The organism is Streptomyces sp. NPDC016851, from assembly GCF_055562795.1.
The window spans coordinates 53987-110197 of sequence record NZ_JBVHEP010000024.1; the positions used below are offsets into that span (position 1 = coordinate 53987).

The following is a 56211-nucleotide window of genomic DNA, read 5'->3' on the forward strand; positions in this document are numbered from 1 at the left end:
CCCATCAGGCCGAGTGGGTCGCGCGACTGAAGGCTCTCGGTGCGACGCCCGCCGGCGTGGGCCAGGGCGACGTACCGTGGACGGTCCTCGCCGACCCGGAGGGCAACGAGTTCTGTGTGCTGGAGCCCCGGGAGATCTACCGGGACACCGGGCCGATCGCCCGGGTGGTGGTCGACTGCGCCGATCCGCGGGCCATGGCCCGGTTCTGGGGCGAGGGGACGGACTGGACGCTGCACGAGGTGACGGACGAACAGGCGGTGCTGCGCTCCGCCCAGGGCGTCGGCCCGTACCTGGAGTTCCGCCGCTCGTCCGACGCGAAGACCGTGCCGGACCGCGTCCATGTCGACCTGCTGCCGTACCCCGGCGACGACAAGGCGGCGGAGGTGGCCCGGCTGAAAGCCCTCGGCGCCACCGACCTCGACCTCGGCCAGGGCGACGTCCCGTGGACGTGCCTGTCCGACCCGGAGGGCCATGAGTTCTGCGTCCTCGGCCCGCACTGACGCGGATCCCCGGCGACACCCGGGCACGGGCGTGGGCCGCCACCCCAGGGGGCAGCGGCCCACGCGAGGTGCTTGCTACCTCTGCTTGATCCGCAGGAACGTGACGGAGTTCGCCGGGAAGGTGTAGCTGAACTTCCAGTCCACCCCCCGGAACGTGGACGTCACCGGCGTCACCGGCGTGTCCGTCTCGGTGTTCACCGCGTCCTCGTCGGCGGCCAGTGTGGTCACGCGGGCCGTGGAGGCGACCTTCGCGCCACCCAGGTCGACGGCCGTACGGGCCTCGGCGGACTGGGCGTTGACGACCTTGACGATCAGGTCACCGGTCTTGGCGTCCTTGGTGACGACCTGGCGGAACGGCTCGGCCGGCTTGTCGTCCTTGAAGCTGCCCCACTCCTTGCCGTCCAGGAACAGGGTGACCTGACGGCCGCGCACCTTGATGTCGATGTCGTAGGCGCGGCCCGTCTCGATCGACCCGGCCTTCGTCATCAGCGTGCCCTTGCCGCCGTCGACGGCCTGCTCGATCGCGGACTGGGTGTTGTTCCAGCCGCCCAGGTTCCACCAGTAGTAGTTGCCGGTGTCCTTGACGCCGAAGGCGACGAGGAAGCCCTCCTTGCCGGACTTCTTGGTTGCCTTCACATGCAGGTCGTAGTCCTTCCAGGCCGGGTCGCCCGCCGTGACCAGGGTGTTCTCGGCGGCGGTGTCGGTCTGGACGTACTGCCCGTCCTGGATGCTCCAGCTGCCCCGGCCACTCGTGGTCCACTTCGAGGCGTCACCGGAGAAGTCGTCGCTGAGCAGCGTCGAGCCGTCCGCGGCGGTGACCTTCACGTCGTCGTACGCGGCGCTGGTCGCCCACGTCGACAGGCCGACGGCACCGGTGATCGGGCCGCTGACGTTCGGCGTGGTGGTGGCCTTCGACGGGACGACGCGGTCGCCGACGTTGGTCATGAACAGCTTCTGGACCTCGTAGTTGGCCGAGTTCCAGGAGGCGTGGTTGTTGAACCAGATCATGTCCGGCCGCCACTGCACGTAGTCCTCGTTGGCGAGCAGCGGGGCGTACGAGGCGAGCTTGACGATGTCCGCGTTGCGCTCCAGGCCGGTCATGAAGGCGGCTTCGGAGAGGCCGTTCTTCCAGGCGTTGCCCTGGGAGGCGTACTCGCCGAGGAAGACCTTGGGCCCCTGGCGGTCGTAGGAGTCGTAGCGGTCGTTGTTCTGGAGGAACCAGTTCGGGCTGTTGTAGTAGTGCTCGTCGACCATGTCGACCTTGCCCTCGCGGTTGAGCTGCCAGGCGGTGTCGAAGGTCGTGCCGGCGTCGTCCGGGCCGGAGTTGGAGATGACGGTGATCTCCGGGTACTTGGCCTTGATGGCGGCCCGGAACTGCTCGAAGCGGGCGAAGAACTCCTTCGGGAGGTTCTCCTCGTTGCCGACCCCGAGGTGGGTCAGGTGGAAGGGCTTGGGGTGGCCCATCTGCGCGCGGACCTTGCCCCACTTGGAGGTCGCCGGGCCGTTGGCGAACTCGATGAGGTCGAGGGTGTCCTGGATGTGCCGCTTGAGCAGGGCGTCGTCGTCGGTGGCCTTGTTCTGGCCGCAGCCGGTCACCAGGGCGGGGACGACGGGCAGCGGCATGGCGCCGATGTCCTCGGAGAAGCGGAAGTACTCGTAGTAGCCGAGGCCGTAGCTCTGGTTGTAGCCCCAGAAGTTGGCGTTGGTCGCGCGCTGCTCTACGGGTCCGATGGTGTCCTTCCACTGGTAGCTGCGCTTGCGCTGCCAGTTCGAGGCCTCGCTGTAGTCCTCCATGGAGCCGGTGTTGACCAGGCAGCCGCCGGGGAAGCGCACGAAGCCGGGCTTCAGGGCGGCGATCTTCTCGGCGAGGTCCTTGCGCAGGCCGTTCGGCTGGTTCTTGTAGGTGTCGCGCGGGAACAGCGATATCTCGTCGAGCGCGGCGGCGTTCGACGAGGCCACGGCGAGGCGGCCGCGGTTACTGGTGCGGCTCGCGGTGAAGGTGGCCTTGTACTTGGCCCAGCCGCCCTTGACGGCCACCTGCCGGGCGGTGGCCAGCGTGCCCGCCGTGTCCTTGAGGGAGACGGTGAGCGTGCTGCCGCTCTCGGCGCGGGCCCACACGGAGAAGTCGTACTTCTTGCCCTGCTCGACCCGGATGCCGGTGTTGTAGCCGGCGTTCGTCACGGAGGAACCGGCACCCAGGGAGAGGTAGTTGCGGTTGCGCTCGTTGAGGCGGCCCGAGTCGTTCACGACCTCGGCCGTGCCGCCGGCCGCCCACGAGGTCAGGGGCGTGTAGGAGCCGTTGTCGGCGGTGGAGTACTCGAAGGAGCGGTTCTGCACGAGCTCGGCGTACAGACCGCCGTCGGCGGCCCGGTTGATGTCCTCGAAGAAGACGCCGTACATCGTGTCGTCGATCGCCGCGCCCTTGGCGGACGGGTCGACGGTGATCGCGTAGTCGGTGACGTCCTCGGCGTGCGCGGGGGCCGGTACGAGGGCTGCTGCCGTCAGGAGGGCCGTGGCCGTGAGACCGACTCTCCATCGCGTGCGGGCGGTGCGTGGCATGGATACTCCGCGGCTCTCTTGTAGAGGAGTGTTCGAAATATCAGACATTGATCAGCACTTCGAACGGCAAGATAGGGAGGGGGCGGAGGCGCGTCAATGGGTCGCGCAGCAACGGCTGAGACGGAGAGCGGTACGGGATGGGCGAGTTCTGGCCAGTGCCGGACGTACTGGCGTATCTGACCGGGCGCTGGCGCGTGACCCGGTCGGTGCGGGATCTCGCGAGCGGCGAGCAGGGGGAGTTCTCCGGAATCACTGTGTTCGCCGCGAAGGAGGGCGGGGAGGACGGCGGGCTGCTGCACCACGAGTCCGGCACCTTCGTCTGGCAGGGCGTCGCCCGGCCCGCCGAACGGACGCTGCGATTCCTGCCGGGCCCGGGCGGCACGGCGGACGTGCGGTTCGCGGACGGGCGGCCGTTCCACGACCTGGACCTGACCTCCGGACGGCACGTCGCCGACCACCCCTGCGCGGCGGACCTCTACCGCGGCGAGTTCACCGTCCGCGACGCGGACCACTGGCGGACGGTGTGGCACGTACGCGGCCCGGCCAAGGACCTCGTGCTGCGCACCGACTACGCACGGGACGTCTGAGCCGGCACCCCGTCGAAGCGCAGGTTCCAGCGCCCCGCCCGGCCCGTCACGGCGGTCGTCGACAGCGGGCGGACGTCGATGTTCCAGTACGTCGAGGGCGGTGCCTTCAGGGCGTACACCAGGGCGGCCCGGATCACGGACGGCTCGGCGACGGCCACGACCCGGCAGCCGTCCTCGACGGGCCGGGTGTCGAGCCAGCCGCCGACGCGGGTGATGAAGTCCACCAGCGACTCACCGCCGTGCGGCGTCGCGCGCGGGTCGGCGAGCCAGGCGTCCACCGCCTCCGGCTCCCGGGCCATCGCCTCGCCCAGGGTCAGCCCGCGCCACCGGCCCATGTCGCAGTCCCGCAGACCGAGTTGCACCAGCGGCGCGTATCCGAGCCCCTCCCCCGTCGCACGGCTGCGCGGAGTCGGCGAACAGTAGCGCAGCTCGGCCGCGGCGAGCGGCAGCAGCTCGTGCGCGACGCGCTCCACCTCACCCCAGCCGGCCTGGTCCAGCGGCCGGTCGTCCTCGAAGCGCTCGGCGAGCAGCGGGGAGCTGCGCGCGGCGGCGACGAACGTGACCCGAAGTGGCATGCGGTGATGGTGAGCGTCGCAAGTGCGCAGGTCAAGAGGTGTTACTCAGGAGTTACCCAGGGTGCACCGGCCCTCACTGGCCGAAGACGAGAGCCATCCAGTGCTCGGGCCGCTCCAGCGCCGCGAACCCGAGCTTCTCGTAGACGCCGTGCGCGTCGTGCGTGGCGAGCAGGACCCGGCGCACCCCGTACTGCCGCAGCTCGTCCCGCACGGACGCCACGAGCGCGGTGCCGACCCCCTTGCCGCGCACCGACGGGTCGACGTACACGTCGCACAGCCACCCGAAGGTCGCCCGGTCGGTTATCACCCGGGCGTACGCCACCTGCTCCCCCGACACCGTGTCGTACACGCCGAAGTTGAGCGAACCCCCGATCGCCCGGTCCTGCTTCTCGCGGGGGCGGCCCAGCGCCCAGTACGCGTCGGTGGACAGCCAGTGGTGGACCCGCTCCGCGTCGACGCGGGCGGGGTCGGTGGAGATCTCGTAGCCCTCGGGCAGGCTCGGCGCGTCGTCGGTCATGACGGGATGCTGGCAGGTCGGCGGCCGGGCGTCGACCTCTTATCCCAGCACCTCGTCGCAGGCCGCGCGCAGCCGCCGTACGCCCTCCGCGATCTCCCCGGTCCCCGCGACCGCCGCGAAGCTCAGCCGGATGTGCGCGGCCGGCGGCTCGGCGCTGAAGTAGGGGCGGCCGGGGGTGATCGCGACGCCCGCGCGCAAGGCGGCCGCCACGAGGGCCGGCTCGTCCGTCCCGTCCGGCAGGCGCGGCCACAGGTGGTAGCCGCCGGACGGCACGTGCGGCAGGGCGAGTTCCGGCAGGTGCAGCGCGAGGGCGGCGGTCATCGCGTCCCGGCGCGCCTTCAACTCGGCGGACACCGCCCGCAGATGGCGCGGCCAGGCGGGTGAGCCGACGAGTTCCAGTGCCGCCTCCTGAAGGGGCCGGGGCACGAAGAAGGTGTCGACGACCTGGATGGCGCGCAGCCGCTCCAGGACCGGGCCGCGCGCGGCCAGGGCGCTCACCCGGAAGCTCGGCGAGGTCGCCTTGGTCAAGGAACAGACGTGGACGACGACACCGTCGGGGTCGTCGGCGGCCAGCGGGCGCGGCAGCGGTCCCGCGTCCTCGTGCACGAGCCGGCGCACGAAGTCGTCCTCGACGACGAACGCGCCCGCCGCGCGGGCGATGCGCAGCACCTCGCCGCGCCGCTCGGGGGCGAGCACGGCGCCGGTGGGGTTCTGGAAGAGCGGCTGGCAGACGAAGGCCGGCGCGCCGGTGGCCCGGAACGCGTCGGCGAGCAGCGCCGGTTTCACACCGTCCGCGTCCACCGGAACGGGCACCGGGCGCAGGCCCGCGGCACGGGCGATGGCGAGCATGCCGGGATAGGTCGGGGATTCGACGAGGACGGGGGCGCCGGGCGGGGCGAGGGCACGCAGGGCGGTGGTGAGCGCGGACTGTCCGCCCGCGGTGACCAGCACCTCGGCGGCCGTGAAAGATCCGCCGATGCCGCGCGCGAACCACTCGCGCAGCTCCGGCAGCCCCTCCACGGGTGGGCGTCCCCAGGCGCCGGGGCGGCGTCCGGCGCGTGACAGGGCGGCGGCCATCGCGCGCTCCGGCTGCAACGAGGGGTGCAGATATCCGCCGTTGAACTCGATCACGCCGGGCGGCGGGGCGGCCAGCGTGACGAGGACCCCGGAGGCGTCCACCGAGCGCGGCACGAGGTCGGCGGCACCGTCCGCGCTGAGCGCGACCTCCTGCCAGGAGGTGTCCCCGGCGGGGGCCGGCGCCGTCCGGGCCTGCGCGCGGAACGCGCCCGCGCCGGGCCGGGTGACGACCAGTCCCTCGGCGGCGAGCTGCGCCAGCGCCCGCGACACGGTCACGGGGCTCACCCGGAACCGCTCGACCAGGGCCCGGCTCGACGGCAGCTTTCCACCAGGCGAGTAGCGGTCGAGCTCACGCCTCAGCTGTTCCGCCAGTTCACCGACGCTGCTACGCTCTTGCATGAGAGTACAGAGTAGCGCTACTACCGCCTCCCGGATAGCAGTCGCCGAGGAACGGGAGCAGCGGCCCGGACTCGGCACCCTCCAGGCCGCCCTGGGCGTCATCGCCTTCTCCCTCACCTTCCCCGCCACTGCCTGGGGTCTGGAGGGCTTCGGTCCCTGGTCGCTGGTCGCCGTCCGCAGCGTCCTGGCCGCGGTGATCGCGGGCGGTGCTCTGCTCGTCCTTCGTGTCCCGCTGCCCGCTCGCCGCCACTGGTTCGGCCTCGCGGTCGTCGCGGCCGGTGTCGTGCTCGGTTTCCCGCTGCTGACCACGCTGGCACTGGAGACCTCGACCACCGCGCACGCCGCCGTCGTGGTCGGACTGCTCCCCCTGACCACCGCGCTCCTGTCCGCCCTGCGCGTCGGTACCCGGCCCTCGCGGACGTTCTGGGCGGCGGCCCTCGCCGGCGCGGCGGCGGTGCTGGCCTTCACCGTGCAGCAGAGCGGCGGCGCGCTGAGCACGGCCGACGTGTACCTCTTCGCGGCGCTGCTGGTGTGCGCGGCCGGCTACACCGAGGGCGGCCGGCTGGCCCGGGTCATGCCGGGCTGGCACGTCATCGGCTGGGCGCTGGTGCTGTGCCTGCCGCTGACCGTGCCCGTCGCCGCGTTCGCCCTGGCACAGGAGCCCGTGCACCTGACCGCGCACAGCGTCGCCGGGCTGCTGTGGGTCGCGGCGGGCTCGCAGTTCCTCGGACTGGTCGTCTGGTACCGGGGCATGGCGGCCGTCGGCATCCCGAAGGCCAGCCAGTTGCAGCTCGCCCAGCCCCTGCTCACACTGGTGTGGTCGGTGCTGCTGCTGGGTGAGCACTTGCCGGTGGCCGCCCCGCTGACAGCCGTGGCGGTGCTGGTCTGCATCGCCGTCACACAACGGGCGCGCGGCTGAGCGGGGCCCGCACGGCCCCTGCCGGGTCGCGCCCCCGGCCGTAGACTCAAAAGCCACGGACCGCTGCTCCACACCTCGTGAGGAGGCCCCAGATGCGCGCAACCGTGGGCGACCAGCTTGTCCAGCACGGCAGGGTGGTCGGTCAGCACGACAAGGTCGGCGAGATCGTCGAAGTGCTGGGCCAGGAGGGCAACCCCCCGTACCGCGTCCGGTTCGAGGACGGGCACGAGGGCGTGTGCTCGCCGGGACCCGACACCGAGATCCGGCACCGGGAGACCACGACCGGGCCGTGATTCAGCGCGGCGGCGGCGCCGGCTGCCCGTAGTGGTCGGCGACCACCCTCGCCATCGCCCCGATCCGATCGGCCGCCACGTCCTTGGCGGCGAAGAAGACGTGCCCGCGCACCTGCGCGTGCTCCCTGGCCAGCGTCAGGTGCCGGGACAGCTCGGCCGGGTCCTGCCAGGCCGCGGGCTGCGCCGGGTCACCGGCCTTGTACAGCGCCTCCCCCACGTACAGCTGCGTCGAGCTGCCGCGCGCGACCTCCGCCCACCAGGGCAGCAGTTTCGCGTAGTCGGCGGCGGCGAAGCCGATGTTCCAGTACAGCTGCGGGACGATGTAGTCGATCCAGCTCTCGCGCACCCACTTGCGCGTGTCCGCGTACAGGTCGTCGTAGGTCTGCACGCCCGCGCGGCTGTCCGAGCCGAGCGGGTCGGTGGCGGCGTTGCGCCACACGCCGAAGGGGCTGATGCCGAAGGGGGTGCCCGGCCGGACCTGCTTGATGCGGTCCGCCGTCTCCCGGACCAGCTTGTCGATGTTGTCCCGCCGCCACGCCGCCCGGTCCGGGAAGCCGCCGCCGTACTCCTCGTAGGCCGCGTCGTCGTCGAAGCTCTGGCCCGCCACCGGGTACGGGTAGAAGTAGTCGTCGAAGTGGACGCCGTCCACGGGGTACTTCTCCACCGCGTCGAGCATCGCGTCCTGCACGAAGCCCCGCACCTCGGGCAGCCCGGGGTTGTAGAAGAGCTTCCCGCCGTACGTCACCACCCAGTCCGGGTTTCTGCGGGCGGGGTGGCCGGCGGCGAGCCGGGTCGGGTCGGCGTGGGCGGCGACCCGGTACGGGTTGAACCAGGCGTGCAGCTTCAGGCCGCGGGCGTGGGCCTCCTCCACGGCCGTGCCCAGCGGGTCCCAGCCGGGGTCCTTGCCCTGGGTGCCGGTGAGGTACTGCGACCACGGCTCGAACGGCGAGGGCCACAGGGCGTCCGCCGTGGGCCGGACCTGGAAGATCACCGTGTTGAGCCGGTTGCGGACCGCCCTGTCGAGGTGGGTGATCAGCTCGGCCCGCTGCTGCGTGGCGGTCAGGCCCGGCTTCGACGGCCAGTCGCGGTTGGCCACGGTGGCCAGCCACACGCCCCGCATCTCGGAGGCCGCCCTGTCGTTGCCCCGGCCGTCACCCCCGCCGGCCGGCTTGGGCGCGGCCGACGCCGGAGGCATCATCGTGAAAGCCGACAGCGCCGCCACCGCGAACGCCCTGCGTGACACTCGTCCCATCCGCATGCCCCAAAAAGCCGCGGATCCGCCCGGTCGCGGATCGCTCCGCGCCCAGCATGCCCGAAGCGGACGCGACCCCCGCGATCGATCATCGATACTTGGGAGTAACGTGCACGAACGGAGCAGGCACCGGGCCCCGGAGCACCTGCCCGGAAGTGGATCAGCAGCGAAAGGGACGATGTGACGGACACCCCAGCGGGAGACATTGCACGCGTCGGAGTCGTGGGCTGCGGTCAGATGGGCGCGGGGATCGCCGAGGTGTGCGCCCGGTCCGGTCTGGACGTCATGGTCGCCGAGACCACCGGCGAAGCCCTGGAGATCGGCCGGACCAGGCTGTTCAACTCCCTGGCCAAGGCAGCCGAGCGCGGCAAGATCACCGAGGATGAGCTGGAGGCCACGCAGGCCCGTCTGAGCTTCACCACGGACCTCGGCGAGTTCGCCGACCGCGACCTGGTGATCGAGGCCGTCGTCGAGAACGAGCAGGTCAAGACCGAGATCTTCCAGGTGCTCGACCAGGTCGTGACCCGGCCCGACGCCATCCTGGCCTCCAACACCTCCTCCATCCCGCTGGTGAAGCTGGCGGTGGCGACCTCGCGGCCCGACCAGGTCATCGGTATCCACTTCTTCAACCCGGCCCCGGTGCAGAAGCTCGTCGAGCTGATCCCGGCCCTCACCACGTCCGAGGGCACGCTGAGCCGGGCCCAGCTGTTCACCGAGAAGGTGCTGGGCAAGCACGCGATCCGCGCCCAGGACCGCTCCGGCTTCGTGGTCAACGCGCTGCTGATCCCGTACCTGCTCTCCGCGATCCGGATGTTCGAGACGGGCATCGCCAGCCGCGAGGACATCGACAACGGCATGGAGATGGGCTGCGCCCACCCGATGGGCCCGCTGAAGCTCTCCGACCTCATCGGCCTGGACACGGTCGCCTCGGTGGCCCAGTCGATGTACGAGGAGTACAAGGAGCCCCTGTACGCCGCTCCCCCGCTCCTCCAGCGCATGGTCGACGCGGGCCGGCTGGGCCGCAAGACGGGCTCGGGCTTCTACACGTACGACTGACCGCCCGGCCGACGCCGCCACCTCAACGCCGCCGCTCCTCCGGCCACGGCCGGAACCGGCGGCGTCCCCATTCGGCCGCCTGCTCGTTGAGGCGGCTGCGCAGCCAGCCCATCCAGAGGGTGAGCGCAGTGGCCACGAGAGCGAGCAGCAACGCCGTGCCCCACCCCATCCCGCCGGAGGAGAACCGGAACACCACGACCGCCAGCGCGTAGATCGCCAGCGCGCACACCACGTTCTTCTGCCACTTCGTCATGCGCCCCGGGTCCCCCGAGGCCGATTACTGACGGTCAGAATCCGGCCAACCCACGGGCCCGGCACCGGAATTGGTGCCGGGCCCGCTGCATTCACACACCGTGTGCGCGCCGGGCTCGCATATGCCCGTCGCACACTCTCCCCAGGCGTCCACCAGGCGAGTTGACTCCCAGTGCGCATGCAAGGGATGCGCACTGACTACGGAAAGGAGCGGACTCGTGACCGTCGATCCCGAGCATCCGGTCGTCCATGGAGAACTCGCAGAGTTACGACGCCGCCTCGACGTGGCGTACGCCCGTGTCGAAGGCGGGCTGGCCCTGCTCAGCCACCGCACCGAGGAGACCGCCAAGGAACTCGACGAGCTCAACACCCGGATCAACTCACTGGAACACGCGCGCTGGCCGCTGCCCGCGGTCGCCGCCCTCACCGCCGTGGGTGCCCTCGTCGTGGCGATCTGGCAGGCACTGGGACGCTAGCTCAGGGCAACGTGTCCTGCCCGAGCCTGAGATGGTGCAGCAGCAGTAACGCGGCCGCCATGTTGGCGGCCGGTACCTCCCCGCGGGCGACCATGTCGGGGACGAGCTTGAGGGGAACCCATTCCCGGCGGTCCGACTCGAAGTCGTCCACGGGGTGCCCGACGTACTCGCCCTCGTCGGCCCAGTACACGTGGTGCCGGGCGTCGGTGAGCCCGTTGGACGGCTCCACGCTCATGAGGTGGTGCAGGGGTCCCGGCCGCCAGCCGGTCTCCTCCTCCAGTTCCCTGGCGGCCGCGCGGGCGATGTCCTCGCCGTCCTCGACGACGCCCGCCGCGAGTTCCCACCCCCAGCTGTCGGTGATGAAGCGGTGCCGCCAGAGCAGCAGGACCTCGTTGGCCTCGTTCACGACCGTGGCCACGGCAACGGGCCGCAGCCGTATGAGGAAGTGGTCGAGGTGCCGGCCGTCCGGCAGTTCGACATCCGCGAGATTGACGCTGAACCAGCGGTTTGCGTACACATTTTGTTCGTTGTGTTTCGTCCACTGCACGGTTCTGCCACCTTCCGTCGAGTAAGTGGCAATATCGCAGTAGGGACGTAAGGACAGCAGGCGCACAGGACGTCGCTCGGGATGACACGGGCGGCGGCGCCCGGGGTCTACAACGGTACGCGCAGGGCCCCGTCGATGAGTTCCGCGGCCTCGGCCGTGCCCGAGCAGCCGCTGCGCACCAGGTGCTCCCGCACCGCGCGCAAACGGTCGCGCAGCCGCTGGGACTCCATGCCGCGGGCCTGCTCGGCCATCTGCACGGCGATGGCCACGGCCTTGTCCGCGTTGCCCTGCCGCAGCTCGATGGTGCTGAGCATGGCCAGCCGGTGCACCCGGCCGCGGTCGTGCGCCGGGTTGTCGACCGCGGCCGCGGCGTGCTCCCCGGCCGCCGCGATCTCCCCGAGGCTCAACAGCGCCTCCGCCACCTGGACGTTGACCAGCCCCGGCTGGACATAGCCGGTCTCGTCGGGCTCGTAGCCACGCCGGATGCGGGCCGCGGCCTGCTCGGCCCGCCGGATGCAGGACAGGGCGCTCGTGCCGTCGCCGAGATGCGCGTACGCCTTGGCCTGCATCGCGTACAGGTCGGAGGCGAGCGCCGGGGTGATGTGCTTGCCGGCGGCCCGCAGCGCGGCCTCCGCGAAGGCCACGGCCTGCCGGTGCTCCCGCATGAACAGCGACTGGTTGACCAGCAGTGCGATGACGTAGGCGCCGAGCCCGCGGTCCCCGCTGGCCTTGGCGAGCCGCAGGGCCTGGTGGAAGTAGCGCTGCGCGAGGCCGTGCGCGTCGGAGTCGTAGGCGCAGATCCCGGCGACGGCCACCAGCCCGCCCGTGGCGCGGTGGAGTTGACGGCCCGTCTCGTCGGTGTAGCTGCCGCGCAGCAGCGGCGCGGCCTCGGAGTTGAGGAAGCCGACGATGCGGGCCCGCGTCGCGATGCCCCCCGCCTTGCGGTACAGCTGCTCGTAGTGCGTGCGGGCGGCCCTCAGCATGTCGAGATCGCCCGGGGTGACCCGGTGTCTGCCGCCGCGCGAGACGTCCACGTCCTCGGGCGGGTTCTCCCACTCCCACACCGGCATGACGGCGGGCGTGCCGGTGAGCGCGGGCGCGCCCAGGATGTGCGGGCGCTGCTGCTGGTCGGAGCGCCACAGGGCGGTGGCCCGCTCGACGAAGCCGGACAGCGAGCCGGTGTGCGGCGCGGACGGTTCCCCGGGCACGCCCAGGCCGATGTCGTCCAGGGTCACCTGCCGCTGCAACCGGGCGGCGAGCACCTCGCAGATCAGGTCGGGCACCTGGCCCCGGGGACGCTGCCCCTTCAACCACCGGGCGACGGCGGTGTGTTCGTACCGCAGGGACAGACCACGTGCCCGTCCCGCCTGGTTGACGTGTGCGGCCAGCCCCGCGTGCGAGATCCCGGCCTCGTCCAGGATCGCGTCGAGCAGAGTGTTGGGCTGCATGTGGGCCCCCCGGTGGCTCGGTGCGGCCAGATTAGTGGCTCCGCCTTCACACGGGGTGTGAACGGAGTGCTCGAATCCGCGCTGTGTGCGCACTGTCGCGCAGAGTCGTCAGCCGGTTGACTGAAATGCCTCGAAAGAGGCCGGCCGGGCCGCCGGCTCCCCCTCGTACAGTGCGGCGGCCCGCTTCCGCCGTCCGCCCAGCCGCCTGCCCGACACTCCGTGGCGGGGCGGACGGCTCCGCCGGGTGCGTCATCGCCGGTGGGGCAGGGATACGTCGTCGGCTGCGGGTGCGTTGTGGCCGGTCGCGCCGTTCCCCGGGCCCCTGAGGGACGTGCGCCGGCCGTTGGTGAGAACCATCAGGGCGATGTCGTCCGACGGTGCGCCCCGGGTGTGATGCCGGAGGGCGGTGAGAATCCCACGCAGCACGCTCTGCGACGACAGGGGCTCTCCCCGCACGACGCTCTTCACCACACTCGACAGGGGAAAGAACCGGCCACGTACATCCCTCGCGTCCTGGGCCCCGTCCGTGAAGAGGAACAGGGCGTCACCGTGGTCCAGGTACCCCAGCCCTACGGTGGGCAGGTCGGCCGGGAGCGGGAACAGGCCCAGCGGCGGGTACGGATCGGCCGGAGCGAGCTGGGCGGCGTCCGTGCCGCTGAGCCGGTACGGCCACGGGTGCCCGCAGTTCAGGGCGGTCATCTCCCCGTCGGCGCGGATCTCCACGAGCAGCAGGGTCACGAACTCCTCGACGGCGCCCGCCGGTTGTTCCTGGCGCAGATGCCGGGCCAGTGCGCGTTCCAGCCGGTGCAGCACACTGCCGAGGTCCTTCTCGTCGTGCGCGGCCTCACGGAAACAGCCGAGCACGGCGGCGACGGTCCCGAGCGTCCCGATGCCGTGCCCTCGGACGTCCCCCATCACGGCCCGTACGCCGTACTCGGTGACGACGACCTCGTACAGGTCACCGCCGATGGCCGCCCCTCGCTCCGAGGGCAACTGGGCGGCGGCGACGTCCAGTCCGTCGACACACGGGGGCAGCGGCCTCAGCAGCGCGCTCTGCGCGGCGCCCGCGACGCGGCGCAACTGCCGCAGCTCGCGCATCAGCGTCTGCCGCACATGGAGGATCAGCCCGGTACCGACCGCGAAGAACACGGCACTGGTGACGATCCGCGCTGCGAGGCCGGTCTCCTTGACGCGGATCATGCCGATGGCCCCCCAATAGGCCCCTGACACACAGAATCGGACCGGCCCCAATGGGGCCGGTCCGATTCTGTCGACAGCACACCTGGAAGGGCAGGCTTACCTACCTTTACCACTCAAACGAGTGAGGTGATCCGCCTCAAGGGGCGCGGGGAACTGCGCGACCAGCCACAACGAACCCGCAGCCGACACCACCGCACAGCCCCCACGGCGCTAACTCCGCAACTCGGCGCCCACACGCTCACCGGCAAGGGCCACCGCCGCGTCCCGAGCCGCGGAAGCCTCATCCACGGTCAGCGTCCGGTCGGCCGCCCGGAACCGCAACGCGTACGCCAGGGACTTGCGCCCCTCCCCCAACTGCTCGGCGTTCTCGTACACGTCGAACAGCCGGATCGACTCCAGCAGCTCCCCGGCGCCCTCACGCAGGGCCTCCTCGACCTCCGCCGCCGGAACGACCGCGTCGACGACCAGGGCGACATCCTGCGTGGCGACGGGGAACGTGGAGATCCGCGGCGCCCGCGCCGTGGCGTCACCCGCCGACTCGACCGCATCCAGGTCGATCTCCATCGCACAGGTGCGCTCCGGCAGCCCCAGCGCCTTCACCACGCGCGGGTGCAACTCCCCCGCGTGGCCCACGACGCGCTCGGCGCCGTCCACGGTGATCGCGAGCTCGGCACACCGCCCGGGGTGCCAGGGCCCGTACTGCCCCTTGCGGATGATCAGCTCGGCACCGGCCTCACGGGCGACGGAACGCGCCGCCTCCACCGCGTCGGCCCAGTCGGCCGGGCGGCCCTTGCCCCACCAGCCGGCCTGCTCCCGCGCTCCGGCGAGGACGACGGCGGCGTGCCGCGGCTGCTCGGGCAGCGCCGCGTCCAGCTCGGCGAGCTCCTCGTCGGTCGGGCGGCGGTCGACGGGCAGCACGGCGGCGATCCGCTGCTCCTCGCGCGGCCGGAAGACCAGGCCGGTCTCGAACAGCGCGAGGTCGTGCGAGCCCCGGCCGTCGTTGCGCCGCAGCGCGGTGAGCAGGCCCGGCAGCAGCGTGGTGCGCAGCGCGGGCTCCTCGTCGCTCAGCGGGTTGCTGAGCTTCACGACGCGGCGGGCCGGGTCGTCCGCTTCGAGGCCGAGCTGGTCGAAGACCTGCTCGCCGATGAACGGGTAGTTCAGCGCCTCGACGTACCCGGCACCGGCCAGAGCGCGGCCGACGCGGCGGTGCAGCCGCTGCCGCTCGGTCAGGCCCAGGCCGGCCGGCGGCTTGGGCAGCGTGGAGGGCAGGTTCTCGTAGCCCTCCAGGCGGATGACCTCTTCGGCCAGGTCGTTCGGGTCGGTCAGGTCGGGACGCCAGGACGGCACGGTGACGATCAGCTCGTCCTGCCCGTACACGTCGCAGCCGATCTCCTGGAGCCGCCGTACGACGGTCTCGCGGCCGTAGGAGACGCCCGCGACCTTGTCCGGGTGGTCGGCCGGGATCGTGATGGTGCGGGGCGCGGTCGGGGCGATGACCTCGGTGACACCGGCCTCGGCGGTACCGCCCGCGAGCAGGACCAGCAGGTCCACCGTGCGCTGCGCGGCGGCAGCGGCGGCCTGCGGGTCGACGCCGCGCTCGAAGCGGCGGGACGCCTCGGAGGACAGCTTGTGGCGGCGGGCCGTGCGCGCGATCGACACCGCGTCGAAGTGGGCGGCCTCGATGACGATGTCGGCCGTGGCGTTCTCGGTGTCGTCGTGGTCGGCGATCTCCGTGTTGGCGCCGCCCATGACGCCGGCGAGGCCGATGGGGCCGCGGTCGTCGGTGATCACCAGGTCCTCGGCGTCCAGCGTGCGCTCGACACCGTCGAGGGTGGTGAGCTTCTCGCCGGGCTCGGCCCTGCGCACGCCGATCGTGCCCTGGACCAGGCCGCGGTCGTAGGCGTGCAGCGGCTGGCCGAGCTCCATCATCACGTAGTTGGTGACGTCGACGGCGAGCGAGATCGGGCGCATGCCGACCTTCTGGAGCCGGCGCTGCAGCCAGATCGGCGAGCGGGCCTCGGCACTCAGACCGGTCACCGTGCGGGCCGTGAAACGGTCGCAGCCGGTGGGGTCGGAGATCCGCACCGGGTAGCCGTACGCGTTGGGGCCTGGCACGTCGAGCAGGGCCGGGTCGCGCAGCGGCAGGCCGTAGGCGATGGCGGTCTCGCGGGCGATGCCGCGCATCGACAGGCAGTAGCCGCGGTCGGGCGTGACGGCGATGTCGAGGACCTCGTCGACCAGCTCCAGCAGCTCGATCGCGTCCTTGCCGACCTCGGTCTCCGGGGGCAGCACGATGATGCCCTTGGTGCCGTCGTCGCCCATGTTCAGCTCGTCGCTGGAGCAGATCATGCCGCGGGACATCTTGCCGTAGGTCTTGCGCTCGGCGATCTGGAAGTCACCGGGCAGCACGGCGCCGGGCAGGGCCACGACGACCTTGTCGCCGACGGCGAAGTTGCGGGCGCCGCAGACGATCTCCTGGGGCTCGCCCGTACCGTTGGCCTGGCCGACGTCGACGGTGCAGAAGCGGATCGGCTTCTTGAACTCCGTCAGCTCCTCGATGGTCGCCACCTGGCCGACCACCAGCGGGCCCTTGAGGTCGGCGCCGAGCTGCTCGACGGTCTCGACCTCCAGACCGGCCGAAATGAGCTTGGCCTGGACGTCGCGGCCGGTCTCGGTGGCCGGCAGGTCGACGTACTCCCGCAGCCAAGAAAGCGGGACCCGCATCAGATCTCCATCCCGAACGGCCGGGTGAACCGGACGTCACCCTCGACCATGTCTCGCATGTCCTCGACGTTGTGGCGGAACATCAGCATCCGCTCGATGCCGAACCCGAAGGCGAAGCCGCTGTACTTCTCGGGGTCGACGCCGCAGGCGGTGAGCACCCGCGGGTTGACCATGCCGCAGCCGCCGAGCTCGATCCAGCCCTCGGAGGAGCAGGTGCGGCAGGGCCGGTCGGCGTTGCCGGCGGACTCGCCCTTGCACACGTAGCAGAGCATGTCCATCTCGGCGCTCGGCTCGGTGAACGGGAAGTAGGCGGGCCGCAGCCGGGTCTCCATGTCCGCGCCGAACAGGGCCTGGACCATGTGGTCCATCGTGCCCTTGAGGTCCGCCATCGTCAGGCCCTCGTCCACCGCGAGCAGCTCGATCTGGTGGAAGACGGGCGTGTGCGTGGCGTCCAGCTCGTCGGTGCGGAACACGCGGCCGGGGCAGACGATGTAGACCGGCAGCTCACGGTCGAGCAGGGCGCGGGCCTGCACCGGGGAGGTGTGGGTGCGCAGGACGACGCCGGAGCCCGACTCATCGGTGCCCTTCGGGCCCTGCACGAAGAACGTGTCCTGCATCTGCCGGGCCGGGTGGTCGGGCAGGAAGTTCAGGGCGTCGAAGTTGAACCACTCCGCCTCGGCCTCCGGCCCTTCGGCGACCTCGTAGCCCATGGCCACGAAGACGTCCGCGACCCGCTCCATCATCGTGGTGAGCGGGTGCCGGGCGCCGGCCGGTACGCGGTCGTAGGGCAGCGTGACGTCCACCGCCTCCTCGACCAGTACACGGGCGTCCCGCTCGGCCTCCAGCTCCGCCTGGCGGGCGGCGAGGCCCTTGTTCACGGCGCCGCGGGCCTGCCCGACGCGCTTGCCGGCGTCGGCTTTGGCGTGCGGGGGCAGGGCGCCGATCTCGCGGTTGGCGAGGGCCAGCGGGGAGGCGGGGCCGGTGTGGGCGACCTTGGCCTCGTGGAGCGCGTCGAGGGAGTCCGCGGCGGCGAAGGCGGCGAGCGCCTCGTCCCGCATGCGCTCGATCTCTTCCGGTTTCAACGCCTCGACCTCTACAGGGTCGTACGACTTATTCGGTGCCGACATCTCTTCCCGTGCTTCCGATTGGCTGGCTGGAGGTCCCCGTCACCGACTCCGACGGCCGTCTGCGGGACACAAAGGTGCCAAGGGCCGAGTCTAACGGGGTGGACGTGTACGAATGCGCCCGCGGGCTGCTCAGGCGAGATAGGCCGGAGCGCTCACGGGCAACGTAAATCGGAACTCGGCGCCGGCGCCGGGTGCGCGGCCGACCGTGATGGTGCCGCCGTGGGCTTCGACGATGCCCTTGACGATGTAGAGCCCGAGGCCTGTGCCACCGCGCTTGCTGCCCCGCCAGAAGCGGGTGAAGACGCGGTTCATGGACTCCTCCGGGATGCCGGGCCCCTCGTCGCTCACCGTGACCGACGTGGCTGCGTTCTCGGCGTACTCGCCCTCTCGGAGGGACGCCGTGGCCGTGACGTCGATCGTGACAGTTCCCTCGCCGTGCCGCACGGCATTTTCCAGGAGGTTGCTGAGCACCTGGTCGATCTTGTCGGGGTCGGCCCACAGGTCGGGCAGCGGCTGCTGGACGCGCAGCAGGAACCGGTCGGCGGACTGCCCGGCGGCGACGTAGGCCTGGATGTGCCGTCCGACGGCGGCGCCGATGTCGACGGGCTGGCGCCGCACCTCCAGACGCCCGGAGTCGATCCGCGAGATGTCGAGCAGCTCGGCGATGAGCCGGGTGACCCGGTCGGCGTCGGCGTCGACGGTCTCCAGCATCAGCCGCTTCTGGTCGTCGGTGAAGCGTTCCCACTTGGCGAGCAGCGTGGCGGTGAAGCCCTTGACGGAGGTGAGCGGGGAGCGCAGTTCGTGGGCGACGGTGGCGATCAGTTCGGCGTGGCTGCGTTCGGTGCGGCGGCGGGCCTCGGTGTCGCGCAGGGTGACGACGAGGCGCTTCAGGGGTCCGGTGGGCCGGGTGCGGACGTAGCGGGCGGAGACCAGCACCTCACGGCCGCCGGGGAGGAGGAGGTTGCGCTCGGGCTGTCCGACGCGGATCGCGAGACCGCCGTACGGGTCGGTCAGCTGCCACCAGCGGCGCCCCTCCAGATCCTCTAATGGCAGGGCCTTCTCCAGCCGCTGTCCGAGGGCGTCCCGGGCGCGGACGGCGGTGATGCGCTCGGCGGCGGCGTTGAAGCAGACGACCCGGCCCTCTTCGTCGGCGACGACGAGTCCGTCGGGCAGCATGTCCGGGTCGATGCCGACGTCGGCGAGATCACCGGGTGGCCGGGACGCGGCGGGCGGGCTCCCGGCGTCCTGGGCCCCTGGTGCGCTGCTCGTGCCGACGCTCATCCCCGTACCCCACCTCCAAGGCTCCACAGAGGGGTCCCTGAGCTGGTCACCCTACTAGTTCCCGGTGACGGAGCGGCACCCTCCGGCGGCGCGCTGTGCACGCGCCGACGCATAGAGACATACGGCGGCGGCGGTGGCGAGGTTCAGACTCTCGGCCTTCCCGTGGATCGGGACGCGCACGACGGCGTCGGTGAGGGCGCGGGTCTCCTCCGGCAGGCCCCAGGCCTCGTTGCCGAAGACCCAGGCGGTCGGCCCGCCCATGGTGCCCTTGTCGAGCTCGTCGTCGAGGTCGCGGTCGCCGGCCCCGTCGGCGGCGAGGACCCGGACACCGGCGGCCCGCAGCCCGTCGACGGCCTGCTCCACGGGGACGCCGACGGCGACGGGCAGGTGGAACAGGGAGCCGACGGAGGCGCGGACGGCCTTGGGGTTGTACACGTCGACGGAGGCGTCGGTCAGGACGACGGCCTCGGCACCGGCGGCGTCGGCGCAGCGCAGCACGGTCCCGGCGTTGCCGGGGTCGCGGACGTTGGCGAGGAGGGCGACGAGCCGGGGGCGCGCGGCGAGGACCTCCTCGAAGGGCGTGTCCAGGAAACGGCAGACGCCGACGAGGCCCTGCGGGGTGACGGTGGTGGAGATGTCGGCGATGACCTGCTCGGCAGCGAGGTGCACGCGGGCGCCGGCGTCCCGGGCCTCCCCCACGATGTCGGCGTACCGCTCGGCGGCCTCCAGCGTGGCGAACAGCTCCACGAGCGTGGCCGCGCCCCCGGTCCGGTGCCCGGCCGCCTCACGCACCGCCTGCGGCCCCTCCGCGAGGAACAGCCGCTCCTTCCCCCGGAAGTTCCGCTTCGCCAGCCGCCGCGCGGCCAGGACGCGGGGGGAACGGGGGGAGATGAGCTCGGGGGTGGCGGGGGGCATCGCGTTCGCTTTCTCAGTAGCTGGCTGCACAGCAGGACCCGCAGGCCAATGGCCTGCGGGTCCTTCCGTCACATCGGCTCGGAGCCGGCGTCAGGCCGCCTTGGGGGCGTTGACGTCGCTCGGCAGCGCCTTCTGGGCGACCTCGACGAGCGCGGCGAACGCACCGGCGTCGTTGACGGCCAGCTCGGCCAGGATCTTGCGGTCGACCTCGATGTTCGCGGCCTTCAGACCCTGGATGAAGCGGTTGTAGGTCATGCCGTTGGCGCGGGCAGCGGCGTTGATGCGCTGGATCCACAGCTGGCGGAAGTCACCCTTGCGCTTCTTGCGGTCGTTGTAGTTGTAGACCAGCGAGTGGGTGACCTGCTCCTTGGCCTTGCGGTACAGGCGCGAACGCTGACCGCGGTAGCCGGAGGCCTGCTCGAGGATCGCCCGGCGCTTCTTGTGGGCGTTCACTGCCCGCTTGACGCGTGCCACTTGTTAACTCCTTGTAGCGGGGCCGCGGTGGTCTTCACACGGCCCGAAATCGATTGGGTCCCGGTCCTGACGTGCGGCGCTGAAGCGCCGGGACGTCACTTGCCGAGAAGCTTCTTGATCTTCTTGGCGTCGCCCGGGGCCATCTCGGCGTTGCCGGTGAGGCGACGCGTCACACGGGACGACTTGTGCTCGAGCAGGTGGCGCTTGCCGGCACGCTCGCGGAGCACCTTGCCGGAGCCGGTGATCTTGAAGCGCTTGCTGGACCCGCTGTGCGACTTGTTCTTCGGCATAGCGCCGTACTCTCCTCGTCGGTGGCGCTCCGGTGCCCGGTCGTGAAACCGGGCACGGTGGAGCGTCGTCTTGTTTCGGTTGCTTCCTGGGGACTCGCGTCCCCCGGGATCACGCGTCGGCGGAAGCCTCGGCCGGAGCCTCGGCGGAGTCCTCGGCGAGCTCGGACTCGGCGGCGTTCTGCGACTTGCCGGGGTTGGCCTTCGCCTCGGCCTTGCGGGCCTCCTGCGCCTGGCGAGCCTCGGCCATCGCCTCGGTCTTCTTCTTGTGCGGACCGAGAACCATGATCATGTTTCGGCCGTCCTGCTTCGGGTTCGACTCGACGAAACCGAGGTCTGCGACGTCCTCCGCGAGCCGCTGCAGCAGTCGGTAGCCCAGCTCGGGCCGGGACTGCTCGCGACCACGGAACATGATCGTGATCTTGACCTTGTCGCCCTGCTTGAGGAACCGAACGACGTGACCCTTCTTGGTGTCATAGTCGTGCGGGTCGATCTTCGGCCGGAGCTTCATCTCCTTGATGACCGTGTGCGCCTGGTTCTTGCGCGCCTCACGGGCCTTCATGGCCGACTCGTACTTGAACTTCCCGTAGTCCATGAGCTTGCACACGGGCGGACGGGCGTTCGCCGCGACCTCGACCAGGTCCAGGTCGTACTCCTGCGCAAGCTCCAGTGCCTTGGCCAGGGGGACGATGCCCACCTGCTCGCCACTGGGACCGACAAGTCGCACCTCGGGAACGCGAATCCGGTCGTTGATGCGGGGCTCGGCGCTGATGGATCCTCCTCGGTAGCACCACGCGACGGTCTGGCGGACGGCCGCGTAACGTCTCTATTCGATAGACCTAACCGCGCCGAAGCACAAAAAATGCCCCGGACGATTCCCAGGCGGGGCTCCTCGAACTACCGGAGCACCGCCGCGGGGAGCCGCGGGGCGCAATTTCGGACGGATCGCCGCCGCTGGGACGGGACCGTCTGACCGGTGACCCGACGCCCTGGGGGCGGTCAGGTGGGAGTTCGAAAGCCTCCACTTGTGGGTCGGGCTCGCGGGCCGCTAGGCATACGGGTCCGACCGGTCGTTACACGAGATTACCAGGATTGGCCAGGAACGGCGAATCGTGGCGCCCCGGGGCCCGGTACGGCGCACGCCCGGCCTGCGCCTATCGTGTGGGGCATGAGTGAGACCCCTCCTGAGTCCCCCGACTTCGACGCCATGGCCCGCGACATCGCCGAGGTCCCGGCGGTCGAGGTGATCGTGACGGTCGCCGTCAACCTGATGAGCGCCGCCGCGGTGAAGCTCGGTCTGACCGAGGAGGGCGACACGCACAAGGACCTGGACGAGGCCCGCAAGCTGGTGCACGCGCTGGCCGGCCTGCTGGACGCGTCCGCCACCGAGATCAGCTCGTTCCACGCATCGCCCCTGCGCGACGGCCTGAAGTCGCTCCAGCTGGCGTTCCGCGAGGCGTCGCTCGTCCCGGACGAGCCGGGCAAGGGCCCGGGCGAGAAGTACACGGGCCCGGTCTACGGCTAGCCGGTACGCAGGTCCCTCAGCGTTCGTACAAGGGCTCGCCCGGTGGCGTCGCCCCGGCCGGCAGCAGTGCCAGGTCGAGGCCGCGCACCAGGCGGGCCCTCAGTGTCTCGTCGGCGGCGAGCCGCCGGGCGACCGCCTGGGCGGTGTCGGCGGGGGTCGCGGCCGGGTCGAGGACCAGGGCGAGGGTGCCGTCGGCCCGGCCCGGCCCGAGGTGGGCGCGCAGGACGGCGGGCTCGGCGGCCACGGCGTCGCGTACGGCCCCGACGACGGCCGGGTCGGCGAGCGGGTCGGTGGTCGTACGGCCCTCCGCGAGGGCCAGCAGGGCGGGACCGGTCAGCTCGAAGGGCACGGGCCCGGCCAGGTCGAGCACGACCGTGTCCGCCTTCTCGTGCGCGGCGGCCTGGAGGGCCTGGTGCAGGGGCACGGCGACGGGGCGGGCCGCCGGGTCCCAGCGGGCGAGGGAGTCGGTGGAGGTGAAGGCGGGCAGCGCGGTGCGGTTCCCGGCCTTCAGGGTCGGTACGGCCATGTCACTGGTCTTCTCGCGGCGCAGTCCCCGCTCGTCCTCCTCGACCTCGCCGAGCACGGCCACGACGGGGACGAGCAGCCGTGCGCCCTTGAGTGCGTCGAGGACCGGGCCCACGGCACCGCGGTCTTCCGACCAGGCGGCGAGTGCCGCGCTCAGCCGGGGGTCGGCGGAGCCGTCGTCGTCGGAGAAGCCGGAGTCCGGGATGTTCTTGTTCGCCACGGTCGTCGAGCCTATCGGCCGGGTGCCGCCGCTTCGGCGGGCGGTCCTGCCGGCCCGAGCCGGTGAGCGCGGCATGCTCCGTCAGAACTCGTCGTGGCTCGCGCGGCGGCCGCGCCACAGGACCACGGCCGCGACCAGCAGGACACCGCCGGCACTGCCCGCGAGGGGGGCGGCCCAGTCGGCGGTGTCGTCGCCCGAGCCGGTGGCGTCCGGGCCGTTGCCGAAGTACTTCGCGCCGTACGCCGCCGAGTGGAGGCCCTGCGGTTCCAGCCGGTCGGCGGCCTTGATGGCGGCGGCCGGGTCGACGAAGCCGAAGCCGCGGGAGTCGTCGCGGCCTCCCGCCGGGGCGTTGCGGGCGGTGTCCTCCAGGAGTGATTTGACCTGGGCCGGGGTCAGGTCGGGGTGGGCGGCCTTGACCAGGGCGGCGGCTCCGGAGACGAAGGCGGCGGCGGCGCTGGTGCCCCAGCCCTCGTAGTACTTGTCGTCGGGGTCGGCGATGACGACGTCGACGCCGGGGGCGCTGACCGTGGCGTACCAGCGGCGGGTGGAGAAGGGGGCGCGGGTTCCGGCGCGGTCGACGGCGGTGGCGGCGATGACGCCCGGGTAGGCGGCGGGGTAGGAGATGCGGTCGCCCTTCTCGCCGCCGTTGCCGGCGGAGGCGACGACGATCACGCCCTTCTTCAGGGCGTACTGGATGGCCTGGTCCTCGGCGGGTTCCGGGTGCGCGGAGGCGGAGTCGTCGCCGAGGGAGAGGTTGATGACGTCGGCGCCGTGGTCGGCGGCCCAGCGGATGCCGTCGGCGAGGGCATTGCCGCGGGTGCTGCGGGCCTTGGCGCGGGAGGGGTCGCCGTCCTCCAGGATCACGCGGACGGGGAGGATCTTCGCCTCGGGGGCGATGCCGAGGACGCCGTCGGCGTTGCCCGGGCCGTGTCCGTGCCCGGCGATGATGCTCGCCATGGCGGTGCCATGCCGGGCCCAGGCGCGGTCGCCGGGTTCGGCTCCGAAGCCGACCAGGTCCTCGCCGGTGAGGACGCTGCCGATCAGGTCGGGGTGGTCGGCCTCGACGCCGGTGTCCAGGACGGCGACGGTGACGCCCTCGCCCTTGGTGGTCTGCCAGGCCTCCTGTGTGTGCATGGCCTCCAGGGCCCACTGCTGGGCGCGGATGCCGTCGGCGTGGGCGGTGGCGGCGGGGACCAGGACGAGGCCGGCGGCGAGGAGAACACTCAGGACCCCGCCCGCGCGGGACATGACGGCTTTCACGACGGCTGCTCCGTGGCCGAGCGGACGTTCTTGCGCAGATCGCGTTCGACGCGGTCGGCGAGGCCCTGGGCCTCGTGGCCGAGGCCGGCCTGGGCGGGGGCGGTGGTGGCGCCGGACTCCATGGCGTCCCCGGCGGGCTGCGGGTCGTCGACGGTACGGCCGTCGGCCCAGCCGGACACGGCGTAGACGACGACCGGGGCCTCGGTCAGCACGGAGACGGTCCAGGCGGCGCGCTGCTGCGGGCCGAAGCGGGCGGCGGGCGTGTCCTTCGCGGCGTACGGCAGGGGCATCAGGTCGCCGCGGCGGTCCAGGCGCTCCTTGCGGAAACGGTTCGCGAGGGAGGTCATGCCCGGGGCGTCGGCCGTGGTGAAGAGCAGGCCGACGGTGGTCACGTAGCTCTCGGTGGCGTCGGTGTAGGTGGCGCGCAGGAGCCGCTCGCAGCCGACGGGGGCGAGGGCCTTGCGCAGCAGGGGGTCGAAGGCGTCCTTGCAGCCGCTGTCCGGGGCGACGGCGATCCGGGTCCAGGTGCGGTCGGCTCCGCCGGGGCCGGCGCCCCGCCCCTGCACGGTGGGCGGGAACAGCTGGTCGACGGGCACGCTGTGCCAGAGGCTGCCGGCCGCGGCGAAGGTGCTGCGCGTGCCGTCCTCCCCGGAGTCCCCGACGAGCCAGCTCCCCGTGACCGCGCCCGAGATGAGTCCCAGGCCGAGCACGAGACAGACGGCGGCAGCGGCGGCCTGGGACGCCCCGCGCCGTCCGAGCGGCCGGGGCCGCGCGTCGCCGTCGTATCCCTCGGGCTCCCCGAAGGTCACGACGGGGCGTGCGCCGGAGGTCGCAGGGGCGTTCCAGGAGAGGGACGGGTCGGGAGAGACGCCGGTGGGCCGGTGGGCAGGGGCGGGGGCGGAGGGCATGCGCATGCCACGCTCGGTGGTGTCGGCACCGGCACTGGCCTGCGGCTCCCACGAGGGCCGTGGCGGAACACCGGGGCGGCCGAAGGATTCAGCAGGCCCGGACGACGACGGGCCGGCGGGGACCGGTCGCAGGCGCGCGGTCGTCTCCGAGGAGTCCTCGCCCGGGACACCGGTGCGCCACGGGGCGGGGGCGTATCCCGCCCGGCCGGACGAGCCCGGCGCGGGAAGACGACGCGGCCGCGGAGGTGCATCGGACGGCACGGCCGCCCGTCCCGACTCGGGTCGCGCCCCGCGGCCGACACCGGGCTGCGCATCCGGGAACCGGTCGGAGGCACGGGGCGGGGGTGGGGCGGCGGGCTCGGTACGGCGGGGGGTGGCGGGCTCGGCACGTCGGGGCACGGTGGACTCGCTACGTCCGGGCTCGGTACGCGCGGGAGCACCAACCTCAGTACGCCGGGGAGCAGCAGGCTCACCACCCCGGGGCGCGCCGGGCTCGGCACGTCGGGGCACGGTGGACTCGCTACGTCCGGGCTCGGCACGCGCGGGAACTCCAGCCTCAGTACGCCGGGGAGCAGCAGACTCGCCACCCCGAGGCACGCCGGACTCGGCACGCCGGGGCACGGTGGACTCGCTACCTCCCGGCTCGGCACGCCCGGGAGCACCAACCTCAGTACGCCGCGGAGCAGCAGACTCGCCACCCCGGGGAGCGTCGGACTCCCCGCGCCCAGGAGCCGCAGGATCCGCTCGCCGGGGCATGGGGGCGCCGAAGCTCGGGAAACGCGGGCCGGTGGGCGAGGTGTCGGATCTGTCGGATGCGGGCGTGCCGCCGGGCCGAGCGGTCGTTTCCTGCCCGGGGGCGGGGGACCGCGAAGAGTCCGTGTCACGCTCCGACGGACGCCGCGTGTCCTCCGAGGCCGGGTCGGGCGGTGCCGTCCGGGCGTCCTCGGATGGGGCCGGAGGGTGGGGAGGGCGGGGCGGGATGCCGGGGCGGGGAGGGAAAGAGGCACGCCGCGCTTCCGTGCTCATGCACCCCCCGTTTCCTCGTACCCGGGCCGCTGCGTACTGCGCGGGCCGTGTCGTCCTGCCCGAGGCCCGGCACTGAGTCGTCCCGGGCACACATACCCGTACGGATGGAGCGTCATCCCAGCGCGGAAGTCCGGCCGGCGTCGCTCCGCCGTACGTGCGCGTCACTCTACGGCTTGTTCCTGCGTGAACGGGAACCAGTCCACGAGCCCGGGGCATCTGCCCGGAACGTCCCCCTACCCTGCGGTAATCCTGTCTGGCAGGCTGCGTTCATGACTGCGCGCGCCTCCGACCGGGCCCGTTACGACCGGGCCACCGCCCATCTCGACGCCCCCCTCGCGATCGTGGACCTGGACGCCTTCGACGCCAACGCCGCCGACCTGGTCCGTCGCGCCGGGGGCAAGCCCGTCCGGGTCGCGAGCAAGTCCGTGCGGTGCCGGGCGCTGCTGGAACGCGTCCTGGCCCGGGACGGTTTCGCGGGGATCATGTCGTTCACCCTCGCCGAGTCGCTGTGGCTGGCCCGCTCGGGGTTCGACGACGTGCTGCTCGCCTACCCGTCCGCCGACCGGGCCGCGTACGCCGAACTCGCCGGTGATCCCAAGCTCGCCGCCGCCGTGACCGTGATGGTCGACGACGTCGCCCAGCTCGACCTGATCGACGCGTCGCGCGGTGGTGGGCGTGAAGTCGTGCGCGTCTGCCTGGAGTTGGACACGTCCCTGAAGCTGCTCGGCGGGCGGGTGCGGGTCGGGGCCCGGCGTTCGCCGCTGCACTCCCCCGCCCAGGTCGCCGACGTGGCCCGGGCCGTGGCCCGCCGGCCGGGCTTCGAGGTCGTGGGGATCATGGCGTACGAGGGGCATGTCGCCGGTGTGGGGGATGCCGTGGTCGGGCGTCCGCTGCGGTCCCGTGCCGTCCGGCTGATGCAGGCCGCCGCCAAGCGTGAACTCGCCGAGCGGCGTGCGGAGGTGGTGCGCGCGGTGCGGGCCGTCGTGCCGGGTCTCGAGTTCGTCAACGGCGGCGGCACCGGCTCGGTGCAGCACACGGCGGCCGAGGACGCGGTCACCGAGATCGCCGCCGGGTCGGGGCTGTACGTGCCGCGGCTGTTCGACAACTACACGTCGTTCAGCGGCCGTCCGGCGGCCCTCTTCGCCCATCCCGTCGTACGGCGGCCGGGGGTGGGAGTGGTGACGGTCCTCGGCGGCGGGTACCCCGCCTCCGGCGCGGCCGGGCCCGACCGGCTGCCCGTGCCGTATCTGCCGGAGGGGCTGCGCTACGACCCCCAGGAGGGGGCCGGCGAGGTGCAGACGCCGCTGCTCGGCTCGCCCGCCGACGACCTGCTGATCGGTGACAAGGTGTGGTTCCGGCACGCGAAGGCCGGTGAGCTGTGCGAGCGGTTCGACCGGCTGCACCTCATCGAGGGCGACGCGGTGACGGCGACGGTGCCGACCTACCGCGGCGAGGGCCACACGTTTCTGTAGGGCCTGTGCGCCGTCACGTTCCTGTAGGGCCTGTGCGTCGTCAGTCCGCCGGGCCGATGCTGCTGCCGACGCCGCCGCCCGTGTCCGCGTCGCCGAACGGCCGGATGCCCTTGGTGATGCGGTCCATGTCGGCGAGCGGCGGTCCGTCCTCGCCCGCGTCGAAGACGTAGCGGACGAGGACGGGTGACTCGGTGCCGACGCTGGAGGGGAAGACGAGCGACTGGACGTAGCCGCCCGGGCCCTTGGCGGTCTCAACACGCCAGCGCACGAGGTACCCGGCGCGGCCCGCCACCGCGACCGGCCCGGATTTCACGACCTGGTGGGCCGTCATGCCCCCGTACAGCTCACGGTCGAGCTCGTCGCGGTCGTAGGCCTCGTCTGCCGCGTCCTTGATGTCCGCCTTGGCGAGGGCCTCGGGGGACTTCTCGTCGTTCTCGGTCACCGTGCGGGAGAAGACCATGCCGTGGCGGCACAGGCCCACGCCGCCGGGGCAGTCGTAGGTGCCGTCGGTCGTCATGACGACGTCGTCCTGGGCGACGTACTGGGGGCGGACCCAGCCGTCGAGCAGCGGGAACGTGACGCCGTTGAGCTGGTCCTCGACGACCGCCGGGTCGTCGGCGGACGGCTCGGAGGCGGACGCCTCGGGGGTGGACGCCTCGGGGGTCGGCTCCGACGAGTCGGGGGTGGGCTCGACGGTGGAGGTGGGGGCCGTCCTGGTCTCCGTGCCGCCGCCGTCGCCCCCGCCGAGGGCGACGACTCCGGTGACGATCGCCGCGACCAGAACGATGCCCGTGGCGGTCAGGGCGACCATCTTCGTGCGGCCGGTGCCGCCACCCGGCGGCGGGGCGGCCAGGGCCTCGGGCGCGCGGCGGTGCTCGGTCCAGGCCGTGCCGTCCCACCAGCGTTCCAGATGGGGGCCGTGCGGGTCGGGATACCAGCCGGGTGGAGGCGTCATGCTCATCCCGGCACTGTAGGGCGCGAGCCGGGCCCGCCGGGCACGGGCTTACAGGGGTGTGACGTACGCCCCCGCGATCCCGCCGTCGACCAGGAAGTCGGTGGCGTTCACGAAGGAGGAGTCGTCGCTGGCGAGGAAGGCCACGGCGGCGGCGATCTCCTCGGCCTCGGCGAACCGGCCCAGCGGGATGTGCACCAGGCGGCGCGCGGCGCGCTCCGGGTCCTTGGCGAACAGCTCTTGGAGGAGCGGGGTGTTGACCGGGCCGGGGCACAGGGCGTTGACCCGGATGCCCTCCCGCGCGAACTGGACGCCCAGCTCACGGGACATGGCGAGGACGCCGCCCTTGGACGCCGTGTACGAGATCTGCGACGTGGCCGCGCCCATCCTGGCCACGAACGAGGCCGTGTTGATGATCGACCCCTTGCCCTGGCGCTGCATGTACGGGATGGCGGCCTTGCAGCAGAGGTAGACGGAGGTGAGGTTGACCTCCTGGACGCGCTTCCAGGCCTCCAGACCGGTCTCCAGGATGGAGTCGTCGTCGGGCGGGGAGATGCCGGCGTTGTTGAAGGCGATGTCGACGCTGCCGTAGGTGTCGTAGGCGGTCTTGAAGAGGGCCTCCACCTGCTCGGGGTCGGTGACGTCCACCTTCACGAAGGTGCCGCCGGTCTCCTCCGCGGCCGCCTTGCCGCGGACCTCGTCGACGTCGCCGCAGACGACCTGCGCGCCCTCGGAGGCGAGGCGGCGGGCGGCGGCGAGGCCGATGCCGCTGCCGGCTCCGGTGACGACGGCGGTGCGGCCGACCAGCCGGCGGCAGATGCTTTCCTGAGCGGTCACTGTGCGGGGCCCTCCGTACTGATGAAGACGTTCTTGGTTTCGGTGAAGGCGGCCAGGGCCTCGGGGCCGAGCTCGCGGCCGACGCCCGACTGCTTGTAGCCGCCGAACGGGGTCCAGTAGCGGACGCTGGCGTGGGAGTTGACGGACAGGTTGCCGGCGCGGACGGCCTGGGAGACGCGCAGGGCACGGCCGACGTCCCGGGTCCAGATGGAGCCGGAGAGGCCGTACGGGGTGTCGTTGGCGAGGCGGATCGCGTCGGCCTCGTCGGTGAAGGGCAGCAGGACGGCGACCGGGCCGAAGATCTCCTCGCAGGCCGCCGCCGAGTCGGGCCGCTCCCCGGTGAGCACGGTCGGTGGGAACCAGAAGCCGGGCCCCTCGGGCGCGCTGCCGCGCAGGGCCGGGGCGTCCTCGGGCACGAACTCCTTCACGCGGTCGAGCTGCTGTCGGGAGATCAGCGGGCCCATCTGGGTCTTCTCGTCGGCCGGGTCGCCCACCACCACGGCGGCCAGTGCCTCGGCGAGCAGCTCCCGGACCTCGTCGTACACCGTCTCCTGGACCAGGATGCGGGTGCGGGCGCAGCAGTCCTGGCCGGCGTTGTCCAGGAAGGAGAAGGGGTCGACGGCGGCCTTCAGGTCGGAGTCGGCGAAGACGATGTTCGGGCTCTTGCCGCCGAGTTCGAGGGTGACCGGCTTGATCTGCTCGGCGCCGAGCGCGGCGACCCGCCGGCCGGCCCTGGGGGAGCCGGTGAAGACGATCTTGGCGACTCCGGGGTGGCGTACCAGCGCGTCGCCGGTGATGGCGCCGTGTCCGGGCAGGACCTGGAAGAGGTGCTCCGGGAGCCCGGCCTCCAGGGCGAGTTCGGCGAGGCGCAGCGCGGTGAGCGGGGTGGTCTCGGCGGGCTTGAGGAGGACCGCGTTCCCGGCCGCGAGGGCGGGGGCGGTGCCCCAGGCGGCGATCGGCATGGGGAAGTTCCAGGGCGCGATCACGCCGACGACGCCGAGAGGTTCGAGGATCGTGACGTCGAGGCCGCCGGGCACCGGGATCTGCCGGCCGGTGAGCCGCTCCACTCCCCCGGCCGCGTAGTCCAGCAGGTCCCGGACGTTGCCCGCCTCCCAGCGGGCGTTGCCGATGGTGTGGCCGGCCTCCCGGACCTCCAGGGCGGCCAGTTCCTCCAGGTGCTCGTCGACGGTGGCGGCGAAGCGGCGCAGCAGCCGGGCGCGGTCACCGGGGGTGAGGGCGGCCCAGATCCGCTGTGCCCTGGCGGCGTGGGTGACGGCCGCGTCGATGTCCGCCGGGGTCGCCCCGGCGATGGCGGCGACGACCTCCTCGGTCGCGGGGTTCAGAACTTCCAGTAGGTGCTCGGAAGACAAGAAGGGCCTCACATGCGTTCGAAGGAGCGGCGCAGCTCCCAGTCGGTCACCGCGGCGTCGAAGGCGTCCAGTTCGACGCGCGCCATGTTGCGGTAGTGCGCGACCACCTCGTCCCCGAAGGCCGCTTTGGCAATGGGGCTGTTCTCCCAGAGCTCCGCGGCCTCGCGCAGAGTCGTGGGGACGTGGGCGAAGTCGCCGGAGTACGCGTTGCCGGGGCAGGGCTCCGGCAGTTCCAGCTTCTGCTCGACGCCGTGCAGTCCGGCCGCGACCAGCCCGGCCACGGCGAGGTAGGGGTTGACGTCGCCGCCGGGCAGCCGGTTCTCGAAGCGCATCGAGCGGCCGTGGCCGACCACCCGCAGCGCGCAGGTGCGGTTGTCATGGCCCCAGGCGACGGCGGTCGGGGCGAAGGAGCCGGGCTGGAACCGCTTGTAGGAGTTGATGTTGGGGGCGTAGAGGAGGGAGAAGTCGCGCAGCGCGGCGAGCTGGCCGGCGAGGAAGTGGCGCATGACGTCCGACATGCCGTCCTCGCCGTCGCCTGCCATGGCGTTGGTGCCGTCCGCGTCGGCGAGCGAGAGGTGGATGTGGCAGGAGTTGCCCTCGCGCTCGTTGTACTTGGCCATGAAGGTGATCGACATGCCCTCCTGGGAGGCGATCTCCTTGGCGCCGGTCTTGTAGACGGCGTGCTGGTCGCAGGTGACCAGGGCCTCGTCGTAGCGGAAGGCGATCTCGTGCTGGCCGGGGTTGCACTCGCCCTTGGCGGACTCGACGGTGAGGCCGGCGGCCGCCATCTCGTTGCGGATGCGGCGCAGCAGGGGCTCGATGCGGCCGGTGCCGAGGACCGAGTAGTCGATGTTGTACTGGTTGGCCGGGGTCAGGCCTCTGTAGCCCGCGTCCCAGGCCTGTTCGTAGGTGTCCTTGAAGACGATGAACTCCAGCTCGGTGCCGACCTGGGCGGTGTAGCCGAGTTCGGCGAGGCGCTCCAGCTGGCGGCGCAGGATCTGGCGGGGTGCGGCGACCACCGGCGAGCCGTCGTTCCAGGCGAGGTCGGCGTGGAGCATGGCCGTGCCCTCGTTCCAGGGGACGCGGCGCAGGGTGCTCAGGTCCGGGTGCATGGCGAAGTCGCCGTAGCCGCGGTCCCAGGAGGACATCGCGTAGCCGTCGACGGTGTTCATCTCGGTGTCGACGGCGAGCAGGTAGTTGCAGCCCTCCGTGCCGTGCTGGAGGACCTCGTCGAGGAAGAAGCGCGCGGCGAACCGCTTGCCCTGGAGCCGCCCTTGCATGTCGGGGAAGGCCAGGACGACAGTGTCGATCTCACCGCCCGCGACGAGGGCGTGCAGTTCCTCGACGCTCAGCGGGGGTGTGCGGTCTGCCACGGGAGGGCCTCCTTGGCTCTGGTTCCGCCGGAAGCCATAAGGTATTCCTGAGAACCATTGCTTGGGAAGGGGGTACGGCCACATGCCGGAGGAAGCTGGCGGCGAGACGCGGGACGGGCTGACGCCGGTACTGCGGCCGGTGCGCGCGGGCAACGGCTTCGAGGAGGCACTGGAGCAGATCCTCCAGGTCGTACGGCTGGGCCTGGTGCCGGGGGGCGAGCGGCTGCCGGCCGAGCGGGAGCTGGCGGAGCGGCTGGGGATCAGCCGGGTGACGCTGCGCGAGGTGCTGAAAGTCCTCCAGGACCAGGGGCTGGTGGAGTCGCGGCGGGGCCGGTACGGCGGCACGTTCGTCCTGCCCCGCACGGACGCCGGCGGCGAGGACGAGCTGCGGCGCCGCATCGCCGAGGTCGACATAGAGGACGTGCTGCGGTTCCGGGAGGTGCTGGAGGTGGGCGCGGCCGGGCTGTGCGCGGTGCACGGACTGGACGACACGCAGGCGCGGCGGCTGCGGGAGGCCCTGGCGCGTACGCACGACGCCCCGCTCGCCGACTACCGCCGCCTGGACACGCTGCTGCACCTCACGCTGGCCGAGCTGTGCGGCTCGCCGACGCTGACCGCGCAGTACGCGGCGGTGCGGGCCACGGTGAACGACCTGCTGGACTGCATCCCGCTGCTCGTGCGCAACCTCGAACACTCGCAGCGGCAGCACGCGGCCCTGGTGGAGGCCGTGATCGAGGGCGATGCCGACCAGGCGCGGGAGATCACGCGCGAGCACTGCGCGGGGACGGCGGCGCTGCTGCGCGGCTTCCTCGGCTGAGCCGGGACGGGTCCCGGCGTTGCGAGGATTTACTGGCGATTAACGCAGGGGTATTGCCTTCCCGCGACGGCACGGCAAAGGTATGGATCCATTCCATTGAGTCGAACCCTCTCGACCCCGTGTCCGCCTCCCGTGGGGAGTCTGCCCATGTCCCAGGAATCCACCAGCCCACCCGCCGCCGCGCAGGCGGACGACTATCTGGAACGCAGGGCGTTGCGCCGCGGCAGCGCCGGCTGGGTGCTGCTGACCGGACTCGGCGTCGCCTACGTCGTCTCCGGTGACTACTCGGGCTGGAACTTCGGCCTGGCCGAGGGCGGCTTCGGCGGCCTCGCGATCGCCATGGTGCTCATGGGCGCCATGTACGCGTGCATGGTCTTCGCCCTCGCGGAGCTGTCCTCGATCCTGCCGACGGCCGGCGGCGGCTACGGCTTCGCCCGGCGGGCGCTCGGCCCGTGGGGCGGCTTCCTGACCGGTACGGCGATCCTCATCGAGTACGTCCTCGCGCCCGCCGCCATCGTCATCTTCATCGGCGACTACGTCGAGTCGCTGGGCCTGTTCGGCCTGGAGTCCGGCTGGCCGGTGTACCTGGTCTGCTTCGCGATCTTCCTCGGCATCCATCTCTGGGGCGTGGGCGAGGCGCTGCGCTTCAGCTTCGTCGTCACGGGCATCGCGGTGGTCGCTCTGGTCGTGTTCGCGCTGGCGGCCCTGCCCGACTTCTCGGTCGCCGCGCTGGACGACATCCCGGTCGACTCCTCCGCCGCGGGGTCGAACTCCTGGCTCCCGTTCGGCCTGCTCGGCATCTGGGCGGCGTTCCCGTTCGGCATGTGGTTCTTCCTGGGCGTCGAGGGCGTACCGCTGGCCGCCGAGGAGACCAGGGACCCGGCCCGCACGCTGCCGAAGGCGATCCGCTGGTCGATGGGCATCCTGGTCGTGCTGGCGGTGGTGACCTTCGTCGCGGCGGCGGGAGCACGCGGCTCCGCGGCGATCCAGGAGGCGGGCAACCCGCTCGTCGAGGCCCTCCAGCCGGACGGCGAGGCGACGACCCTGAGCCGGATCGTGAACTACGCGGGCCTCGCCGGCCTCGTGGCGTCGTTCTTCTCCCTGATCTACGCGGGCTCGCGCCAGCTGTTCGCCCTGTCCCGCGCGGGCTACCTGCCCCGCTTCCTGTCCCTCACCAGCCGCCGCAAGGCGCCCTACCTGGGCCTGCTCGTGCCCGGCACGATCGGCTTCCTGCTGGCGGCGGTGTCCGGGAACGGCGCCCGGATGCTGAACATCGCGGTCTTCGGCGCGACCATCTCCTACGCGCTGATGTCGCTGTCGCACATCGTGCTGCGCCGCCGGGAGCCGGAGCTGCCGCGGCCGTACCGCACGCCGGGCGGGGTGCTGACCTCTTCCGTCGCCCTGGTGCTGGCCTGCGCGGCGCTGGTGGCGACGTTCCTGGTGGACGTGACGGCGGCGTTCATCGCCCTCGCGGTGTACGTCGTGGCTCTCGCGTACTTCGGTCTGTACAGCCGCAAGCGGCTGGTGGCGAAGGCGCCGGAGGAGGAGTTCGCGGCGCTGGCCGCGGCCGAGGCAGAGTTGACACGGGACTGAGGCGTCGATTGTCGAGGGAGTTGTGGTGGCCAGGCCGTTGATCGGTGTCAGCACCTATCTGGAGTCCGGTGCGCGCTGGGGAGTGTGGGAACTGGAGGCCGCGCTGCTGCCGGTCGGCTATCCCCGGCTCGTGCAGCGGGCGGGCGGTCTGGCGGCGATGCTGCCGCCGGACGACCCCGCGCACGCGGCCGAGGCCGTCGCCCGGCTGGACGGGCTGGTCATCGCGGGCGGGCCGGATGTGGAGCCCGTACGGTACGGCGCCGAGCCGCATCCCCGCACGGGGCCGCCGGCGCGGGAGCGGGACGCGTGGGAGCTGGCCCTGATCGACGCGGCGCTCACGGCGCGGGTTCCGCTGCTCGGCATCTGCCGGGGTATGCAACTGCTGAACGTCGCCCTGGGCGGGACGCTGGTGCAGCACCTCGACGGTCATGCGGAGGTCGTGGGCGTCTTCGGCAGCCATGCGGTCAAGCCGGTGCCGGGGAGTCTGTACGCGGGTGTCGTGCCGGAGGAGACGTCGGTGCCGTCGTACCACCACCAGGCCGTTGACCGCCTGGGCGAGGGGCTCGTCCCGTCGGCCTACGCGGACGACGGCACGGTGGAGGCGCTGGAACTGCCGTCCGGGGAGGGGTGGGTGCTCGGAGTGCAGTGGCATCCGGAGATGGGCGAGGACGTGCGGGTGATGCGGGCGTTGGTGGAGGCGGCGGATCCGGCCTGACCCGGTGCGCGCACACTCCCAGGGGGCTCCGCCCCCTGGACCCCCGGCCTATGCCCACCCACCACCCGAATCGGTCGGCCAGGAGGCCGGGCCCCCAGCCCGTCCGGCGAATCGGCCGGCCAAGACGCCCGGCTAGAAACGCCGGGCTGAGTCCCCCCCAGCCCGTCCGGCGTTTGAGGACGAGGCCGTTCAGGCCGAAGCGGGGTCCGGGGCGGCAGCCCCGGTGGGGGTGCAGGGGGCGAAGCCCCCGCGGGGGCCTGGGGGCACAGCCCTCAGCGGGGTCGAAGGGGCGGAGCCCCTGGGGATGGGACGGGTAGGGGCGGCGGGGGCGAGAAAACTACCCCCGCGTCAGCGACAGCAGATCCCGGGCCGGCCCGGTAGGGCGATGCCCCGTCGGCCACACCGCCCGCAGGTCCCGCGCCAGGGCGACCCCCTCCACCGGCACCCGCACCAGCCGCCGCATCGCCAACTCCTCCCCCACCGCCAGCTCACTCAGCACCGCCGGCCCCGCCCCGCTCACCGCCGCCGCCTTGACCGCCGTCGTCGACGACAACTCGATCAGCGGCCGCGCCAGCCCGCCCAGCGCCGCGTCCAGGACCTGCCGCGTACCGGAGCCCTTCTCCCGCAGGATCAGCGGCGTCGACGCCAGTTCCTCCGCGGCCAGCGAACGCCGCCGCCGGCCCCACGGATGGGCAGGAGCCGTGACCACTATCAGCCGGTCATGGGCGATGACCACCGAGTCCAGCCCCGTCGGCACCGTCAGCCCCTCGACGAACCCGAGGTCCGCCTCGTCCGCCAGCAGCCGCTCCGCGACCACCGTCGAGTTCCCGGCGTGCAGGGACACCGCCGTGTCGGGCCGCTGGGCGCGCAGCGCCAGCAGCCAGCCGGGCAGCAGATACTCGGCGATCGTCATGCTCGCCGCCACCCGCAACCGCGAGTCGCGCCGGTCGCGCAGCGCCTGCGCCCCCACGTCGAACGCCTCCGCCGCCTCGACGATCCGCCGCGCCCAGTCCGTCACCAGCGCACCGGCGTCCGTGAGCCGGGACCCGCGCGGTGAGCGGTCGACCAGCGCCACGCCGAGCTGCCGCTCCATCGACCGGATCCGGCTGCTGGCCGCGGGCTGGGTGATGCCCAGTTCCCGCGCCGCCCCGCCGAGACTGCCGAGCCGCGCCACCGCCAGCAGCAGTTCCAGGCCGCCCAGATCCGGCACCCGGTGCGCGAGAGACCCTCCGGCCGGGACCTCACCCTGCTCTTCGCTCCTGCTCATAAACCCAGCTTATGTCGCCATAGGGACATGCTCCCTGGCGGCGGGGTGCCCACGGCCCGACCGTGGGAGTCATGGTCACCCCAGCCCAGCCGGCCCGGCCCCTTCCGGGCGCAGTCTCCGTCCGTCACCTCGGACCCAACTGGTACGCCACCGTCATGGGCACCGCCGTCGTCGCCACCGCCGGGACCGCCCTGTCGCCGCACGTCCCCGGGCTGCGCGGCGCGCTGGCCGGTGTCTGGGCCCTCTCGCTGGCCCTGCTCGTCACCCTGCTCTGCGCCCGGGCCGTGCACTGGGCCCGTCACCGGGACCAGGCCCGCGCCCATCTCCTCGACCCGGCGACGGCCCCGTTCTACGGCTGCCTCGCCATGGCCCTGCTGGCCGTCGGCGGGGGTGCCCTCGGCGTCGGCCGGGACTGGATCGGCGTGCGGGCGGCCGTGGCGCTGGACGCCGTGCTGTTCAGCGCCGGTACGGCTCTCGGGCTGGCAGCCGCCGTCGCCGTGCCGTATCTGATGGCCGTACGCCACCGGGTCGAGCCGGGACAGGCCACGCCCGTGTGGCTGCTGCCGCTGGTCGCGCCCATGGTGTCCGGCGCCGTGGGGCCGCCGCTGGTGCACCATCTGCCTCCCGGTCAGGCCCGGGAGACGCTGCTGCTCGTCTGCGTCGCGCTGTTCGGGCTGAGCCTGCTCGCGACCCTGCTCATGCTGCCGCTGGTCTTCGGGCGGCTGATCACCGGAGCGCCGCTGCCGCTCGCCCTCACCCCGACGCTGTTCCTGGTGCTCGGGCCGCTCGGGCAGTCCACGACCGCCGTCGGCGCGTTCGCGGACGCCGCCCCCGGGGTCGTACCGGCGCCGTACGGCCAGGGCTTCGGTGTCCTCGCCGTGCTGTACGGCGTGCCCGTGATGGGGTTCGCGCTGCTGTGGTTCTGCCTCGCCACCGCCCATGTGCTGCGCGCCCGGCGGCAGGGGATGCGGTTCTCGATGACCTGGTGGGCGTTCACCTTCCCGGTCGGCACCTGTGTCACGGGCGCCGAGGCGCTCGGCCGGCACACCGGGCTCGTGGCCTACACGGGGCCGGCTCTCGTGCTGTACGCGGTGCTGGTCGCCGCGTGGGGCACCGCCGCCGTGGGCACCGTACGGGGGCTGCTCAGGGGCGAGCTGCTCGCAGGGCCCGGCCCAGTACCCGTGGCGCCTCGGCCAGCGACGGCCCGTACCACGTCAGGTGCCGTCCGCTGACGAGCGCGCAGGGCAGGCCGGGGAAGGCCTCGGGGCCGTCGTCCGCGGTGAAGCGGTAGGGCTCGTCGGGCAGGACCACCACGTCCGGCGCGGCGGCGCGCAGCTCCTCCAGCGGGACGCGCGGATAGCGGTCGGGGTGTGTCGCGTGCACGTGGTCGATGCCGAGGCGGGCCAGGACGTCTCCCGCGAAGGTGTCGCGGCCCAGGACCATCCAGGGGCGGCGCCAGATCGGTACGACCGCGCTCAGACGGGCCGGGGGCGGCGGCAGGGACGACCAGGTCTCCTCCGCCTCGTCCAGCCAGCGCGGGCGGGCCGTCACCCCGCAGGCGTCCAGGACCCGGGCCAGTTCCCGGAAGGCCTGCGGCACGTCGCGGACCTCCGTGACCAGGACCTCGACACCCGCCGCGCGCAGGGCCGCGAGGTCGGGTTCGCGGTTCTCCTCCTCGTTGGCGATCACCAGGTCGGGAGCGAGGGAGACGATCCGGTCGGTCTTGGGGTTCTTCGTGCCGCCGACGCGCACGACGTCGAGTCCGGGCGGATGGGTGCACCAGTCGGTGGCTCCGGCCAGGGCGCCGGGCGCGGACCGGGCCACGGCCTCGGTCAGCGACGGGACCAGCGAGACGACCCTCACCGGCGCGGCCGGTCCCGGACCGCCTCGATGTGCTCCGCCACGGCGACGACGATCACCCGGGTGTCGGACTCCGCCGCCCGCCAGCGGTGCCGCACACCGCCGGTGAGATACAGCGTGTCGCCGCGGCCGAGCCGGTAGGCGCGGCCCTCCGCCTCGATCTCCACCGCGCCGTCGGCGACGTACATCAACTGGTCGTTGCGGTACTGGAACTCACGGCCGGCGTCGTGGTCGCCGGTGAACTCGGAAGCGTGCATCTGGTGGTGACCGCGCACCAGGGACCGGGTCCGGGGGCGGGGCAGCGGGTCGGGGTCGTCGGCGCGCACGACGTCCACGCTGCACGCCGGGTCGGCCGCGGCGAGGAGCTCGACCGCGGTGGTGCGCAGGGCGTCGGCGACCTTCTCCAGGGAACTGGTGCTGGGCCGCGCCCGGTCGTTCTCGACCTGGCTGAGGAACGGGACCGACAGGCCGCTGCGCTCGGCCACGACGGCGAGGGTGAGCTCCAGCGCGCGGCGCCGCCGCCGCACGGCCGCGCCCACCCGAAGGGGCTGTTCTTTGTGGTCGCCCATCGCTCCGGCTCCCTCCTTCGCCCGTCGATACCGGTCCCGGTGCGCCGGTGACCCGGCGCACTGCTTCTGTTGAGTTGTCTGCACCCTACGCATGTTCGGCAAACCGGTGCATGCGCCTGTCACATCGGCGTCGTACCGGCCGGTGTGCGACCTCACACTTCGCGCCAGGGGATCCGCCCGCTCTCGGGGCGGCGCGCGGATTCCTCCTACGGGAGGAACAGGGAGGAGAGAAGGGGTTCAGGGGATGGCATGGCGCTCTGTGGTTGTCCGGATCCTGCTGTGGGTCCGGACCCGAGCGGGGTCCGGGTACGAGTGAGGGTACGCGTACGGGGCGGGACGCGGTGTGTCGCGTCCCGCCCCGTACCGGGCCTCACTGCGGCGTCATGCGCTCCACCATGTCGGGGTGCTGCTTCAGCCACGCGGCGACGGCCTCTTCCTCATGGCCCTGGCCGCGGTTCTTGATCTCGCTCTCCAGGCTGCCGAGTTCGTCCTCGCTCATCTTGAAGTTCTTGATCCACTTCGTGAGCTGCGGGTACTCCTCGGGGAACTTCTCGTTGGAGATGGTGCGGATCGTGTTGCCCTCGCCGAAGGCCTTCTTGGGGTCCTTCAGCTTGGTCAGCTTGTAGTCGCTGTACGCCCAGTGCGGCGACCAGAGGGTGACGGCGATCGGCTCCTTCTTGGCGTAGGCGCGCTTCAGCTCGGCCAGCATGGCCGGGGTGGAGCCGTCGACGGCCTCGTACTCCTTGTCCAGGCCGTAGCCGGGCAGGACCTTGTTCTTCAGCAGGTCCATCTCGCCGGTGCCGGGCTCGATGCCGATGATCTTCCCGTCGAAGGTGCCGGCCTTGCCCTTGAGGTCCTCCAGGGAGTCGACGCCCTTGACGTAGGACGGCACGGCGATCTCCAGGGAGGTCGGTTCGTACCAGGTGCCGAGGTCCTTGAGCCGGTCCTTGTTCGCGTCCCAGTAGTTCTTCTGGGCGTAGGGCAGCCAGGCGTCGAAGTTGAGGTCGAGATCGCCCGAGGCCAGACCGGTGTAGACGGGGCCGACGTCCATCTGCTTCAGGTTCATCGTGTAGCCGCGGCGTTCGAGGACGTTCTTCCACAGGTACGTGACGGCGATGTCCTCGTCCCAGGGGAACCACGCCACGTTCAGCGGCCGCTTCGCCTCGGCGGGCGTGCTGCCGCCGGCGCCCTTCACGGGGGCGAGCTTGTCGACGTAGCCGGGGTGCTGCTTCAGCCAGGCTCGGACGGCCTGCTGCTGGTTGCCCTTGCCCGCCTTGTTGATCTCGGCTTCGAGGCTGGTGAGCTCCTTCTCGCTCATCTTGAACTTCTTCAGCCAGCCGGCGACCGTCGGGTCGTCACCCGCGAAGCCCTTGCGGGCCAGCGTGTGCACGCCGTCGCCCGCGCCCCAGGCGCCCTTGGGGTCCTTGAGCTTCGTCAGCTCGTAGTCGTTGTACGCCCAGTGCGGCGACCAGAGCGTGACGACGATCGGCTCCTTCTTGGCGTACGCGCGCTTCAGCTCGGCCAGCATGGCGGGCGTGGAGCTGTCGACGACCTTGTACTCCTTGTCCAGGCCGTACTCCTTGAGGACCTTGCTCTTGAGCAGGGCCATCTCGCCGGCGCTGGACTCGATGCCGGTGATCTTGCCGCCGAACTCGGAGGCCTTGCCCTTGAGGTCCTCCAGGGAGTCGATGCCCTTCATGTAGGAGGGCACGGAGAGCTCCAGGGACGTCTTGTCGTACCAGGCGCCGAGGTCGTCGAGCTGCTTGCCGTACTTCTTCCAGTACTGGGCGTGGGTGGTGGGCAGCCAGGCGTCCGTCTGGAAGTCGATGTCGCCCTGGGCGAGGGAGGTGTAGAGCGGGCCGGCGTCGAGCTGCTTGGCCTCGACCTGGTAGCCGCGCTGCTCCAGGACCTCCTTCCAGAGGAAGGTGGAGGCGACGCCCTCGTCCCAGGGGATGTAGCCGATGCTGATCTTCTTGCCCTGGCCGACGTCCTTGCTGCCGGCCGCGGCGGTGGTGCCGGTGCCTCCGCTGCCGAAGACGCCCATGCCGCCGGAGACGAGGGCGAGCACGACGACGCCGATCACGGCGACGGCCGGGCGGGGCCGGTACGACCAGATCTTCAGCCCTTGGGCGGCGCGCAGCCGGGCGGCGGCGCGACGGCCGAGCGGGGAGACCTGGGTGCCCAGCGCGCTGGTCATGCGGTCGAGGTAGATCGCGAGGATCACGATGCCGACGCCGGCCTCGGCGCCCAGACCGACGTTGAGCTGGCCGATGGCCTGGTTGACGTCGCCGCCGAGACCGCCGGTGCCGACCATGCCGGCGATCGCGGCCATGGACAGGCCGAGCATGATGACCTGGTTGACGCCGGCCATGACGGTGGGCAGGGCGAGGGGCAGCTGGACGCGCAGCAGGATGTTGCGCGGTGTGGTGCCGAACGCGTCGGCGGCCTCGACCAGTTCCCGGTCGACCTGGCGGATGCCGAGCTCGGTCATGCGCACGCCCGGGGCGAGCGCGAAGATCAGGGTGGCGACGATGCCCGCGGAGGCGCCGGTGCCGAAGAAGAGGATCGCCGGGATGAGGTAGACCATCGCGGGCAGCGTCTGCATGAAGTCCAGGACGGGCCGGACCAGACCGCTGACGCGGTCGGAGCGGGCCGCCCAGATGCCCACGGGTATGGAGATCACCAGCGCGATGACGGTCGCCACGAGGACGAGCGTCAGGGTGATCATCGCGTTCTCCCACAGGTCGAGGGAGTCGATGAACGCGAAGCCCGCGAAGGTGAGGACACCGGCGAGGGTGCCGCGCAGCCAGAAGGCGATCACGGCGAAGATGCCCGCGAGGAGCAGCGGTTGGGGGGCCTGGAGGACGGCGTTGATCCCGTCGTAGAGGCCGAGGAAGACGGTCTTGCAGAAGTCGAACAGCCACCCCATGTGGGTGGTGAGCCAGTCGACCGCGTCGTTGACCCAGGTGCCGAGCTGAATCCTAGGCACGGGCGGTCACCTTCTCTCCGCCCGCGTCCCGCGGGGAGTCGCAGGGCTCCGGGGTGGTGTCCCGTTCGTCGCCGAGGAAGCCGACCAGGCGCTGCCGGGGGACGACGCCGATCAGCTTGTTGTCCTCGTCCACGACCGAGACGGGGTGGGAGAGCCGGGCGCTGATCGCGCACAGTTCCGTGAACGGGGTCTCGGCCGTGGCGGTCTCGCAGTGACAGCCGGGGTCGTCGCCGGTGACCGAGGTGTCCATGAGCTCGCCGGTGGTCAGCACGCGGGAGCGGTCGACGTCCTGGGTGAAGGAGGCGACGTAGTCGTTCTCCGGCCGCAGCAGGATGTCCTGCGCGGTGCCGATCTGCACGATCTCGCCGTCGCGCATGACGGCGATGCGGTCGCCGAGGCGCATGGCCTCGTTCAGGTCGTGGGTGATGAAGACGATCGTCTTCTTCAGCTTCTGCTGGAGCTCCAGCAGCTGGTCCTGCATGTCGCGGCGGATCAGCGGGTCGAGGGCGCTGAAGGACTCGTCCATCAGCAGCAGGTCGGCGTCGGTGGCGAGCGCGCGGGCGAGACCGACGCGCTGCTGCATGCCGCCGGACAGCTCGTCGGGCCAGGACTTCTCCCAGCCGGCCAGGCCGCACAGGGCGAGCGCCTCGTCGGCGCGGCGTACGCGCTCGGCGCGGGGCACGCCCTGCACTTCCAGGCCGTAGGCGGCGTTCTCGCGGACGCTGCGGTGCGGGAAGAGCGCGAAGTGCTGGAACACCATGCTGATCTTCTTGGAGCGGACCTCGCGCAGCTCACGGTCGCCGAGTGTGGTCAGGTCCTGCCCGTCGAAGCGCACGTGTCCGGCGGTCGGCTCCAGCAGGCCGTTCAGCATGCGCAGCAGGGTGGACTTGCCGGATCCGGACAGGCCCATGACGACGAAGATCTGGCCGGGCTCGACGGTGAAGGACGCGTCGATCACGGCGGCGGTGGCGCCCTCGGCGCGCAGCTCCTCCCGGTCGGCCCCGGCGCGGAGCCGCTCGACCGCTCGGTCAGGTCTCCTGCCGAACACCTTGTACAGGCTCTCTGCCTGAAGCCTTGCTGACACGTGCACCTCGATCTGGACGGCAATGGAACAGAGCGAGGGCGGGGCGCAAAAGTTGAATTACGCAACCAGCCTCGCTGCGGGGCGGCGCCTCCCCTCGATCGCGGATCCCAAACGCACAAGTGGGGCGTGTCACATATGAGGCATGTCGCTGTCGGTGGCGTACGGCATGATGCGTGACGTGACCGGACGACTGATGCTCCTCGACACCGCCTCCCTGTACTTCCGCGCCTACTTCGGCGTCCCGGACTCGGTGAAGGCACCGGACGGCACGCCGGTGAACGCCGTGCGCGGGCTGCTCGACTTCATCGAGCGGCTGGTCCGGGACCACCGGCCGGACCAACTCGTGGCCTGCATGGACGCCGACTGGCGGCCGCACTGGCGAGTGGAGCTGATCCCCTCCTACAAGGCCCACCGCGTCGCCGAGGAGCACGCGGCCGGCCCGGACGAGGAGGAGGTGCCCGACACCCTGTCGCCGCAGGTGCCGGTCATCGAGGCGGTGCTGGACGCGGTGGGCATCGCGCGCGTGGGCGTCGCGGGATACGAGGCCGACGACGTGATCGGCACGTTCACGGCGCGAGCGAAGGGCCCGGTCGACATCGTCACGGGCGACCGCGACCTGTACCAGCTGGTGGACGACGCGCGCGGGGTGCGCGTGCTGTACCCGCTGAAGGGCGTGGGCACGCTGCAGCTCACCGATGAGGCCTGGCTCCGTGGGAAGTATGGGGTCGACGGCAGCGGGTACGCGGATCTGGCCCTGCTGCGCGGCGACCCCAGCGACGGCTTGCCGGGCGTGCCGGGCATCGGTGAGAAGACGGCCGCCAAGCTGCTGGCCGAGTTCGGGGACCTGGCCGGGATCCTGGCGGCGGTGGAGGACCGGGGGTCGAAGCTGACACCGACGCAGCGCAGGCGGCTGGACGAGGCGCGCCCGTATCTGGCGGTCGCGCCGAAGGTGGTCCGGGTCGCGCACGACGTACCGCTGCCGGACGTCACGACGGCGGTGCCACGGATTCCGCGTGACCCTGCGGAGCTGGAGGCACTGGCGGCGCGCTGGGGACTGGGCGGGTCACTGGAGCGCCTGCTGACGACGCTCGCGGCGTGACGGACGCGGGGGTCGGTGGCCTTCCTGAGGCCGGTGGCCCTCATCACGTTCTCATGCGGGAGGTGTTAAGTGGGGGCGAGGTGCTAACTTAGGTAAGCCTAACTACACGAATCAGGGAGGCCCTCATGGCAGAGCGACCGGGACGCCAGCCGCGCAAGCCGCATTCCGCTCAGGTCGTCCGCACCGAGCGGCTGACCCCCCACATGCAGCGTGTGGTGCTCGGCGGCGAGGGCCTCGCCGACTTCGAGGCGGGCGCCTGCACCGACCACTACGTGAAGCTGCTGTTCCCGCCCGAGGGCGTGACCTATCCGGAACCCTTCGACCTGCAGCGCGTTCGCGACGAGCTGCCGCGCGAACAGTGGCCGGTGACCCGGACGTACACGGTGCGCCAGTGGGACGCCGAACACCGCGAGCTGACGCTGGACTTCGTCATCCACGGCGACGAGGGCCTGGCCGGCCCGTGGGCGACCCGCGTCCAGCCGGGCGAGATCGTGTGGTTCATGGGTCCCGGCGGGGCGTACGCGCCCGACCCGGACGCCGACTGGCACCTGCTCGTCGGCGACGAGAGCGCGCTGCCCGCGATCGCCCGCTCCCTCGAATCGCTGCCACGCGGGGCCAGGGCCCATGCCTTCATCGAGGTCTCCGGCCCCGAGGAGGAGCAGAAGATCGACTCGGACGTGGACGTCGTCTGGCTGCACCGCGGCGACCGGCCGCACGGCGAGGCGCTCGTCGAGGCCGTGCGGAACCTCGCGTTCCCCGAGGGCCGCGTGCACGCCTTCGTTCACGGCGAGGCGCACTTCGTGAAGGAACTGCGCCGGCTGCTCCGCGTCGAGCGCGGCATCGCACGCGAGGACCTGTCGATCTCCGGCTACTGGCGCCGCGGCCACAACGAGGACGGCTGGCAGGCCTCGAAGCGCGAGTGGAACGCCCGCATCGAGGCGGAACAGGAGAGCACTCCGGCCGCCTGAGCAACGCGAGCACATCACGCCGCCCCGGCCTCTGGCGTGCCGCAGTCAGTCACCCCGCACGCGCGCGTGCAGATGCATGTCGTGCCAGCCGTCCGGGTGCAGGATGGCGCTGCGCTTCGTACCTTCGAGGGTGAATCCGGTGCGTGAGGCGACCCGGCAGGAGGCCTCGTTGCGCACGGCGTGCAGCAGTTCGAGTCGGTGGAAACCGATCTCGTCGAGCGCCCAGTGGGCCAGTGCGGTCGTGGCCCGGGCGGCGACACGCCGGCCGCGTGCCGCCGGGACGGTCCAGTACGCCACCTCCGCCGTGCCGTCGTCGAGCCGTATCTCGCGCAGCGCCACCCGCCCCAGCAGCCGGTCGGAGTCCGCGCCGACGACGGCCCACTGCGCCTGACGCCCCTCCTCCCACGCCTGCCGCCAGTCGCGGATCCAGCCGGCGACCTCCTCCTCGGAGCCGGCGGTCCGGGCGTGCCACTGGTGCATCACGGGGTCCTGGAAGACCTCGTACACCGCGGGCGCGTCCCCGGCCCGCCAGGGACGCAGGAGGAGTCCGTCGCCGGTGGCGAGGGTGGGCTGGTGCCGGGCGGGGAGGGCCTCGGCGGTCAGGACCGGGCTGATGAGGAAGGGCATGGCCACATCCTGGCAAGGGGCGGTGGACGGCCCCAGTGGTTTTCCGCCGCTGTCCGGCCGCCTCGTACGCTGGGCCGCGATGAGACGGAAGACGCGCATCCCGCCCCCTCCCCTGCCGCAGCGCCACGGCGTGGACCCGGTGCGGGTACGGCTGCCCGCCGCGGGGGCGTGGGCCACGGTGCGTGAGCATCTGGTGGAGCGGCTCTCGGGAGCCGGTGACGGTGTCGTCGACGGCATGTTCGACGCGGGACTCGTCGTCGGGGCGGACGGCCGGGCCGTGCCGGCGGACGCGCCGTACGTGCCCGGGATGTTCGTGTGGTTCCACCGGGAACTGCCCGACGAGGTGCCGGTGCCGTTCCCGCTGGAGGTCGTGTACCGGGACGAGCACATCGTCGTCGCCGACAAGCCGCACTTCCTCGCCACCACCCCGCGCGGCAGCCACGTCGCCGAGACCGCGCTGGCCCGGCTGCGCCGCGAGCTGGACATCCCCACACTCGCCGCCGCGCACCGTCTGGACCGGCTCACCGCCGGACTCGTGCTGTTCACCGTGCGCCCGGAGGAGCGCGGCGCGTACCAGACGCTCTTCCGCGACCGGCTGGTGCACAAGGAGTACGAGGCCGTCGCCCCGTACGATCCCGGACTCGCGCTCCCCCGGACCGTGCGCAGCCGGATCGTGAAGGAACGCGGCGAGCTCACCGCCCGCGAGCTGGTGGGCGAGCCCAACGCCGTCAGCCGCGTCGAACTCGTCGCACACCGCCCGCACGGGGCCGGCGGACTCGCCCGGTACCGGCTCGTGCCGGGCACCGGGCAGACCCACCAGCTGCGCGTGCACATGACCGCGCTGGGCGTGCCGATCCTCGGCGACCCGCTCTACCCCGAGGTCACCGCTCCCGTGCAGGCCGGTGACTTCCGGCGCCCGCTCCAGCTGCTGGCGCGGGCCCTGGAGTTCACCGACCCGGTCACGGGCGAGGAGCACCGGTTCCGCAGCGGCCGGGTGCTCACGGCCTGGGCGTCGTACGACCGGTGGGCCGCCGGGGCGTCCGACGGCCCGGCGGACGGTCAGTAACCGCGCCACCAGCTCAGGAAGCGCTGCCAGACACCCTTGCGGCGGGCCGTTTCCTCCGCGGCCTGCTGCGCCTGCGGCGGTACGGGGGCCGGCTGCGGTTGCGCCGGAGCCGGCTGGGGTTGCGCCGGAGCCGGCTGCGGCTGCGCGCCGGCGACCGCCACGGGCTGGGGCTGCGGCTGCGTGATGCCGATCTGCCAGTCGGAGCGCTGGGCGGGGACGTGGTTGTGGTTCGGCGTCTCCGACACGTCCTGCGGCGGCTTGGACGCGAACGCCACCGGCAGGGACACGAGGTGCCGGGAGGCGATGGACGCCGTCCAGCGCAACTCGTCCTCGTCGCAGTCGAGTTCGACGTCCGGCAGCCGCATCAGCAGCGCGTCGACACCGACGTCCGCGATGGAACGGCCGATGTCCTGACCGGGGCACTCGTGCGGCCCGCCGCCGAACGCCAGGTGCGACCGGTTGCCCTGCATGCTGGCCTTCAGGTCCGGCCGCACCCGCGGATCGACGTTCGCCGGCAGCGGGGCGAAGAGCAGCCCGTCGCCCCGGCGGATGCGCTGCCCGCCCAGTTCGGTCTCCTGCTTGGCGAAGTAGGCGAAGACCGTGCTGAACGGCGGCTCGTTCCACAGCGACTGCTCCACCGCCTCCGGCACCGTCATCTGTCCGCCGTTGAGCTGGGCCCTGAAGCGCGGGTCGATCAGCACCGTGAGCAGCACGTTGGACAGCAGGTTGGTGGTGGCCTCGTAGGCGGCGAAGAGCACCAGGCGCAGGTGCTCCCTGACCTCGTCGTCGGTCAGCCGGGCCGGGTGGGTGATCAGGTAACTGGCCAGGTCCTCCTCCGGCTGGGCGCGGCGCCGGGCGGTGAGCCGGCTCAGGGCGTCCATGACGTAGGTGTGGCTGGCGATCGCCGTCTCGGTGCCCTTGAGCGCGTCGCGGGCGGCCTCGACGAGCCGGTCGTTGTACTCGTCGGGCATGCCGAGGATCTCGCACATCACCGCCATCGGCAGGTGCTCGGCGAACTGGCCGACGAGGTCCGCCTCGCCCTCCTCGCAGAACCGGTTGACGATGGCCTGCGTGCTGCGGTTGATGTAGCGGCGCAGGCTGCGGAAGTCGATGGTCGAGATCGCGCCCTGGACCGCGCCGCGCAGCCGCTTGTGCTCGTCGCCCTCGGCGTGCGAGGCGATGGGCTGCCAGGCGATGTGCGGCATCAGCGGGTGATCGGGCTTGACCAGGCCGTCCTTGAGCGGGGTCCAGATACGGCTGTCCCGGCAGAACTGCGTGGGCGAGCGCACCATGTGCAGGTTCTCGGCGTGGCCGAGCACGATCCAGATCGGTACGTCGTCGTGGAGCAGCACGGGCGCCACGGGGCCGTGCTCCTTCCGCAGCTGCTCGTACAGCCCTGCCAGGTCCTCCGACTCGTGCAGCCGGTGCAGCCCGCCCGGCCCGAGGCCGTGCGCGGGGCAGCCGGGGGGCGGGCCGGGCAGAGGGGTGTCCGTACCCGTCGAGGCGTGGGATTCAGGCGTCACAGTGGTCGCTCCGAAACTTTCCAGGTGTCTGGGGGGAGGTATGGGGTGGGACGGAACCGGATCAGGTGAGCGAGCCCGTCATGGCGAGCGAGTGCAGGAAGCGCATGAGGGTCATCAGGACGTCACGGCTGGAGGCCCGCCGCCGCGCGTCGCACTCCATGATCGGGATGTCCGGAGAGAGGTCGAGCGCCGTGCGCAGCTCCTCGATGGCGTAACGGGGCGCGTCCGGGAAGGAGTTGATGGCGACCACGAACGGCACACCGCGCTCCTCCAGGCGCCCCATGACGTCGAAGCTGACCTCCAGACGGCGGGTGTCGACCAGCACCACCGCGCCGAGCGCGCCCTCGAACAGGCCGTTCCACAGGAACCAGAAGCGCTGCTGGCCGGGTGTGCCGAAGAGGTACAGCACGAGCTGGTCGGTGATGCTGATCCGGCCGAAGTCCATCGCCACGGTGGTGGCCGTCTTGGTCGCGGAACCGAAGTTGTCGTCGACACCGATGCCGGCCTGCGTCATGGTCTCCTCGGTGGTCAGCGGTTTGATCTCGCTGACCGAGCCGACCATGGTCGTCTTTCCGACACCGAAGCCCCCCACGATCACGATCTTGGCCGCGGCCTGTGCCGTGTGGGGCAACTGGTCCTCGGCCCGGGGGCCCGGGATGGTGTCAGAGCCTTTGAAGTCCATTCATCACCGCTTCGAGGAGGGAACGGTCGGGGAGCGCCTGGCGGACGATCGGGGAGCGCGCCGTCACCAGATCCGCCGTCAGCAGCTCGGTGAGCAGCACGCCCATGGCGCTGAACGGCAGGCTGAGATAGGCCGACAGCTCGGCCACGGAAAGGGGTGCGGCGCAGAGCCGGAGCAACGCCGCCTGCTCGGGCGAGGCGGAGGGCGGCGGGTCCGTGGCCCGCGCCACGATTAACGTCACCAGGTCGAGCTCGGCCCGTTCACCGTCCGGGCCGGCCACCACGTACATGCGCTCCGGGTTGCGGACCTTGCCCTCGCCCTCCTCGGGCTTGGGCGGTTCCGCGGCGGGCTCGCGCCTCTGGCGTTGGGGAGGCGTCATACGATCTGCCCGTTCCGCCGGGGCGGACTGGTCAGATGGCCTCCGATGCGGACGACGAGGTCGCGCATCATCGCGCTCATCCGGCCGGGTTCGCACCGCACGTCGGAGAGCACCGCGAGGAAGGCGTTGGCTCCGGCGCTCATCAGGTAGAAGTAGCCGCGGTCGATCTCGATCATGACGAGCTTCATCTCGCCGTCGCCGACGGTGAGTTCCTGGCAGACGCTGCCCGCGAGGGACTGCAGGCCGGCGCAGGCCGCGGCGACCCGGTCGGCCGCGTCGGGCTCGCCGCCGTAGCGGGCGATGCGCAGACCGTCGGCCGACAGCACCACGATCATCTCGATGCCCGGCACGCCGTCGGCGAGTTGCTTGAGCATCCAGTCGAAGTTGCCTCGCTGCTGGATCACTTGAGGTCCCCCTCGTCATCGGCCTCGGTGGGGGCCGGGTCGTTGAGCAGGTGCAGGTACTTGGTCGGATTCCGGATGAAGTCGGTGGGGTGGGTGCCGGGCTCGATGCCCTGCTTGAGCCCCTCCCAGAAGGCCTCGAGGCCCTTGCCGGGGGCGTCGGGGGCGTTCATGTCGCGCAGGGGCTTGGGCTCGGGCTCGGGCGTCGCCCAGGGGTTCGCCTCGCCCCGTGCCTCGGCCTCCCGGTCTTCCCGGTCGTAGGCGGCCTGCTGGGCGATCCGCTCGGTGAGGGACGTCTTCACCCGGCTGCGGCGCTGCGGCAGGCCGTTGGGCGTCCACTCGGTGACCACGGGGACGTCGTCGTCCTCCAGGGAGACCGTCTCGGGGATGCGCGGGTTGGTGGGGCGGCGCTTCTTGGGCGTGCGCTTCGGGCCCTCGGGGATGCCGACCGGCATGGGGATGCCGGTGGCGCCGATGCCGTGGGCGAGTCCGACGCCGGGCTCGTGGGTGATCATCTCGCTCGGAACGATGAGGATGGCGCGGACACCGCCGTACGCGGAGGCGCGCAGCGAGACCTGCATGTTGTACGCCGAGCAGAGACGCCCGACGACGGCGAGGCCGAGGCGCGGGTGCTCGCCGATGTCCTGGAGGTCGACGCCCGCCTTGGCGGCCTCCAGCATGCCCTCGATCCGGGCGCGTGCCTCCTCGTTGAGATTGACGCCGCCGTCCTCGATCTCGATGCAGACGCCGGTCTGCACCTCGGTGGCGGTGACGTGCACCTTGGTCTGCGGCGGCGAGTAGCGCGTGGCGTTGTCGAGGAGTTCGGCGGCGGCGTGGATGACCGGCTCGACGTAGATGCCCTTGACGCTGACCTTGGCGATGGAGGACAGCTGGATGCGCCGGTACTCCAGGATGCGGGACATGGCGCCGCGCAGTGTGCTGTAGAGGGACACCGGCTCGGGCCACTGCCGTCCGGGGCGGCCGCCGCCGAGCACGGAGACGGAGTCGGCGAGGCGGCCGATCAGGGCGTTGCCGTGGTCGATGCGCAGCAGGTCGTCGAAGACCTCGGGGTTGCGGCCGTGGTCCTCCTCCATCTCCCGGAGTTCCTCGGCCTGCTGGTGGATGATCGCCTGGACGCGGCGGGCGACACTGACGAACGAGCGCGCGGCGGCGTCGCGCATGGTCACTTCGCGGTCGACGATCTTCAGCACCGTCAGCAGCGTCTCGGCCTGCGGCGCGGGCAGGTCGCGGTACTCGGGGTTGGCGAGGCCGAGCTTGCGAATCACCTCCCTGGGGGATTCTCCGGTGCTCAGCAGCCGGAGCGCCGCGGGGATGATCTGCCGCGAGAAGCGGACCAACTCGTTCTCGTGGGCCGCGATCCGCTGTTCCAGATGCGCGGTGTGACGGGCGTGCTCGCCCCGCTGCTTGCGCAGGGCACGGCCGCGGCGCACCGCCTCGGCCGCCGTCGCGATCACCAGCACGGTGGCGATACCACCGCACCAGCCGACGGCGAGCCGGGCCGGCGCCGTCACCAGGGCGACAGCGGCTCCGGTCGCCGCGGCCATCGCTATGGCCGGCAGCAGCAGCACGCGCGCGTAGGGAAGTTCACCGCGACCGGGAGGGGATTGAACACTCACCATGTGGGCCTTCTGAAAGGAGTCGGCTGGGGTTCGGGAGGACTTGCAGGGGGGTATGTCATGAAGCTGTAGGACTCTTCCGCACATTGGGGAACAAGCGCACGAATTCAGCTCAAGCCGGTGCGCTGCGGGCGAGCTTAGTCCGACCGGATCATCGCCGTGTCATATTCAGCAACTGCCGGAAACCGGACGCGAAGGGATAGTACGCTCAGTCGTTTACACGCTGCGACACCGTTCGAATACGACCAGTAACGGCGAACAGGCATACGAAAGCCCCTCACCTCAACGGGTGAGGGGCTTCGGGAAAACGCCCCCTAAGGGGCGCGGGGAACTGCGCGAGCAACCACAACGAACCGGCACTCGCGCAACAAGCTCACCCCACCGACGAGTAGGCGACAACCCCCCGCAGCAACAGATCAACGGCCTTACGGGCGTTCTTCACCACGGAAGACCCTTGCGGAGCCGCCGCAGCGATCTGCCCCAGCACGTCGATGACCTGCTTGCACCACCGCACAAAATCGCCCGCCGGCATCTCGGCCTCGCGCAGCACCTCGTCGAGCCCCTTCCCGGAGGCCCACATGTACGCGGCCCAGGCGAACCCGAGGTCCGGTTCCCGCTGCCCGACCCCTTCGGTCTGGCTGATCCGGAACTCCTCCTCCAGCGCGTCCAGCCGCCCCCAGATCCGCACCATCTCGCCCAGCGCGGCCTTGGCCTTGCCCGACGGCAGCTTCGGCGCCAGCGCATCGTCCCCGACCCGCGCCTCGTACACCAACGCCGAGACGCATCCCGCCAGTTCGGCCGGGCCGAGCCCCTCCCAGACGCCCTCGCGCAGACACTCGCTGGCGAGCAGGTCCAGCTCGCCGTACAGCCGCGCGAGCCGTTTGCCGTGCTCGGTGACCTCGTCGGCGCGCAGGTAGTCCATCTCGGTCAGCAGCGCCACGATCCGGTCGAACGTCCGCGCGATCGTGTTCGTACGGCCCTCGATGCGCCGCTCCAGCTGCGAGGTGTCCCGCAGCAGCCGGTGGTACCGCTCGGCCCAACGGGCGTGGTCCTCACGGTCGTTGCACCCGTGGCAGGGGTGCGCGCGCAGCGCGGTCCGCAGCCGGGTGATCTCGCGGTCGTCGGCCGCCTGGGAGCGGCGCTTGCGGTGCCGGTCGGCCGGGATGTGCCCGGCCTTGGTGCGCAGCGCGGACGCGAGGTCCCGACGGGACTGCGGGGAACGGGGGTTGAAGGACTTGGGGATCCTCATCCGCTCCAGCGGCTCGACCGGCACCGGGAAGTCGATGGCCGCCAGCCGCTTCACCTGCCGCTCGGCGGTCAGCACCAGCGGGCGCGGCCCGTCGTGGTGCTCGAATCCGCGATGGCCGTTCGAACGGCCCGCGGGCAGGCCCGGGTCCAGCACCAGGGCCAGGCCCGCGTACTTGCCGGTGGGCACATGGATGACGTCACCGGGCTTCAGCTTCTCCAGCGCGACCGCGGCCTCCGCGCGCCGCTGTGCCGCGCCCTGCCGGGCCAGCTCGTTCTCCCGGTCCTTCAGTTCTCGGCGCAGCCGCGCGTACTCCTCGAAGTCGCCGAGGTGGCAGGTCATGGAGGCCTTGTAGCCCTCGAGACCCTCCTCGTTGCGCTGCACCTGCCGGGAGATCCCGACGACCGACTTGTCGGCCTGGAACTGCGCGAAGGACGTCTCCAGCAGCTCGCGCGAGCGGTGCCGGCCGAACTGCTCGACCAGGTTGACCGCCATGTTGTACGACGGCTTGAAGCTGGACCGCAGCGGGTAGGTGCGCGTGCCCGCCAGGCCCGCCAGGTGCTCCGGGTTCATGCCGCGCTGCCACAGCACCACGGCGTGGCCCTCGACGTCGATGCCGCGCCGCCCGGCCCGCCCGGTCAGCTGCGTGAACTCGCCCGGGGTGATGTCCGCGTGCTGCTCGCCGTTCCACTTGACGAGCTTCTCCAGCACCACCGAACGGGCGGGCATGTTGATGCCGAGGGCGAGGGTCTCGGTCGCGAACACGGCCTTGACCAGGCCGCGTACGAACAGCTCCTCGACGACCTCCTTGAAGGTCGGCAGCATGCCCGCGTGGTGGGCGGCGATACCGCGCTCCAGGCCCTCCAGCCACTCGTAGTAGCCGAGGACGTGCAGGTCCTCGCGCGGGATGGACGCCGTGCGCTCCTCTACGAGGGAGCGGACCTGCTCGCGGGCCTCCTCGTCGTTCAGCCGGAGCCCCGCGTACAGGCACTGCTGGACGGCGGCCTCGCAGGCGGCGCGGCTGAAGATGAAGGTGATGGCGGGCAGCAGCCCCTCGGCGTCGAGCCGCTCGATGACCTCCGGTCGGCTCGGCGTCCACACCCTGGACCGCTGTCTGCGCTCACGCTCGCGGTCGGCCTCGCGCAGCCGACCGCGCCGGCGGTCCTGGAACGACGGCCGGGTCGCCTCCATGCGCGCCAGGCGCGTGAGGTCGGGGTTGACGGCCTTCTTGTGGCCCTCGCCCTCCTCGAACAGGTCGTACATCCGCCGCCCGGCCAGCACGTGCTGGAACAGCGGCACGGGCCGGTGCTCGGAGACGATCACCTCGGTGTCGCCGCGGACCGTGTCGAGCCAGTCGCCGAACTCCTCGGCGTTCGACACGGTCGCCGAGAGGGAGACGAGCGTGACCGACTCGGGGAGGTGGATGATCACCTCTTCCCAGACGGCGCCCCGGAACCGGTCGGAGAGGTAGTGCACCTCGTCCATGACCACGTAGCCGAGGCCCAGGAGGGTCTGGGAACCGGCGTACAGCATGTTCCGCAGCACCTCGGTGGTCATCACGACCACCGGGGCGTCGGAGTTGACGCTGTTGTCGCCGGTGAGCAGGCCCACCTTGTCCGTGCCGTAGCGGCGGCACAGGTCGGCGTACTTCTGGTTCGACAGGGCCTTGATGGGTGTCGTGTAGAAGCACTTCTTGCCCTGCTGGAGGGCGAGGTGGACGGCGAACTCGCCGACGATGGTCTTGCCGGAGCCGGTGGGCGCGGCGACCAGCACGCCCTTCCCCGCCTCGAGCGCCTGGCAGGCCTCGATCTGGAAGGGGTCGAGGCCGAAGTCGTACATCTCGCGGAAGGAGGCGAGCGCGGTGGCCTGCTCGGCAGCACGCTTACGGGCTGCCGCGTACCGCTCGGCCGGTGAGAGATCCTCTGTCATCGTGCTTTCGAGCGTACCGGGCCGCACTGACAACAGGACGATCATTATCCGGATCCGTTCCTGTGAAACCGGGGATAGGCGCAGCTCAGGGGCAGCGCCGCTCAGGGGCCGACGACCCGCACGCCCCCGCGCACGCAGCGCGCGGCCAGCGGCAGCGGGCCGAGCGGTTCCCCGTCCGCGTACCCGGTGACCCCCTCGGCGGCGATCTCGACCCGGGCCGCCCGCAGCACGGTCACCTTCGGATGTTCGATGTGCGTCCCGCGGTACACCCGCGGGAACACCCGCAGCAGCGTCGTACGGTCGCAGTCCCCGACCACGGTGATGTCGAACAGCCCGTCGGTCAGGTCGGCGCCGGGGCAGATCCGCATGCCGCCGCCGTACGACGAGCCGTTGCCGACGGCGACGAGGGTCGCCTCGATCTCGCGGACCTCGCCGTCGTCCAGGCGGATCCGGTACGGGACGGGCCGGAACGCGGCGAGTTCGGCGATCATCGCGAGGTCGTACTTGAAGCGGCCGGAGGGCCACCGCATGCGATTGCCCCGGTCGTTGACGCGGGAGTCGAAGCCGGAGGCGAGGACCGTGGCGAACCAGTGGTCCCCCACCCGGCCGAGGTCGATGTCGCGCAGCCGGCCGCACTTGAGGGCGTCGGCGATCATGCGGCCCGCGGCGGCGGGCTCGCGCACGGGCAGACCGAGAGTGCGGGCGAAGTCGTTGCCGGTGCCGACCGCGACCAGGCCGAGCGGGGTGCTCGTGCCCGCGACCGCCCGCAGGGCGAGCTGGGCCATGCCGTCGCCGCCGACGGCTATCAGCGCTCCGGTGCCGCCCGCGACGGCGGCACGCGCGCGGGTGAGGGCGTCCGCGGCGTCCTCCCCGAGCACCGTGCGCACCGAGTAACCGGCCGCCCGCAAAGCGGAAGCGGCCGGCTGCGCCGCGCGGGCGCCCCGGCCGCGACCCGCGGTGGGGTTGACGAAGAGGGTGATCTCGCTGGTCACGCGACCGACCCTATGAGCTGCCCGCCGATCTTCAGGTCACGTCGTCATAACCGTTGACCCGGTCCGTGCGGTCCCCGCTCGCCTGCTCGGGCAGGGCGGCGCGGCTTGTCGTCACGGGCTCGATCTCCCCGATGTCGTCGGGGGTGAGGTCCAGCTCGGAGGCCTCGTCGTCGGCGGGGCCGAGCGCCTCACGGCGGCTGCGGCGGCGGTCGTTGAGCAGGGAGAAGAGGACCGCGGCGAAGTACAGGATCCAGATCGGCCCGGCGAGCGCCAGCATGGTCAGCGGGTCGGTGCTGGGCGTGGCGATGGCCGCGAACACCGTGATGCCCATGATCATGCCGCGCCACCAGCCCAGCATGCGCTTGCCGGTGATCGCGCCCGTGGCGTTGAGCATGACCAGCAGCAGCGGCAGCTCGAAGGAGAGGCCGAAGACGAGCACCATCCGCATGACCAGGTCGAGCAGGTCGTCCAGCGGGAGGAGGTTGGACGTGCCGCCCGGGGTGAATTCGAGCAGCACCTTCGCGGTGGTGGGAAGGACCGTGTACGCGAAGTAGGCACCGACGAGGAACAGCGGGGCGCCCGTGCCGACGAAGGCGTAGGCGTACTTCTTCTCGTGCCGGTGCAGGCCGGGCGCGATGAAGGCCCACAGCTGGTACAGCCAGATCGGCGAGGCCAGGACGACACCGGCCATCAGGGACACCTTCAGCGCCAGCGTGAAGGGGGTGAGCAGGCCGTTGATGGTGATCTGCGCGCACGGCTTCGAACCCGGCTGCGACTGGGCCAGTTCCGCGAAGGTCTTGTCACAGCCGACCGAGTCGAGGATCGGCTTGGTGAT

At 71.9% G+C, this 56211-nt stretch carries 52 protein-coding genes (2 of these 52 only partly in view); 15 read left to right on the plus strand and 37 right to left on the minus strand.

The annotated features are described in order from the left end of the window. A protein-coding gene (locus ACZ3I3_RS31670) for a VOC family protein (protein WP_467370667.1) crosses the window boundary here: on the plus strand, positions 1-500 show its 3' portion. Its footprint begins 244 nt before the window's first position; 500 of the gene's 744 nt are visible here — the last part of the coding sequence; its start codon lies beyond the left edge, outside the window; its stop codon occupies positions 498-500. Positions 501-575: 75 nt separating this feature from the next. On the opposite strand, the gene ACZ3I3_RS31675 is transcribed toward ACZ3I3_RS31670, so the two are convergent. Then, positions 576-3059: an alpha-L-arabinofuranosidase C-terminal domain-containing protein gene (locus tag ACZ3I3_RS31675; RefSeq protein ID WP_467370668.1), complete on the minus strand. Its 2484-nt coding sequence runs from the start codon at positions 3057-3059 to the stop codon at positions 576-578. 137 nt (positions 3060-3196) lie between these two features. Between ACZ3I3_RS31675 and ACZ3I3_RS31680 the strand changes: the two genes are divergently transcribed. Next, entirely contained in the window at positions 3197-3646 is a 450-nt protein-coding gene (locus ACZ3I3_RS31680; protein WP_467370670.1) for a DUF6314 family protein, read from the plus strand. Here ACZ3I3_RS31680 and ACZ3I3_RS31685 read toward each other — a convergent pair. From ACZ3I3_RS31685 to ACZ3I3_RS31695, 3 genes are all read right to left on the minus strand, one after another. Then, positions 3628-4221, minus strand: a complete 594-nt coding sequence (locus tag ACZ3I3_RS31685; RefSeq protein WP_020272334.1) for a histidine phosphatase family protein — start codon at positions 4219-4221, stop codon at positions 3628-3630. The genes ACZ3I3_RS31680 and ACZ3I3_RS31685 overlap by 19 nt on opposite strands. A gap of 73 nt (positions 4222-4294) precedes the next feature. Continuing rightward, entirely contained in the window at positions 4295-4738 is a 444-nt protein-coding gene (locus ACZ3I3_RS31690; protein WP_467370672.1) for a GNAT family N-acetyltransferase, read from the minus strand. A 39-nt stretch (positions 4739-4777) separates the two neighbouring features. Further along, complete coding sequence (locus tag ACZ3I3_RS31695) at positions 4778-6214, minus strand: aminotransferase-like domain-containing protein (protein WP_467370673.1); 1437 nt, start codon at positions 6212-6214, stop codon at positions 4778-4780. Here ACZ3I3_RS31695 and ACZ3I3_RS31700 point away from each other — a divergent pair. After that, complete coding sequence (locus tag ACZ3I3_RS31700) at positions 6213-7133, plus strand: DMT family transporter (protein ID WP_467370675.1); 921 nt, start codon at positions 6213-6215, stop codon at positions 7131-7133. The genes ACZ3I3_RS31695 and ACZ3I3_RS31700 overlap by 2 nt on opposite strands. A 92-nt stretch (positions 7134-7225) precedes the next feature. Beyond that, a complete protein-coding gene (locus ACZ3I3_RS31705) occupies positions 7226-7426 on the plus strand; it encodes a DUF1918 domain-containing protein (RefSeq protein WP_010045242.1) in 201 nt (66 codons plus the stop codon). Position 7427: 1 nt separating this feature from the next. Here ACZ3I3_RS31705 and ACZ3I3_RS31710 read toward each other — a convergent pair whose 3' ends face one another. Continuing rightward, entirely contained in the window at positions 7428-8678 is a 1251-nt protein-coding gene (locus ACZ3I3_RS31710; protein WP_467370677.1) for a glycoside hydrolase family 10-like protein, read from the minus strand. Positions 8679-8858: 180 nt separating this feature from the next. On the opposite strand from ACZ3I3_RS31710, the gene ACZ3I3_RS31715 reads away from it, so the two are divergent. Then, positions 8859-9734 (plus strand): 3-hydroxybutyryl-CoA dehydrogenase, encoded by an 876-nt coding sequence (locus tag ACZ3I3_RS31715; protein WP_467370679.1) that lies wholly within the window; start codon positions 8859-8861, stop codon positions 9732-9734. 22 nt (positions 9735-9756) lie between these two features. On the opposite strand, the gene ACZ3I3_RS31720 is transcribed toward ACZ3I3_RS31715, so the two are convergent. Then, a complete protein-coding gene (locus ACZ3I3_RS31720; RefSeq protein WP_467370681.1) occupies positions 9757-9987 on the minus strand; it encodes a hypothetical protein in 231 nt (76 codons plus the stop codon). A gap of 217 nt (positions 9988-10204) precedes the next feature. On the opposite strand from ACZ3I3_RS31720, the gene ACZ3I3_RS31725 reads away from it, so the two are divergent. Further along, a complete protein-coding gene (locus tag ACZ3I3_RS31725) occupies positions 10205-10462 on the plus strand; it encodes a hypothetical protein (RefSeq protein WP_010045250.1) in 258 nt (85 codons plus the stop codon). A gap of 1 nt (position 10463) precedes the next feature. On the opposite strand, the gene ACZ3I3_RS31730 is transcribed toward ACZ3I3_RS31725, so the two are convergent. The 10 genes from ACZ3I3_RS31730 to infC all read right to left on the minus strand — a co-directional run bounded on the left by ACZ3I3_RS31730 (position 10464) and on the right by infC (position 21237). After that, the gene (locus ACZ3I3_RS31730) at positions 10464-11009 is read right to left on the minus strand and encodes an NUDIX hydrolase (protein WP_467370683.1); all 546 of its coding nucleotides are present in this window, start codon (positions 11007-11009) and stop codon (positions 10464-10466) included. 107 nt (positions 11010-11116) lie between these two features. Then, positions 11117-12457, minus strand: a complete 1341-nt coding sequence (locus ACZ3I3_RS31735) for a transcriptional regulator (protein ID WP_467370684.1) — start codon at positions 12455-12457, stop codon at positions 11117-11119. Positions 12458-12706: 249 nt separating this feature from the next. Further along, a complete protein-coding gene (locus ACZ3I3_RS31740) occupies positions 12707-13657 on the minus strand; it encodes a PP2C family protein-serine/threonine phosphatase (RefSeq protein ID WP_467370686.1) in 951 nt (316 codons plus the stop codon). A 210-nt stretch (positions 13658-13867) separates the two neighbouring features. Beyond that, complete coding sequence (gene pheT / locus ACZ3I3_RS31745) at positions 13868-16381, minus strand: phenylalanine--tRNA ligase subunit beta (protein ID WP_467370687.1); 2514 nt, start codon at positions 16379-16381, stop codon at positions 13868-13870. Beyond that, complete coding sequence (pheS, locus tag ACZ3I3_RS31750) at positions 16381-17508, minus strand: phenylalanine--tRNA ligase subunit alpha (RefSeq protein ID WP_467370688.1); 1128 nt, start codon at positions 17506-17508, stop codon at positions 16381-16383. The genes pheT and pheS overlap by 1 nt, the downstream gene beginning before the upstream one ends. Before the next feature lie 129 nt (positions 17509-17637). After that, positions 17638-18789, minus strand: a complete 1152-nt coding sequence (locus tag ACZ3I3_RS31755; RefSeq protein ID WP_467370690.1) for a sensor histidine kinase — start codon at positions 18787-18789, stop codon at positions 17638-17640. A gap of 54 nt (positions 18790-18843) precedes the next feature. Beyond that, positions 18844-19704, minus strand: coding sequence for a TrmH family RNA methyltransferase (locus ACZ3I3_RS31760; RefSeq protein ID WP_467370691.1), 861 nt, complete (start codon positions 19702-19704; stop codon positions 18844-18846). A gap of 90 nt (positions 19705-19794) precedes the next feature. Then, the gene (rplT, locus tag ACZ3I3_RS31765) at positions 19795-20178 is read right to left on the minus strand and encodes a 50S ribosomal protein L20 (protein ID WP_010045263.1); all 384 of its coding nucleotides are present in this window, start codon (positions 20176-20178) and stop codon (positions 19795-19797) included. 95 nt (positions 20179-20273) lie between these two features. Beyond that, positions 20274-20468, minus strand: a complete 195-nt coding sequence (gene rpmI, locus ACZ3I3_RS31770) for a 50S ribosomal protein L35 (RefSeq protein WP_059419477.1) — start codon at positions 20466-20468, stop codon at positions 20274-20276. Between the two features lie 109 nt (positions 20469-20577). Continuing rightward, the gene (gene infC / locus ACZ3I3_RS31775) at positions 20578-21237 is read right to left on the minus strand and encodes a translation initiation factor IF-3 (RefSeq protein WP_467370778.1); all 660 of its coding nucleotides are present in this window, start codon (positions 21235-21237) and stop codon (positions 20578-20580) included. A gap of 396 nt (positions 21238-21633) precedes the next feature. Between infC and ACZ3I3_RS31780 the strand changes: the two genes are divergently transcribed. Continuing rightward, a complete protein-coding gene (locus ACZ3I3_RS31780) occupies positions 21634-21990 on the plus strand; it encodes a DUF1844 domain-containing protein (RefSeq protein WP_356925577.1) in 357 nt (118 codons plus the stop codon). Positions 21991-22006: 16 nt separating this feature from the next. On the opposite strand, the gene ACZ3I3_RS31785 is transcribed toward ACZ3I3_RS31780, so the two are convergent. From ACZ3I3_RS31785 to ACZ3I3_RS31795, 3 genes are all read right to left on the minus strand, one after another. After that, the gene (locus ACZ3I3_RS31785; protein WP_467370694.1) at positions 22007-22735 is read right to left on the minus strand and encodes an SseB family protein; all 729 of its coding nucleotides are present in this window, start codon (positions 22733-22735) and stop codon (positions 22007-22009) included. 81 nt (positions 22736-22816) lie between these two features. Further along, entirely contained in the window at positions 22817-23983 is a 1167-nt protein-coding gene (mycP, locus tag ACZ3I3_RS31790) for a type VII secretion-associated serine protease mycosin (protein WP_467370780.1), read from the minus strand. An 8-nt stretch (positions 23984-23991) separates the two neighbouring features. Continuing rightward, entirely contained in the window at positions 23992-24804 is an 813-nt protein-coding gene (locus ACZ3I3_RS31795) for a hypothetical protein (protein ID WP_467370781.1), read from the minus strand. Positions 24805-26198: 1394 nt separating this feature from the next. Between ACZ3I3_RS31795 and ACZ3I3_RS31800 the strand changes: the two genes are divergently transcribed. Beyond that, positions 26199-27401 (plus strand): amino acid deaminase/aldolase, encoded by a 1203-nt coding sequence (locus ACZ3I3_RS31800; RefSeq protein ID WP_467370695.1) that lies wholly within the window; start codon positions 26199-26201, stop codon positions 27399-27401. Positions 27402-27441: 40 nt separating this feature from the next. On the opposite strand, the gene ACZ3I3_RS31805 is transcribed toward ACZ3I3_RS31800, so the two are convergent. The 4 genes from ACZ3I3_RS31805 to ACZ3I3_RS31820 are packed head-to-tail and all read right to left on the minus strand — an operon-like array spanning position 27442 to position 31933. Beyond that, complete coding sequence (locus ACZ3I3_RS31805; RefSeq protein WP_467370783.1) at positions 27442-28356, minus strand: DUF2510 domain-containing protein; 915 nt, start codon at positions 28354-28356, stop codon at positions 27442-27444. 48 nt (positions 28357-28404) lie between these two features. After that, on the minus strand, positions 28405-29190 hold the full coding sequence (locus ACZ3I3_RS31810; RefSeq protein WP_467370697.1) for a 3-oxoacyl-ACP reductase: 786 nt from the start codon (positions 29188-29190) through the stop codon (positions 28405-28407). Next, positions 29187-30560, minus strand: a complete 1374-nt coding sequence (locus ACZ3I3_RS31815; protein ID WP_467370698.1) for an aldehyde dehydrogenase family protein — start codon at positions 30558-30560, stop codon at positions 29187-29189. The genes ACZ3I3_RS31810 and ACZ3I3_RS31815 overlap by 4 nt, the downstream gene beginning before the upstream one ends. A gap of 8 nt (positions 30561-30568) precedes the next feature. Next, positions 30569-31933, minus strand: a complete 1365-nt coding sequence (locus tag ACZ3I3_RS31820) for a glutamine synthetase family protein (protein WP_467370699.1) — start codon at positions 31931-31933, stop codon at positions 30569-30571. 82 nt (positions 31934-32015) lie between these two features. Between ACZ3I3_RS31820 and ACZ3I3_RS31825 the strand changes: the two genes are divergently transcribed. From ACZ3I3_RS31825 to ACZ3I3_RS31835, 3 genes are all read left to right on the plus strand, one after another. Further along, on the plus strand, positions 32016-32750 hold the full coding sequence (locus ACZ3I3_RS31825) for a FadR/GntR family transcriptional regulator (protein ID WP_467370701.1): 735 nt from the start codon (positions 32016-32018) through the stop codon (positions 32748-32750). Between the two features lie 147 nt (positions 32751-32897). Next, positions 32898-34343: an ethanolamine permease gene (gene eat / locus ACZ3I3_RS31830; protein ID WP_467370702.1), complete on the plus strand. Its 1446-nt coding sequence runs from the start codon at positions 32898-32900 to the stop codon at positions 34341-34343. Between the two features lie 22 nt (positions 34344-34365). Then, positions 34366-35058, plus strand: coding sequence for a gamma-glutamyl-gamma-aminobutyrate hydrolase family protein (locus ACZ3I3_RS31835; RefSeq protein ID WP_467370703.1), 693 nt, complete (start codon positions 34366-34368; stop codon positions 35056-35058). A gap of 337 nt (positions 35059-35395) precedes the next feature. Here the strand turns inward: ACZ3I3_RS31835 and ACZ3I3_RS31840 are convergent, their stop codons facing one another. Continuing rightward, positions 35396-36325 carry a LysR family transcriptional regulator gene (locus tag ACZ3I3_RS31840; RefSeq protein WP_467370705.1) on the minus strand — a complete coding sequence of 310 codons (930 nt, stop codon included), beginning with the start codon at positions 36323-36325 and terminating at the stop codon, positions 35396-35398. Between the two features lie 71 nt (positions 36326-36396). Here ACZ3I3_RS31840 and ACZ3I3_RS31845 point away from each other — a divergent pair, with 71 nt between their 5' ends. Continuing rightward, entirely contained in the window at positions 36397-37557 is a 1161-nt protein-coding gene (locus ACZ3I3_RS31845) for a TDT family transporter (RefSeq protein WP_467370707.1), read from the plus strand. Here ACZ3I3_RS31845 and ACZ3I3_RS31850 read toward each other — a convergent pair. From ACZ3I3_RS31850 to ACZ3I3_RS31865, 4 genes are all read right to left on the minus strand, one after another. Then, a complete protein-coding gene (locus ACZ3I3_RS31850) occupies positions 37469-38188 on the minus strand; it encodes a helical backbone metal receptor (RefSeq protein WP_467370709.1) in 720 nt (239 codons plus the stop codon). The genes ACZ3I3_RS31845 and ACZ3I3_RS31850 overlap by 89 nt on opposite strands. Further along, entirely contained in the window at positions 38185-38754 is a 570-nt protein-coding gene (locus ACZ3I3_RS31855; protein WP_399412249.1) for a helix-turn-helix domain-containing protein, read from the minus strand. The genes ACZ3I3_RS31850 and ACZ3I3_RS31855 overlap by 4 nt, the downstream gene beginning before the upstream one ends. A 370-nt stretch (positions 38755-39124) precedes the next feature. Further along, entirely contained in the window at positions 39125-41743 is a 2619-nt protein-coding gene (locus ACZ3I3_RS31860) for an ABC transporter permease/substrate binding protein (RefSeq protein WP_467370711.1), read from the minus strand. Beyond that, complete coding sequence (locus tag ACZ3I3_RS31865; protein WP_467370712.1) at positions 41736-42827, minus strand: quaternary amine ABC transporter ATP-binding protein; 1092 nt, start codon at positions 42825-42827, stop codon at positions 41736-41738. Before ACZ3I3_RS31865 ends, ACZ3I3_RS31860 begins: the two co-directional genes overlap by 8 nt. 142 nt (positions 42828-42969) lie before the next feature. Between ACZ3I3_RS31865 and ACZ3I3_RS31870 the strand changes: the two genes are divergently transcribed. Continuing rightward, complete coding sequence (locus tag ACZ3I3_RS31870) at positions 42970-43926, plus strand: 5'-3' exonuclease (protein WP_467370713.1); 957 nt, start codon at positions 42970-42972, stop codon at positions 43924-43926. A 125-nt stretch (positions 43927-44051) separates the two neighbouring features. After that, the gene (locus tag ACZ3I3_RS31875; RefSeq protein WP_467370715.1) at positions 44052-44894 is read left to right on the plus strand and encodes a siderophore-interacting protein; all 843 of its coding nucleotides are present in this window, start codon (positions 44052-44054) and stop codon (positions 44892-44894) included. Between the two features lie 45 nt (positions 44895-44939). Here the strand turns inward: ACZ3I3_RS31875 and ACZ3I3_RS31880 are convergent, their stop codons facing one another. After that, positions 44940-45521 carry a GNAT family N-acetyltransferase gene (locus ACZ3I3_RS31880; protein WP_467370716.1) on the minus strand — a complete coding sequence of 194 codons (582 nt, stop codon included), beginning with the start codon at positions 45519-45521 and terminating at the stop codon, positions 44940-44942. A 79-nt stretch (positions 45522-45600) separates the two neighbouring features. Here ACZ3I3_RS31880 and ACZ3I3_RS31885 point away from each other — a divergent pair, with 79 nt between their 5' ends. Then, positions 45601-46587, plus strand: coding sequence for an RluA family pseudouridine synthase (locus tag ACZ3I3_RS31885; RefSeq protein WP_467370718.1), 987 nt, complete (start codon positions 45601-45603; stop codon positions 46585-46587). On the opposite strand, the gene ACZ3I3_RS31890 is transcribed toward ACZ3I3_RS31885, so the two are convergent. From ACZ3I3_RS31890 to tatC, 8 genes are all read right to left on the minus strand, one after another. Further along, positions 46581-48110: a cytochrome P450 gene (locus tag ACZ3I3_RS31890; RefSeq protein ID WP_467370719.1), complete on the minus strand. Its 1530-nt coding sequence runs from the start codon at positions 48108-48110 to the stop codon at positions 46581-46583. The two genes, ACZ3I3_RS31885 and ACZ3I3_RS31890, sit on opposite strands and share 7 nt — an antisense overlap. Positions 48111-48171: 61 nt before the next feature. Beyond that, positions 48172-48792, minus strand: a complete 621-nt coding sequence (locus tag ACZ3I3_RS31895; RefSeq protein ID WP_467370721.1) for a GTP-binding protein — start codon at positions 48790-48792, stop codon at positions 48172-48174. Next, on the minus strand, positions 48773-49171 hold the full coding sequence (locus ACZ3I3_RS31900; RefSeq protein WP_356925556.1) for a DUF742 domain-containing protein: 399 nt from the start codon (positions 49169-49171) through the stop codon (positions 48773-48775). Before ACZ3I3_RS31900 ends, ACZ3I3_RS31895 begins: the two co-directional genes overlap by 20 nt. Beyond that, entirely contained in the window at positions 49168-49575 is a 408-nt protein-coding gene (locus ACZ3I3_RS31905) for a roadblock/LC7 domain-containing protein (protein ID WP_031141974.1), read from the minus strand. The genes ACZ3I3_RS31900 and ACZ3I3_RS31905 overlap by 4 nt, the downstream gene beginning before the upstream one ends. Then, the gene (locus tag ACZ3I3_RS31910) at positions 49572-51212 is read right to left on the minus strand and encodes a sensor histidine kinase (RefSeq protein WP_467370722.1); all 1641 of its coding nucleotides are present in this window, start codon (positions 51210-51212) and stop codon (positions 49572-49574) included. Before ACZ3I3_RS31910 ends, ACZ3I3_RS31905 begins: the two co-directional genes overlap by 4 nt. Before the next feature lie 370 nt (positions 51213-51582). Beyond that, positions 51583-54429 (minus strand): DEAD/DEAH box helicase, encoded by a 2847-nt coding sequence (locus ACZ3I3_RS31915; RefSeq protein WP_467370724.1) that lies wholly within the window; start codon positions 54427-54429, stop codon positions 51583-51585. A 56-nt stretch (positions 54430-54485) separates the two neighbouring features. Beyond that, entirely contained in the window at positions 54486-55376 is an 891-nt protein-coding gene (locus tag ACZ3I3_RS31920; RefSeq protein WP_467370725.1) for a diacylglycerol kinase, read from the minus strand. Positions 55377-55407: 31 nt separating this feature from the next. Then, positions 55408-56211 carry the 3' portion of a twin-arginine translocase subunit TatC gene (tatC, locus tag ACZ3I3_RS31925; protein ID WP_467370727.1) on the minus strand. The gene runs 159 nt beyond the window's last position, so the window shows 804 of its 963 coding nt (coding positions 160-963); its start codon lies off the right edge, out of view; its stop codon occupies positions 55408-55410.

Coding starts and splice junctions, on each gene's coding strand:
- ACZ3I3_RS31915 (WP_467370724.1), bottom strand. CDS start 54,429: ATGATCGTCCTGTTGTCAGTGCGGCCCGGTACGCTCGAAAGCACGATG.
- pheT (WP_467370687.1), bottom strand. CDS start 16,381: ATGCGGGTCCCGCTTTCTTGGCTGCGGGAGTACGTCGACCTGCCGGCC.
- ACZ3I3_RS31885 (WP_467370718.1), top strand. CDS start 45,601: ATGAGACGGAAGACGCGCATCCCGCCCCCTCCCCTGCCGCAGCGCCAC.
- ACZ3I3_RS31805 (WP_467370783.1), bottom strand. CDS start 28,356: ATGACGCCTCCACCCGGCTGGTATCCCGACCCGCACGGCCCCCATCTG.
- ACZ3I3_RS31895 (WP_467370721.1), bottom strand. CDS start 48,792: ATGGACTTCAAAGGCTCTGACACCATCCCGGGCCCCCGGGCCGAGGAC.
- eat (WP_467370702.1), top strand. CDS start 32,898: ATGTCCCAGGAATCCACCAGCCCACCCGCCGCCGCGCAGGCGGACGAC.
- ACZ3I3_RS31845 (WP_467370707.1), top strand. CDS start 36,397: ATGGTCACCCCAGCCCAGCCGGCCCGGCCCCTTCCGGGCGCAGTCTCC.
- ACZ3I3_RS31710 (WP_467370677.1), bottom strand. CDS start 8,678: ATGGGACGAGTGTCACGCAGGGCGTTCGCGGTGGCGGCGCTGTCGGCT.
- ACZ3I3_RS31760 (WP_467370691.1), bottom strand. CDS start 19,704: ATGCCCCCCGCCACCCCCGAGCTCATCTCCCCCCGTTCCCCCCGCGTC.
- ACZ3I3_RS31855 (WP_399412249.1), bottom strand. CDS start 38,754: ATGGGCGACCACAAAGAACAGCCCCTTCGGGTGGGCGCGGCCGTGCGG.
- ACZ3I3_RS31685 (WP_020272334.1), bottom strand. CDS start 4,221: ATGCCACTTCGGGTCACGTTCGTCGCCGCCGCGCGCAGCTCCCCGCTG.
- ACZ3I3_RS31780 (WP_356925577.1), top strand. CDS start 21,634: ATGAGTGAGACCCCTCCTGAGTCCCCCGACTTCGACGCCATGGCCCGC.
- ACZ3I3_RS31880 (WP_467370716.1), bottom strand. CDS start 45,521: ATGCCCTTCCTCATCAGCCCGGTCCTGACCGCCGAGGCCCTCCCCGCC.
- ACZ3I3_RS31755 (WP_467370690.1), bottom strand. CDS start 18,789: ATGAGCGTCGGCACGAGCAGCGCACCAGGGGCCCAGGACGCCGGGAGC.
- ACZ3I3_RS31910 (WP_467370722.1), bottom strand. CDS start 51,212: ATGGTGAGTGTTCAATCCCCTCCCGGTCGCGGTGAACTTCCCTACGCG.
- ACZ3I3_RS31740 (WP_467370686.1), bottom strand. CDS start 13,657: ATGATCCGCGTCAAGGAGACCGGCCTCGCAGCGCGGATCGTCACCAGT.
- ACZ3I3_RS31870 (WP_467370713.1), top strand. CDS start 42,970: ATGTCGCTGTCGGTGGCGTACGGCATGATGCGTGACGTGACCGGACGA.
- ACZ3I3_RS31680 (WP_467370670.1), top strand. CDS start 3,197: ATGGGCGAGTTCTGGCCAGTGCCGGACGTACTGGCGTATCTGACCGGG.
- ACZ3I3_RS31690 (WP_467370672.1), bottom strand. CDS start 4,738: ATGACCGACGACGCGCCGAGCCTGCCCGAGGGCTACGAGATCTCCACC.
- ACZ3I3_RS31700 (WP_467370675.1), top strand. CDS start 6,213: ATGAGAGTACAGAGTAGCGCTACTACCGCCTCCCGGATAGCAGTCGCC.
- ACZ3I3_RS31720 (WP_467370681.1), bottom strand. CDS start 9,987: ATGACGAAGTGGCAGAAGAACGTGGTGTGCGCGCTGGCGATCTACGCG.
- ACZ3I3_RS31705 (WP_010045242.1), top strand. CDS start 7,226: ATGCGCGCAACCGTGGGCGACCAGCTTGTCCAGCACGGCAGGGTGGTC.
- ACZ3I3_RS31825 (WP_467370701.1), top strand. CDS start 32,016: ATGCCGGAGGAAGCTGGCGGCGAGACGCGGGACGGGCTGACGCCGGTA.
- mycP (WP_467370780.1), bottom strand. CDS start 23,983: ATGTCCCGCGCGGGCGGGGTCCTGAGTGTTCTCCTCGCCGCCGGCCTC.
- ACZ3I3_RS31675 (WP_467370668.1), bottom strand. CDS start 3,059: ATGCCACGCACCGCCCGCACGCGATGGAGAGTCGGTCTCACGGCCACG.
- ACZ3I3_RS31695 (WP_467370673.1), bottom strand. CDS start 6,214: ATGCAAGAGCGTAGCAGCGTCGGTGAACTGGCGGAACAGCTGAGGCGT.
- ACZ3I3_RS31800 (WP_467370695.1), top strand. CDS start 26,199: ATGACTGCGCGCGCCTCCGACCGGGCCCGTTACGACCGGGCCACCGCC.
- pheS (WP_467370688.1), bottom strand. CDS start 17,508: ATGTCGGCACCGAATAAGTCGTACGACCCTGTAGAGGTCGAGGCGTTG.
- ACZ3I3_RS31735 (WP_467370684.1), bottom strand. CDS start 12,457: ATGCAGCCCAACACTCTGCTCGACGCGATCCTGGACGAGGCCGGGATC.
- rpmI (WP_059419477.1), bottom strand. CDS start 20,468: ATGCCGAAGAACAAGTCGCACAGCGGGTCCAGCAAGCGCTTCAAGATC.
- ACZ3I3_RS31900 (WP_356925556.1), bottom strand. CDS start 49,171: ATGACGCCTCCCCAACGCCAGAGGCGCGAGCCCGCCGCGGAACCGCCC.
- ACZ3I3_RS31840 (WP_467370705.1), bottom strand. CDS start 36,325: ATGAGCAGGAGCGAAGAGCAGGGTGAGGTCCCGGCCGGAGGGTCTCTC.
- ACZ3I3_RS31875 (WP_467370715.1), top strand. CDS start 44,052: ATGGCAGAGCGACCGGGACGCCAGCCGCGCAAGCCGCATTCCGCTCAG.